We start from the raw sequence: 56,240 nt of genomic DNA on the forward strand, positions 1-56,240 counted from the left end.
AGGACGTCAGCGACAGCCAGTGGTGGGAGGACGACTTCCGGAAGGCGCGCAGCTACGCCCTGAGGAGAGGGGCCCGCGGATGAGGAGCCGCGCGCCACCGCGGCCACAGGACCGCCACGTCCCGCACCCCAGCACCACCCACCCTTCCAGCACCATCTCCAGCACCACCCACCCTTCCAGCACCCCAGCACCACCCACCCTTCCAGCACCACCCCTGTCTCCCACCCCTTCGATCCAGAGGATTCCTGGTGTCTCCGAGAAGTGCCGCCCACCGGCTGGCCGACGACGACGCTGTCCTGGCCGGACTCGGCTACCAGACCGTACTGGCGCGCCGCATGGGCCCGTTCGGCAACTTCGCGATCTCCTTCTCCGTGATCAGCATCCTGTCCGGATGCATGACGCTCTACGGCTTCGGCCTGAACACCGGCGGCCCGGCCGTGATCATGTGGGGCTGGGTCGGTGTCGGCCTGATGGTCCTGCTGCTCGGCATGTCGCTGGCCGAGGTCACCTCCGCCTTCCCCACCTCCGGCGGCCTGTACTACATGGCGCACCGGCTCGGCGGGCCTCGCTGGGCCTGGGTGACCGGCTGGCTCAACCTCCTCGGGCTGCTCGGCGCGATCGCGGGCATCGACTACGGCGCCGCGACGTTCGTGGGCGCGTTCGCCAACCTCCAGTGGGGCTTCTCGCCGACACCGGAGAAGACCATGATGATCTTCGTCGCGATCCTGCTGCTGCACGCCCTGCTGAACGTGGCCGGCGTCCGGTTCGTCAGCGTCCTCAACTCCATCTCGGTGTGGTGGCACCTCATCGGCGTCGCGGTCATCGTCGGCGTCCTGTTCCTCGACCCGTCCGACCACCAGAGCGCCGACTTCGTGTTCACCACGTTCAACAACGACACCGGCCTGACCAACGGCCTGTACGTGACCGCGCTCGGACTGCTGCTCGCGCAGTACACCTTCTGCGGATACGACGCCTCCTCCCACCTCTCCGAGGAGACCACCCAGGCCCAGATATCGGCGCCCCGGGGCATCGTCCGCTCGATCTGGGTCTCCTGGATCGCCGGGTTCGTCCTGCTCGCGGGGCTCACCTTCTCCATCCAGGACTACGCGGGCACCCAGAACAGCGCCACCGGAGTGCCCCCGGCGCAGATCTTCCTCGACGTCGTCGGCCTGTCCGGCGCCAAGGGCCTGCTGCTGATCGTCATCGTGGCCCAGCTGTTCTGCGGCAACGCCGAGACCGCCGCTGCCTCCCGCATGGTGTTCGCGTTCTCCCGCGACGGGGCCGTCCCGTTCGCGCGCACCTGGCGGCGCGTCAGCACGCGCACCAGGACGCCGGTCGCCGCGGTGTGGCTCTCGGTGGGGGTCGCGTGCCTGCTGGCCGCACCGTCGCTGTACTCGCCGACCGCGTACGCGGCGGTGACGGCGATCAACGTCATCGGCATCACCCCCGCCTACGCCATCCCCGTCTACCTGCGGCTGCGCGCCGGGGACTCCTTCCAGCCCGGACCGTGGAACCTCGGCCGGTGGGGCAAGCCCATCGGCTGGACGGCCGTGGTCTGGGTCGCCTTCGTCACGGTCCTGTTCTGCCTGCCGCAGGTCTCCCCGATATCCGTCTCGTCGTTCAACTACGCGGGCGTCGCCCTGGTCGCCGTGCTGTTGCTGGCCTGGATCCTGTGGATCACCCAGGGCCGCCGCAACTACCGCATCCCGGTCCTGGGCAACAGCGCCACGCACGCCTCCCTGACGAAGGACGTGGTCTGATGGGCGGCCGGCACACCGGCCAGGACGACGAGCGGCCCCCGCTCGCCGGACTCCTCTCCGGCGCCGACCTCCGCGCGGCGGTGGCCCGCGGGGACGTCACCACCGTCATGGTGTGCGTCCCGGACATGATGGGCCGGCTCAAGGGCAAGCGGCTCGCCGCCCAGGGCTTCCTCGACCGGATCGCGGACGGGCACAACGTGTCGGAGGTCTGTGCCTACGTCCTGGCCACCAACGTGGGCATGGACCCCCTCGACGGCTTCGACCTCACGGGCTGGGACCGGGGCTTCCAGGACCTCGGCATGGTCGCCGACCTGGACACGCTGCGCGTCCTGCCGCACATGCCCGGCGTCGCGCTCGTGCACTGCGACGCCGTCCAGCCCGACGGGACCGTGCTGGAGGTCGCTCCGCGCCGGATGCTCCGCACGCAGCTCGACCGGCTGGCGGAACTCGGCTTCGAGGTACGCGTGGGTCTGGAGAACGAGTTCGTGCTCTGCGACGGCCAGGAGCCCGTGGCGCGGCACAACCTCGACTACGCCCTCGACCATCCGCCGGCCCTGGAGGACTTCCTGCGGAACCTGGAGGACGCCCTCCCCGAGGCGGGCGTGCCGGTCGAGGCGACGAAGACGGAGGGCGCCGCGGGGCAGGTCGAGATCACGTTCCCCTACGGTCCGGCGCTCCGGGCCTGCGACGACTACACCGTCTACAAGCAGACCGTGCGGCACCAGGCCGGACGCCGGGGCCTGACGGCGACGTTCATGGCCGCGCCGTTCACCGGTGTGGGCAGCGGGCTGCACCTGCACCTGTCCCTCTGGCAGGACGACGCACCCGTCTTCGCCGCGTCCTCGGGCGAGGAACTGCCCGAGACCCTGCGGCACAGCATCGCCGGGCTGCTCTCCGCGCTGCCGCACCTGGCCCCGCTGTACGCGCCCAACCCCAACTCGTACAAGCGGTACGCGACGGCGCACTCGTTCGCGCCCCAGTTCCTGAACTGGGGCTTCGACAACCGCGGCTGCGCCGTACGCGTCACCGGCCACGGCGACGGCACGCATCTGGAGATCCGCCTGCCCGGTGCCGACGCCAACCCCTACCTCGCGGTCGCCGCCTCGCTCGCCGCGATCGTGCACGGCCTGACCGAGAAGCTGACGCCGCCCGACCCCTGCCGGGGCGACGCCTACGCCGACCGGGAGGCGCCCCGCGTCCGGCGCGACCTCGCCGAGGCGCTGGCGTACTTCGACGGCGACGACCTCGCGACGAGCGCGCTCGGAGCCGAGGTGGTGCGCCACTACGCCGTCGCGGCCGAGGCCGAGACCGCCGAACACCGCAGGCAGGTCACGGACGTCGAGCGGGAAAGGGGGTTCGACCGGGCCTGAGTGACCGGCGTCAGCACGCGTCGCCGGGGAGGTACGCGCCCCACACGCCGCGCAGCGTGTCGCAGACCTCCCCGACGGTCGCCCCGGCGGCGAGGGCGTCCTTCATCGGGTACAGGACGTTGTCGTCGCCCTCGGCCGTCTTCCGCAGCTGCCCCAGCGACGCCGCCACCCGGGCGTCGCAGCGCCAGGCGCGCAGCTTCGCCAGCCGTTCGGCCTGCCGGGCCTCGATGACGGGGCCGACGCGGAACGGCTCGTAAGGCACCTCTCCTTCAGCCACGACCCGTACGCCGGAGTCGGTCTGCTGCGTGAAGCGGCGGGCCGAGCGCTCGATCTCGGACTTCTGGAAGCCGCGCTCGATCGCCTTGACCGCGCCGCCCAGCTCCTCGATCCGGTCCATGAGCTCGCGGGCGCCGGCCGCCACGTCGTCGGTCGTCCGCTCGACGGCGAACGGCGCGGGACCCGGCGACGGGGCCGACGGTGGCCGCCGGGTGCGCAGGGCCAGCGACTCCGGGTCCCTGGCGCCGAACTCCTCGCGCATCACCCCGGACCAGATCCGCCGGGCCGCACGGTGCACGGCCTCCTCTTCGAGGACCGTCGTCCGCGCCACGAAGCAGAAGGACAGGCGCGGCGCGAGGTCGTCGACGTCCATGCCGGCCGCCACGGCGGTGCGGACGTACTCGATGCCGTCCGCCAGCGTGAACGCGATCTCCTGCGCGGGGGACGCACCCGCTCCGGTCGTGGGGTGGCCCGAGATCGAGATGGTGTTCCACCTCGGGATCTCGGCCGCGCAGTACGCGAAGACGTCCGCGATCAGGCGCAGGGCGGGCCCGGGCGGGAAGATGCAGGTGCCGCGGGCGAGGTACTCCTTCAGCACGTCGTTCCGGATCGTGCCGGTGAGCCGGTCGGCCGCCACGCCCTGTTCCTCGCCGACCAGTTGGTACATGAGGAGGAGCAGAGCCGCGGGGGCGTCGACCGCCATCGACGTCGAGATCCGGTCCAGCGGGATGCCGCCGAACAGCACCCGCATGTCGTCGAGGGAGTCGACGGCGACGCCCGCCCTGCCGACCTCGCCGCACGCGACCGGCGCGTCGGAGTCGTGACCCAGCCGGGTCGGCAGGTCGAAGGCGACCGAGCGGCCCGTCGTGCCGGCGGCGATGAGCTGCTTGTAGCGGGCGTTGCCCTCCACCGCCGTGCCGAACCCGGTGCACGTGCTGCCGTTGGCCATGCCCCTGCCCCCTCGCTCCGCGCCGCCCGTGACCCGCATGCTGGCCGGACCGCCTAAACCGGCGCTTTGCGCGACCCAAAGGGGTCCGGTCAGGCGGCGAGCGGGATCACCGTCCGGTACTTGCCGCCGGCCGCCTGCACCGGTGGCTCCTCGCCCCGCTCGACGACCACGTCGTCCAGCTTGTTGTCGGCGAGCAGCCGGGTCAGCCCCTCGTGGGCCCGCTGCCACACGCGTTCCGCGTCGGCGCCGCGGCTCCCGACGACGCGCACGCGCAGCGTCGCCGGAGCCGTCTGCTCGATCTGGAAGAGCTCGACGTCGGGCATGCGGTCGAACAGGGTGCTGAAGGCCAGTGGGGCGAGGCTGACGTCGTCACCGCGGCCCGTGGGGAAGGTGAGGACGTCACCGGCCCGGCCCTGCACGCGGACGGCGGGGGAGGGGGTGCCGCAGGGGCAGGGGTCGGGCCTGAGCATGACGCTGTCGCCGAGGTCGTAGCGCAGGAACGGCTGCACGCGGTTGGCCAGGTTGCTGACCAGGACCGTGTGCGAGTACTCCCCCGCAGGGGTGGGCCGATGGTCGGCGTCGACCGGTTCGAGGACGGCCCAGTCGTCGTTGACGTGGTACCAGCCCTGGGCGCAGCTGTGGCTGAGGTAGGTGCACTCGGTCGCGCTGTACATCGTGCGCACCCTGGTGCCGAAGGCGTTCGCGACGCGGCGGATGTCACCGGGGGTCATCGTCTCGCCCGCGGGCTGGATCAACACCGGGTCGATGTGCAGGCGACCGGCCTCCCGCTCCGCCGCGAGCAGCATGATCGTGCTGGCGTAGCCGACGACGAAGGCCGGGCGATAGGCGTCGAGTCCGGCGACCAGCCGGTCCATCGGCTCGTGCACCGAGAACGCCCGCAGCAGCCTGGCGCGACCGCCGCCCCCGTGCATCAGCCGGGAGTAGCCGGCGAAGCCGACGTAGTGTCCCTCGGTGGCGACGAGTTGGGCGAAGCGGCCACCGCGGAGGGCGGCCCGGACGACGCCGAGGGGGCCGAGCCAGGAGGCGAGCGCACGGGAGGAGACGGCGGAACCCACGGTCATGCAGCGGTCGTCGAGGACGAACAGGCCGCGCCGTCCGCTCGTGCCCGAGGTGGTGGCGACCAGGTACCGGCCGAGGAACCGCCGCCCGATGAGGCCGGGGTCCTCGGTGAACGCGCGCACCTTCGCCAGGGTGACGGCACGGTCGGTGGCCCAGTCGTCGAAGCGCTCCATCAGCTTCTGCTTGTCCGTGACCGGCAGCAGCGTCGGATCCGACACCCGGTCGGGCAGCCCGCGGTAGAGCTCCCGGTAGTACGGCGAGGCCGCGCGGGCGTGGGCGACCAGGTCCGCCAGCCGGTCGCCCTGCCGCCGCGCGACGGCGGCCCGGCCCTGTTTGCGGGCCCGGCGGATCTCCCGCCTCAGGCGCACCGCGCTCTCGGTCATCGTCTCGTGCCGCTGGGTCGTGCCCCGCGGGCTCCGCACTTCGGTCATGGCACGACGATCCCCGACACGTCGTGCGGCAGGCTGCCGCGGAGGGACGGAGTCACCCCAACAGGTGATCACCCGTCGCACGACGAGGTCCGCTCAGGCGCCGGTGGCCGCGAACTCCTGGTTGAGGTGCTGGGCGAGCTGCTCGGGGGAGGGGTTCTCGACGATGGCGACCATGGGGATCTCCATGCCGGTCAGCGTCATGAGGGTCTTGGTGAGTTCGAGGGCGGTGAGGGAGTTGAGTCCGTTGTCGAGGAAGTTGGAGTCGTCGGCGAGGGTGGTGTTCAGGAGGGTGCCGGCCTGGGTGCGGATGGTGTCGGTGAGGAGGCGGCCCCGCTCCTCGGGGGTGGCGGCGGCGAGCCGGGCCTCCAGGTCGGTGGCGCTCTGGTCGGGGGTGTCGGGCGTGCCGGTCATGAATGCTCCTGTGTGAGTGCGGTGTTGAACGGGTCAGGCGGTGGCCTGGGAGGTGTGGTCGTGCAGCCAGTAGCGCGTGGACTGGAAGGGGTAGGTCGGGAGGTCGATCGTGCGGGGGCCGGGGCCGTCCGGTCGCAGGAGAGGGACCCAGTCGACGGTCGTGCCCGTGGTGTGCAGCCGGGTGAGCATCCCCAACAGGGCGCGCGCCGAGGGTGTGTCGGTCGGAATGGTCAGCGCTTGGGCGGCGGGGCCGGGGGCCGGTGCGGCGAGGTCGAGGTGGTGGTGCCAGTAGGCGGCGCCCGCGACGGGGGTGTCCGGCGGGGCCGTGGAGACCAGTGTGTGGGCGGGGGGACGGAACGTGATCCGGTCCAGGGCGACTTGGTAGCCCTCCGGCGTACGGGGCCGCGGCGCGTCGGCGTGGGCGGCGGCCAGGAGACAGGCGTCGTCCAGGGTGAGGACACCGGCGGCGTACGCGGCGGCGATGTGGCCCACACCGTCCCCGGTCAGCGTGTGCGGGCGGACCCCGGCGTCGAGCAGGAGGCGGGCGAGCGCGGCCTGCGCGGCGAAGAGCAGCGGCTCCGTGCGGTCGGCGTCGAGGGTGTCGGGCGGCAGGGGCTCGCCGAGGTGCGTGTCGAGGAGGGCGCGGGCCTCGTCGAGGGCGGCGGCGAAGGCCGGGACGTGGGCGTGGAGGGCGGCGCCTGGGGCGCTGCCGGCCGGGTCGTCTCCGGTGGGCGGTGTGGTGCGGTGCCCGGCGGTGAAGTGCCAGGCGAGCCGGCTCGGCGTGGCGTCGGGGATGCTCCGGGTGACGTCCGGGTGGTCCTCTCCGGCGGCGAGGGCGCGGGTGGCGGCGAGGAGTTCGGGCAGCGCGGTACCGGTGAGGACGGCACGGTGGTCGAGGGGCGTGCGGGTGGCGGCCAGCGAGTACGCCACCTCGGACGGGGTGGGTGCGGGGTCCGCGGCGGCCAGCCTGGCGGCGAGGGCGTGCGCCTGCTCCTGGAGGGCTCGGGGGTGGCGGGCGGACAGCACCCAGGCCACGAGGCGGTCCGGCGCGGGCGGCCCGGTGGTGGTCAGGCGCGGTGCGCCGCTGTGCGGTTGCTCGCGGTGCGCCGGTGTGTCGGTGGCCGCACCCTCCGGTGCCGGGGGCTCCTCGAGGATGAGGTGCGCGTTGGTGCCCGAGGTGGCGAAGGCGGAGACGCCGACGCGCCGGGGCTCGTCCCCGCGCGGCCAGTCCACCGCCTCGGTCAGGAGCCGGACCGCTCCGTCCTTCCAGGCGGCGAGGCGGGTGGGCCGGTCGACGTGGAGGGTGGGCGGCAGGGTGTCGTGCCGGAACGCCTGCACCATCTTGATCAGCGCGGCGGTACCGGCGGCGCCCTGCGTGTGGCCGGTGTTGGACTTCACGGAGCCGAGCCACAGGGGCCGGCCCGCGGGACGCTGGGCGCCGTACGTGGCGAGCAGGGCCTGGACCTCGATGGCGTCGCCGATGGGGGTGCCCGTGCCGTGGGCCTCGACCGCGTCGACCTGTTCGGGGGCGAGCCGGGCGTCGGCGAGGGCCGCGCGGATGACGTGCTGCTGCGAGGGGCCGTTGGGCGCGGCCAGGCCGTAGGCGGCACCGTCCTGGTTCACGGCGGAGCCGCGGATCACGGCGAGCACGGGATGGCCGTTCTCCCGGGCGTCGCCGAGGCGCTCCAGCAGGACGAGCCCGGCGCCCTCCGCGAGGCCCATCCCGTCGGCGGCTGCGGCGAAGGGCTTGCAGCGGCCGTCGGCGGCCAGCGACTTCTGGTGGGCGAAGGCGTGGAAGGTGTGCGGGGTCGACATGACGGTGCCGCCGCCCGCGAGCGCGAGACGGCATTCGCGCCGGCGCAGCGCCTGGCAGGCCAGGTGGACGGCGACCAGGGAGGACGAGCAGGCCGTGTCCACGGTGATGGCCGGTCCCTCGAGGCCGAGGGCGTAGGCGATGCGGCCGGAGACGAGGCTGCCCGAGGTGCCGCCGCCCAGGTAGGGAAGCAGCTCGTCCGGCGCGGACTCCAGACGGGTGGCGTAGTCGTGCCCGGTGGCGCCGACGTACACGCCGGTGAGCGTGGAGCGCAGGGTGTGCGGGGCGATGTGGCCGCGCTCGGCGGTCTCCCAGGCCAGCTGCAGCATCAGGCGCTGCAGCGGCTCGGTGGCCACGGCCTCGGTGGGGCTGATGTCGAAGAAGCCGGCGTCGAATCCGGCCGCGTCCCGCAGGAAGCCGCCGAGTGGGGCGTACGGCGCGTCCGCGGGGACGTCCCAGGCGCGGTCGTCGGGGAAGCCGGTGACGGTGTCGCGCCCCGTGGCGACCAGTTCCCACAGGTCTTCCGGGGTGCGCGTGTCCCCGGGCAGGCGGCAGGCCATGGACACGACGGCGATCGGCTCGTGCTGGGCGGCCTCGAGGTCGCGCAGCCGCTGCTGGGTCCGGTGCAGCTCCGCGGTGGTCCACTTGAGGTACTCGACGAGCTTCTCTTCGTTCGCCACAGGAATGGCCAGCCTTCCTTCTCGCGCGTGCGGCCTCAAGCGGGGTGGGCGGGCAGACGTGACCCGTGCGCTGCCGCTGCCAGGGTCTCCGCGGTGCCTTAAGCGGCGCTAACTCGCGCCTTGCGGGCCGGGCGCGGCGACCGTGCGGACCCACCGCAGCATGGCGGCGTGGGTGCCGGGCGCGGTGGTGGAGAGGGACAGGACGTGGCCGGTGTCCGGGACGGTGAGGGCGGTGAGCGGGGTCCCGACGGTGTAGTACTTCGACTCGAAGGCGGCGACGGTGCCGGGCCGCGCGCAGTCGAAGGCGGTGGCCCCCTGGCAGAAGCTGCGGTCTTGGGCGCCGAGCACGACCAGGGTGGGAACGGCGAAGTCGAGGGGCGTGGGCGCGGGCGGGCTCGCGGGCAGCGGGGTGGCGTCCTTCGCGGCCTCGTCGGCGGCGATCACGGCCGGGTCGGCGGTGGCGGGATGGTAGAAGGCGTCGCCGCGGGTGCCGGGCCGGGTGGTGCGATAGCCGGCGTCGAGGCCCGAGCCGGCGAACTTCGGGTCCTGGACCGCCGGGTAAGTGGGGTCGGGCGCGGCCGGGTTGAGGTAGTGCAGGGCGCCGGTGAGGACGGCGGCGTCGATGTCGTGGTAGCGCGGGATCTCGTACCAGGCGTGGATGGAGCCCAGGGAGTGCCCGACCCAGACGACCCGGGAGAAGGCGTGGGCGTCGAGGCCGCCGGTGCGCAGCGCGGTGACGGCGTCGTGCAGGGCGGTCGCGGTGGCGGGCACGGTGGCCCGCGCGCTCGGCGGGTGGGAGCTGGCGCCGGTGCCGATCGGGTCGACGTCGAAGGTGGCGTAGCCGGCGGCGACGGCGGCCCGTACGTAGGAGGACTCCGCGCCCGCGGCGGGGAAGTCCCAGTAGAGGTGGTTGTACGTGGAGCCGGGCACGAGGAGCTGGACGGTGTCCGGGCGGTGGCCCGACGGGTAGCACAGGCGACCCCGCAGGACCTGGTCGGCCGGGCCCGGGTCGGACAGGCGCACCGGAAGGCGGTAGGTGGTGCACGCCGGCGCGTCGGGCCGGTGCGCAGCCGCGTAAGCCGGGTGCGCGTCGGCGTCGGCGGGGACCGTGCCCGCGAACAGGGCGATCAGGGCCAGGGCCAGGGCGGCGGCCCACCGGCCTGAGCGGGCGGTGGCGAGGGGCGGAGCGTCGGAACGGGGCATGCTGCTCCTGCACATGGGGTGTCGGGCAGGCGGACCGGGTGTCCGGCTCAGGGCGTGTCGCGGGCCAGTCGGAGGAGGTCGGCGGCGACCTCGGCGGGGGCGCTGGCGTGCAGGTCGTGGTCGGAGCCGGGATACCAGTGCACGCGGACCCGGGCCAGGGCCGCCTCGGTCGACGCCACCCAGGCGCGTACCTGGTCGGCGAGCTGGGGCATGGCCGGGACGACGGGCAGGAGCACGACCGGCACGTCGATCTTGGGCAGCCAGTCGCCGGGGGACTCGAGCAGCAGGCTGTCGACGATGGACATGACCTGGGTCGCGGTGATGCGGGGCGTGAGGAGCCCCTCGGCGCTGACATGGTAGTCGGCCAGGCGGGCCTCCACGGCGCCGGCCGACCAGTCGGGGTGCGTGGCCTCGAGGTAGGCGCGCATGTCGGCGGCGCTGGTGGTGCCCTCCTGCGCGCGCCGGACCACGTCGGCGGTGCGCTCCCAGAAGGCGCGCATCACCGGCCCGTCGAACTCGTACCAGCCGCCGTCGACCAGGGCGAGGCCGGCCACCAGCGCGGGGTGCTCGGCGGCCAGGCGCAGCGCGAGGTGCGCGCCCCACGAGTGCCCCGCCCACAGGGCGTCCTCCAGCTCCAGGGCGGCGGCCAGGGTCACCAGGTCGCCGACGACGGCCGCGTTCTCGTATCCGTCCGAAGGCGTGTCCGAGTCGCCGTGCCCGCGCTGGTCGACGGCGTACACCGGGTGTCCGGCCGCGGCCAGCCGGTCGGCGGTCTCGTCCCACATCCGGGCGTTGGAGAGCATGCCGTGCAGCAGCACGAACGGGCGGCCGGTGGCCCGCGGTCCTTGCGCGGGCCGGTGGCGGACGTTGAGGGAGACGGTCCCCGACACGGGGATGCGGAGGTTCCTCACAGCGGTCAGGGGCGCTGCGCGGTGGCGAAGATGTAGCCGAGTTCGGGCATCTTGCCGAGGGCCGCCTGATTGTGCAGGAAGAGCTCGTATCCCTCTACGCCGATGATGTCGACGTACTCCTCGCGGTGGGCGCGGATCCACTCGACGTAGCCGTCGTAGGTCTTGGCGGTCTCCGCGGTGATGTCGGTCAGTTCGAGGACCGTCCAGCCGGCCGCACGGAAGATGCCGGGGTAGTCGCCGATGTCGGTCAGCGAGGCGTAGATGGTGGTGTCGCTGACGGTGGCCGTGCGCGGCTTGCCGGGGTCGGGGTTGAGGTAGACCATGTCGGCGATCGGCATCCGCGCGCCGGGCTTCACCACGCGGAGCGCCTGGGAGAGCACCTGCTGCTTGTCGGGCATGTGGAGCATGGACTCCAGCGCCCAGCAGTGGTCGAAGGAGCCGTCCTCGAACGGCAGGTCCATGGCGTCGACCTGCTGGAAGCGGACCCGGTCGGCGAGGCCCGCCTCGCCCGCCCGCCGGTTGCCGCGCTCGACCTGGCGGGCGCTGACGGAGATGCCGACCACCTCGACGTCGCGGGCGCGGGCCAGCTGCAGGGCCGGGGTGCCGTTGCCGCAGCCGATGTCGAGGACGCGGTCGCCGGGGCCCGGGTCGAGGCGGCGGATCATCTCGTCGGTCATCTGGATCATGGCCTGCTCGAAGGTGGCGTCCTGGTCGCCGCCGTCGAACCAGTAGCCGTAGTGCAGGTTTCCGTCCCCGAGCTGGGTCATCAGGTCGAAGACCTTGTGGTCGTAGTAGTCGCCGATCCGGTGGGGTTCCGGAGCGACGGTCTTGTTCACCGTCGGGGGCTTCTTGGCCGTCGTGTGGGCCGCCGCGCTCTTCGTCATGCCGCAAGCGTCACGGCGCGCCGCCGGGCGCCACAACCCTTCCCGACCCCCTCAAGATCCCCTGACGCCGGTGTCCGGCACCCCTAGCCGCACCCCTACTGGTGCCCGAGGGTGTAGTCGACCGAAGAAAAAGAGAGTAGCCTCCGACTTAAAGTGAGACTCCCGTTAGGAGGTGGACTCTCGTGTCAGCAGAATTGGGTGCTCGCAGATGGTGGGCCGTCGGAGCGCTCGTGCTCGCGTCCCTGGTCGTCGGCTTCGACGTGACGATCCTGAGCCTGGCGCTGCCGGCGATGGCCGACGACCTGGACGCGAACAACGTCCAGTTGCAGTGGTTCGTCACCTCGTACACCTTGGTGTTCGCGGCCGGCATGATCCCCGCCGGCATGCTCGGCGACCGGTTCGGGCGCAAGAAGGTGCTCCTGGCCGCGCTGGTGATCTTCGGCATCAGCTCGCTGGCCTGCGCCTACTCCACGTCCTCGGGCGCGTTCATCGGCGCGCGCGCGGTGCTCGGCCTGGGCGCCGCGCTGATCATGCCGACCACGCTGTCGCTGCTGCCGGTGATGTTCTCCGACGAGGAGCGCCCCAAGGCGATCGGCGCGGTGGCGGGCGCGGCGATGCTCGCCTATCCGCTGGGCCCGATCCTGGGCGGCTACCTCCTCAACCACTTCTGGTGGGGGTCGGTGTTCCTGATCAACGTGCCAGTGGTGATCATCGCCTTCCTGGCGGTGTCGGCCTGGCTCCCGGAGTCGAAGGCCAGCGAGGCCAAGCGGTTCGACGTGGGGGGCCTGGTCTTCTCCAGCGTGGGCCTGGCCGCGATGACGTACGGCGTCATCCAGGGCGGCGAGAAGGGCTGGGGCGACATCACCGCGCTGGCACCGCTGCTCGGCGGCCTGCTCGCCGTGGTGGTGTTCGTGCTCTGGGAGAAGCGGGCGGCCGAGCCGCTGGTCGACCTCTCGCTGTTCAGGTCGGCCCGGTTCACCTCCGGCACCATGCTCGGCACGGTCATCAACTTCACCATGTTCGGCGTGCTGTTCACGATGCCGCAGTACTACCAGGCGGTCCTCGGCACCGACGCGATGGGCAGCGGCTTCCGGCTCCTGCCGATGGTCGGCGGTCTGCTCGTGGGCGTGTCGGCCGCGCCCAGGATGGCCAAGGCCGTCGGGCCGAAGACCGCGGTCGGCATCGGCTTCGCGCTGCTCGCCGCCGCCCTGTTCTACGGTGCCACCACGGACACCGGAAGCGGTACCGGTCTCGCCGCGGCCTGGACGGCGGCCTACGGCCTCGGCCTCGGCCTCGCGCTGCCGACCGCCATGGACGCGGCCCTCGGCGCGCTGTCCACGGAGAGCGCCGGCGTGGGCTCCGCCGTCAACCAGTCGATCCGTACGCTGGGCGGCAGCTTCGGCGCCGCCATCCTCGGTGCCATCCTCAACTCGGGATACCGCGGCAGGCTGGAGCTCGAGGGGTTGCCCGACAAGGCGCAGGACGCGGTCAAGGACTCGGTCTTCGGCGGTCTGGGCGTGGCCAGGGCCGTGAAGTCCCCGTCGCTGGCCGAATCGGTGAAGTCCGCGTTCGTCCACGGCCTCGACGTCGTCCTGGTGGTCTCCGGCGCACTGGGACTGGTCGGCGTCCTGCTCGCCGTGGTGTGGCTGCCGCGCCATGTTGGTCAGAGTGCCCCCGAACCCGCAGAATCGCACCATGAAGCCGCAGACGCAGTCTGACCGGGCCGAACCGATGCCTGGCCTGAGAGAACGCAAGAAGGCCAGGACCAAGGCCGCGATCCAGCGGGAGGCGGTGCGGCTGTTCCGGGAGCAGGGCTACTCGGCCACGACCGTCGAACAGGTCGCCGAGGCCGCCGAGGTGGCGCCCAGCACGGTCTTCCGCTACTTCGCGACCAAGCAGGACCTGGTCTTCTCCACCGACTACGACCTGCCCTTCGCCAAGTTGTTCCAGGCCCAGTCGCCCGACCTGACCCCGATCCAGGCCGAGCGCGAGACGATCAGCTCGATGCTCAAGGACATCTCCTCCCAGGAGCTGGCCCTGCAGCGCGAGCGGTGGGTGCTCATACTCTCCGAGCCGGAGCTCTGGGGGGCGAGCCTCGGCAGCATCAGCAGGACCATGCAGGTCATGTCCGAGGAGGTGGCCAAGCGCGCCGGGCGCAGTCCGAGCGACGCGTCGGTACGGGCCTACACCGGGGCCGTGTTCGGCGTGATGCTGCAGGTCTCGCTGGAGTGGGCGAACGATCCGGACATGGACTTCGCCACCGCCCTGGACGAGGCGCTGCGCTGCCTGGAGAACCTGCGGCCCTGACCGGGCGCTCCACCGCGCCCCGAGGGTGCGGTGTGCCCGGTCCCGCCAGAACGTCGTACGCGGCGGTCCACTGTCCGCCACGTGCGTACGGCGCCCCGCGCGCCCTTCACATCCCCCGCAGGGCGCGCGGGGTTCGGCGGGGGAGGCGGCCTCCGTCCGCTCAGCCGGCTGCCGTGGCCGGGCGGCTCGCCCGCAGGGCGGCGGCGACGATGTCCGCCACCTCCTCCTGGCAGTCGTCGAGATAGAAGTGACCGCCGGGCAGCACATGCAGATCGAAGGCGGCGCTGGTGCGCTCCTGCCAGGTGGCCGCCTGCTCGGGGGTGGTCCTGTCGTCCGCGTCCCCGATCAGCGCGCTGACCGGACAGGTGAGGCGCTCGGGACCCGGCGGCTCGTAGGCCGCCACGGCCCGGTAGTCGGCCCGCAGCGCGGGCAGGATGAGTTCCTGCAGCTCAGGGCTGGTGAAGAACCTCTCATCGGTGCCGCCCATCTCCCGCAGGTGCGCCAGGATGTCCGCGTCGCCGAGCACCGCCGTACCGGACGGCCGGTAGGGCCGGGCGAGGCCCCCGGAGGCGAAGAGCCGCTCCGGCAGGCCGGGACCGCCCGCGTCCCGCAGCCGGCGCGCCACCTCGAAGGCCACGATGGCGCCCAGGCTGTGCCCGAACAGGGCGAACGGCTTGCCGTCGGCGGGCAGCCGGGCCGCGACCCCGTCGGCGAGCGCCGCCACCGACTCCAGGCACGGCTCGGTGTGGCGGTCCTGCCGCCCGGGATACTGCACGGCCAGGACCTCGATGTCGGGCGCGAGCAGCCGGGAGAGACCGAAGAAGTAGCTCGCCGAGCCGCCCGCGAACGGGAAGCACACCAGGCGGACCGGTGCCCCCTCCGTGTCGTGGTACCGGCGCAGCCACACCCCGGCTCCGGTCGTCCGCGGCACCTGTGCCGAGCCCTTGTCCATGGCCCTCCCTTGTTCCGCTGTTCCGCTCCACCGTGTCCGGCTCCGCCGTGCTCCGCTCCGTCCCGACGGCCGATGCTGGCCGCGGACCTTAATGCCGGGCTAAAGCGGCAGGCGGCAAGACGTGGTTTGGATTTCCTTTAGAGACCCCGCCCACGATGAGCCCGGTACGCGAAGCGATCTCCGATTTCGGACCGGGAGCGCCGTTGATGTTCTGTGGCAGCCAGGCCGACGTACCCGCCGGCCCCGAGCCGATCGCCGTCGTCGGTATGGCCTGCCGCCTTCCCCAGGCGCCGGATCCGGCCGCCTTCTGGCGGCTGCTGAGCGAGGGACGGGACGCGGTCGGCGACGCTCCGCCCCCGCACCGGCGGGCGGACTCGGGCCTTGCGGGACCGGGCGGCTACCTGGACCGGATCGACGGCTTCGACGCGGCCTTCTTCCACATCAGCCCGCGCGAGGCCGTGACGATGGACCCGCAGCAGCGGCTGCTCCTGGAGCTGAGCTGGGAGGCCCTCGAGGACGCCGGGATCCGGCCGCCCGCGCTGGCCGGCACCCGCACCGGCGTCTTCGTCGGCGCGCTCTGGGACGACTACACGCGGGTGCTGCGCCGCCAGCCGGACCGGGGCGTCACCCGGCACGCCATGACGGGCGTGCACCGCAGCATCCTGGCCAACCGCCTCTCGTACACGTACCACTTGGCGGGGCCGAGCCTGACCGTCGACACCGCGCAGTCCTCCTCGCTGGTGGCCGTGCACCTGGCCTGCGAGAGCATCGGCCGCGGCGAGAGCGAGCTGGCCTTCGCGGGCGGGGTCAACCTCATCTGCTCCGCGGAGACCACGGAGCTGGCCGCCGCCCGCTTCGGCGGCCTCTCGGCAGGCGGGCGCTGCCGCACCTTCGACGCGCGCGCCGACGGCTTCGTCCGCGGCGAGGGCGGCGGCCTGGTGGTGCTCAAACCGCTCGCCGCGGCGCGACGTGACGGCGACACCGTGTACTGCGTGATCCGGGGCAGCGCGGTCAACAGCGACGGCGCGACCGACGGTCTGACCCAGCCGAGCGCGCAGGCACAGCGCGACGTGGTGCGCCTCGCGTGCCGGCGGGCGGAGGTCTCGCCGGACCAGGTCCAGTACGTCGAGCTGCACGGCACCGGCACGCCGGTCGGGGACCCGGTCGAGGCCGCCGCGCTCGGCGCCGCGCTGGGGCAGGACGCGGAGCGCGAGGCGGCCCTGGCGGTCGGCTCCGCCAAGACCAACGTGGGCCACCTCGAGGCCGCCGCCGGGATCGTCGGGCTGCTCAAGACGGCCCTGAGCATCCACTGGCGGCAGCTGCCGCCCAGCCTGCACTTCGCCCGCCCCCATCCCGCCGTCCCCCTGGCCGAGCTGGGGCTCGCCGTCCAGCGGGAGCTGGGCGAGTGGCCGCGCCCCGAGGAGCCGCTGATCGCGGGGGTGTCCTCCTTCGGGATGGGCGGCACGAACAGCCACGTGGTCCTGGCCGCCGCGCCCACGCCCGCCGATGCCGCCCCCGCGTCGGAGGACCGGGCGGTGGGTGCGGTGCCCGTGCCGTGGCTGGTCAGCGCCCACACCGCCGCGGCGCTGCGGGCACAGGCCGGGCGCCTGAAGGACCACCTCGCGCCGACCGCGGACGCGTCCGGCGTGGACGCCGCGGCGGTCGGGCTCGCCCTCGCCACCGCCAGGACACCGCTGGCCCATCGCGCGGTCCTGCTCGGCCGGGACGGCGGCGAGCTGCTCGGCTCCCTCGACACGCTGGCCGCGGGGGCGGACAGCGCCTCCGTGGTGCGCGGTGAGGCGGACCACGGCGGCGGACTGGCCTTCCTCTTCAGCGGGCAGGGGGCGCAACGCCCCGGCATGGGCCGGGAGCTGTACGCCGCGTTCCCCGTCTTCGCCGAGGCGCTCGACGAGGCGTTCGCGGTGCTCGACACCCATCTGGACCGCCCCCTGCGCGAGGTCGTCCTCGGCGACGGCGCCGAGTGCCGGGCGCTCCTCGACCGGACCGCCTACACCCAGCCCGCGCTCTTCGCGATCGAGACGAGCCTGTACCGCCTCGTGTCCTCCTTCGGACTGCGGCCCGCGTACCTGCTCGGCCACTCGGTCGGCGAGATCACCGCCGTGCACGCGGCCGGGGCGCTGTCGCTGGCGGACGCCGGCGCGCTGGTGTGCGCGCGAGGCCGTCTCATGCAGGCGGTGCGGGCGTCCGGCGCGATGGCCGCGTGGCAGGCGAGCGCCGACGAGGCGGCCGAGATGCTCGCCGGGCACGAGGACCGGGTCACCGTCGCGGCCGTCAACGGCCCCTCGTCGGTGGTGGTCTCGGGCGACAGCGACATCGTCGACCGGCTGACGGCCGACTGGCGCGACCGGGGCCGCAAGGCCGGCCGCCTGAAGGTCAGCCACGCCTTCCACTCGCCGCACATGGACCCCGTGCTGGACGAACTGCGCGCCGTCGCCTCGCGGCTGACCTTCCGTACGCCGCTCGTCCCCGTCATCTCCAACGTCACCGGCGGGCCGGTCACCCGGGACGAACTGGCCGACCCGGAGTACTGGGCGCGGCACGCGCGCGAGGCCGTGCGGTTCCTGCCCGGCGTGCGCCACCTGTGCGACCGGGGCGTGTCCACCTTCGTGGAACTCGGCCCGGACGCGCCGCTGTCCGCGATGGCCCGGGAATGCTTCCCCGCTTCCGCTTCCGCTTCCGCTGCCGGTTCCGCTGCCGGTCCCGCTCCGACGGACCGGAGCCGCCCGCGGCCCGCCGCGGTGGCGGTCTGCCGTCGGGGGCGTGACGAGGCGCTCACGCTGATGACGGCGCTCGCCCAGGCGCATGTGCGCGGCGCCGACGTCGACTTCGGCGCCGTGTGCGCCCCGGCCGCGGCCGGCCGGGTGACTCTGCCCACGTACGCCTTTCAACGCGAGCGCCACTGGCCGGACTCGCCGGTCGCGGAACGGGCTGCCGGCGGCGGCGACGAGGCCGCCCGCTCCACGGCGGAGGAGGAGCGGCCGGGGCTCGCCGGACGGATCGCCGGGCTCTCCGCCGCCGAGCGGGAGCGCGCCGTGCTCGGCCTGGTCGCCGAGCAGGTCGCCGTCGTACTCGGTGCCGCGTCCGGTGGCGTCGAGGCGGGCCGGACCTTCAAGCAGCTGGGCTTCGACTCGATGGCAGCCGCGGAGCTGAGCGAGCGGCTCGGCACGGTGACCGGTCTGGCGCTGCCCGCCACGCTCACCTTCGACCACCCGACGCCGCTCGCCGTCGCCGGGCACCTGCTCGCGCAGGTCGACGACGCACCGGGCCCGGCGGCCTCCGCGCCCGCCCACGCCGCCGTCGACGCGGACGACGACCCCGTCGCCATCGTGGCCATGAGCTGCCGCTACCCGGGCGGCTCGCGCTCGCCGGAGGCCCTCTGGCGCCTCGTCGCCGAAGGCGGCGACGCCACCGGGGACTTCCCCACCGACCGGGGCTGGGACCTGGAGCGGCTCTTCCACCCCGACGCCGCCCGGACGGGCACCAGCCACACCCGCCGAGGCGGATTCCTCTACGACGCCGCCGACTTCGACGCCGGCTTCTTCGACATCAGCCCGCGTGAGGCGCTGGCCGTCGATCCCCAGCAGCGGCTGCTCCTCGAGTGCGCCTGGGAGGCGTTCGAGCGGGCCGGCCTGGACCCGCACGCGCTCAAGGGCAGCCCCACCGGCGTCTTCGTCGGCATGACGGGACTGGACTACGGGCCCCGCCTGCACGAGCCCTCCCGGTCCACCGACGGCTATCTGCTCACCGGCAGCACCCCCAGTGTGGCCTCGGGCCGCATCTCGTTCAGCTTCGGCCTGGAGGGCCCCGCCCTGACGGTGGACACCGCCTGCTCCTCGTCGCTGGTCACCCTCCACCTGGCGGCGCAGGCACTGCGGCGCGGCGAGTGCGAGCTGGCCCTGGCCGGAGGCGCCACCGTCCTGGCCACGCCGGGCATGTTCACGGAGTTCTCGCGGCAGCGGGGCCTCGCCCCCGACGGCCGGTGCAAGCCGTTCGCGGACGGCGCCGACGGCACCGGCTGGGGCGAGGGCGTGGGCCTGGTCCTCCTCGAACGGCTGTCGGTGGCGCGGAGCAAGGGGCACACGGTCCTCGCCCTGCTGCGCGGTTCGGCGGTCAACCAGGACGGCGCGAGCAACGGGCTCACCGCGCCCAACGGCCCCTCCCAGCAGCGCGTCATCCGTGCCGCGCTCGCCGACGCCCGGCTGAGCCCCGCCGACGTGGACGCGGTCGAGGCGCACGGCACGGGAACGACACTCGGCGATCCGATCGAGGCGCAGGCCCTGATCGCCACGTACGGCCGGGAGCGAGCCGGGGCCGAGCCCTTGTGGCTGGGCTCGGTGAAGTCGAACATCGGCCACACCCAGGCGGCGGCCGGTGTCGCCGGTGTGATCAAGATGGTGATGGCGCTTCGGCACGAGCGGCTGCCCGCCACCCTGCACGTCGAGCGGCCGAGCGACCACGTCGACTGGTCGGCGGGCACGGTACGGCTGCTCACCGAGCCGGTCGCGTGGGCGCGTGGCCGGCGTCCGCGCCGGGCGGCCGTGTCCTCCTTCGGCATCTCCGGGACCAACGCCCACCTGATCCTGGAGGAGGCCGGTGAGCCGGAGGCGGCGGTGCGCGCACCGGCGGAGCGTTCGGTGCTGCCGTGGGTGGTCTCCGCTCGCACCGGACCGGCACTGCGCGAACAGGCGCGCCACTTGGCCGAGTTCGCGGCCGGCGGTGTGACTGCGGCCCCGGTGAGCGCGGCTGAAGGCGTATCCGTGGCCGAGGTGGCACGGTCGCTGGCCACCACGCGTGCCGTGTTCGAGCACCGGGCCGTGGTCGTGGGCCGGGACCGTGCGGAGTTGCTCGCCGGGCTGGCGGCGCTGGCCTCCGGCGAGGCGTCGCCGGCCGTGGTGTCCGGGGCCGCCGGCGCCATGGGGCCCGGACCGGTCCTCGTCTTTCCCGGACAGGGCTCGCAATGGGCGGGCATGGGAGCCGAACTCCTCGACCAGTACGAGGTGTTCGCGGCGCGCATCGCCGAGTGCGAGGAGGCTCTCTCCCCTTATGTCGACTGGTCGCTGACCGGCGTCCTGCGCGGGGACGGGAGCGAACTGTCCCGGGTCGAGGTCGTCCAGCCCGCGCTGTGGGCGGTCATGGTCTCGCTCGCCGCCGTGTGGGACCACCACGGCGTGCGGCCCGCCGCGGTGGTCGGGCACTCCCAGGGCGAGATCGCCGCGGCCTGCGTGGCCGGTGCGCTCACGCTGGAGGAGGGCGCCAAGATCGTGGCGCTGCGCAGCCAGGCGCTGCGGAAGCTCTCCGGATCAGGCGGCATGGCCTCCCTCGGCGTGGGGCAGGAACAGGCCGCCGAACTCATCGGCGGACTCCCCGGAGTGGGGATCGCGGCCGTCAACGGACCGTCCTCCACGGTGGTCTCCGGCCCACCCGACCAGGTGAGGGCCGCGGTCGCCGCGGCGGAGGCGCGCGGGCTGCGCGGTCGTGTCATCGACGTGGACTACGCCTCGCACAGCCCTCAGGTCGACGCCATCGCGGACGAACTCACCGGCATTCTGGCCGGGATTCGCCCCGTCTCGTCCCCGGTGGCCTTCTACTCTTCGGTGACCGGGAACCGTGTCGACACCGCGGGCCTCGACACCGACTACTGGGTCACCAATCTGCGCCGGCCCGTCCGCTTCGCCGACGCCGTCGCCGCCCTCCTCGCCGACGGCCACCGGGTCCTCGTCGAGTGCAGCAGTCACCCGGTGCTCACCCTGGGCCTGCAGGAGACCTTCGAAGCGGCCGAGGCCGACGCCGTCACCGTCCCCACCCTGCGGCGCGAGGACGGCGGCCTGTCCCGGCTGGCGCTCTCACTGGGGCAGGTCTTCGCCGCCGGGTGCGCGGTCCGCTGGGAGCGCTGGTTCCCCGCCACCGGCGCGTCCGCCGTGGACCTGCCGACGTACGCCTTCCAGCGTCGTCGCTACTGGCTGGACGCCCCCGCCCCCACCCAGGACGCCGCCGGTCTCGGCCTGGCCGGGGCCGGGCACCCGCTGCTCGGCGCGGCAGCCGAACTCGCCGACCGCGACGCACGGTTGCTCACCGGCCGCATCAGCAGGAACGGCCACCCCTGGCTCGCCCAGCACACCCTCTTCGGCACCGCCGTCGTGCCCGCCTCGGTCCTCGCGGAATGGGCGCTGCGCGCCGCCGACGAGGCCGGGTGCCCAGGGGTCGAGGACCTCACCTTCGAGGCCCCGCTGGTGCTGCCGGAGGACGGGGGCGTACAGGTGCAGGTCCTCGTCGGCCCTGCCGAATCCGACGCCGACGAGAGGGGTGGGCAGCGCGAAGTCCGCCTCTACGCCCGCCCCGACGACGACACCGCCCCCGAGGGTGGCGCGCCGTGGACCTGCCACGCGAGCGGCCGGCTCGCCGCAAAGGCGCAGGAGGCCGAGGAGACCCCGGCGGCCCCGGAGGCGGCGTGGCCGCCGTCCGGCGCCGCGCCCGTCGACCTCGGTGACTTCTACGAGCGGGCCGCCGCGACCGGCGTCGGCTACGGGCCGGTCTTCACGGGGCTGCGTGCGCTGTGGCGCCGGGGCGAGGAGCTGTTCGCCGAGGCGGTGCTGCCGCGGGAGGCGCCCGGCGGGGACGGGTTCGGCATCCACCCGGCCCTCCTCGACGCCGCCCTGCAACCCGCGCTCCTCGGCGCACGGCCGCCGGAGGGCGACCAGGTGTGGATGCCGTTCTCGCTGGCCGGAGTGTCCCTGTGGGCCACCGGGGCCGCATCCGTACGCGTCCGGCTCTCTCCCCTGGGCGAGGAGGCCGACGCGGCCGGCCGCACCTGGCGGATCGTCGTCAGCGACCCCACGGGAGCCGAGGTGCTCAGGTGCGAGGAGCTGGTGCTCGTGGCCGCCGGCTCCCGGCAGCTGCGGGCCCTCGCGGCGGACGCCTCGGACCTGTACGCGCTGCGCTGGGTGCCGACGGCGACGCCCGAGGACACGGCTGACCGCGTCGCTTGGGCGACGCTGGGGGAGACGTACCCGGACCTGGACGGTCTGCGGGCCGCGCTCGACGCCGGGACACCGGCGCCGCCCGTGGTCCTCGCCGCCGTGGACGCCGCCGGCGCCGCCGAGGCGGTGGCCGAGCGCACCGCCACCCTGATCAAAGCCTGGCTCGGCGACGCGCGCCTCGCACCCTCCCGCCTGGTGCTGACCACGCACGGTGCGGTCGCCGCCGGCGACGGAGAGCGCCCCGACCCGACGGCCGCCGGAGTCTGGGGCCTGGTCCGCGACGCCCAGGCCCGGCACCCCGGCCGCTTCCTCCTCGTCGACACCGGGACCGACGGCGGCGCGGAGCCCCTGGCGCAGGCCGTCGCCACGGCCCTCGGCGCCGACGAGCCCCAACTCGCCCTGCGCGCGGGCCGCGTCCTCGCACCCCGCCTCGCGCCCGCGCCCACGGCCACCGCGGACCAGCCGACCGCACTCGACCCGGACGGCACCGTGCTGCTCACCGGATCGGAACCCGCCCTGATCACCGCCCTCGCGGAACACCTCGTACGCACCGAACAGTCCAGGCACCTGCTCCTCGTCACCGAGGGCGCCGAACCGGCGGCGTCGGCCGACCGGCTGAGGAACCTGGGCGCCACCGTGCGCCTCGCGGCCCCCGCCGCCCTCGCCGAGGCCGTCGACGCCACCGGCGCGGACCATCCGCTCACCGGCGTCGTCCACGCCACTGGTGCGAGCTGGCCCGACGGCGCGTTCGACCACACCTGGGCGGCGAGGACAGCGACCGCCGTGCACGCCGCGACCGCCGGCCTCCCGCTCGCCCTGTTCGCCGTCCTCATCCCGGCCCGGTCGGCCCTCGGCATCCCCGACTCGCCGGCCGCCGCCGGCGCCGACGCCTTCGCCGAGGCCCTCGCCCACCACACCCACCCCGCCACGACGGCCGTGACCCTCTCCTACGGGCCGCCCACCGCACCGAACCCCGGCATCGGGCAGACGACCCTCGCCCGGATACCCGCCCTCCTCGACGCCGCACGGGCGCACGGCGGCACGCCCCTCCTGGCGGCCCGCCTCAACGCCCGCGCCCTGGCCGCCGAGGCCGCGCTGCCCGCCCCGCTGCGCGCCCTGGCGGCCAGGCAGACCCCCACCCGCCGCGCCGCCGCCGGCCGCAGGCCCCCGACGGACTGGGCGGGGCGGCTGGCCCCCCTGTCCGTCGCGGAGCAGCTCCGCCTGCTCGTCGACGTCGTACGCGGTCACGCCGCCGCCGTCCTGGGCCGCACCGACCCCGACGCGCTGCGCGGAGACGCCACCTTCAAGCAACTGGGCCTGGACTCGCTGACCTCCGTCGAGCTGCGCAACCGGCTGGTGGAGGACACCGGCCTGCGCCTGCCCACCGCCCTCGTCTTCCGCCACCCGACCCCGGCGGCCATCGCCGGTCACCTCCGCGAGCGCCTCACCGGCCAGGACAAGGCATCCGCGGACGAGGTGGCGACGGCCGCCCAGGCACCCGGCGGGCCGCCCACCACCGGAACCTTGCTGAACGACCTGACCCGCATGGAGAGCGCCCTCACCGCGATCGCCGCCCAGCTGCCCCAGGGCGACGCGGGCGAGATCACGACCCGGCTCGAGGCGCTGCTCGCCCGGTGGAAGACCTCGAACGCCGGCGCGGGGGACGAGGACAGCGCCGCCCACCGGCTGGAGGCCGCCTCCGCCGACCAGATCTTCGACTTCATCGACAACGAGCTAGGCGTCACGCACGACACCTCGCGCGCGACCCCCACTCCGAAGGCCGGGTGACCCCACATGGCGACCGAAGAGCAACTGGTCGAGTACCTGCGCAGGGTGACCACCGATCTCCACGACACCCGCCGGCGCCTGGTGCAGGCGGAGGACCGTCAGGTGGAGCCGGTGGCCCTGGTGGGCATGGCCTGCCGCTTCCCCGGCGGCGTGGCGTCGGCGGAGGACCTCTGGGACCTGGTCGCCGCGGGCAAGGACGCCATCGAGGACTTCCCCACGGACCGCGGCTGGGACCTGGAGGCGCTCTACCACCCGGACCCCGCCCACTACGGCACCAGCTACGTGCGCCACGGCGGGTTCGTCGACGACGCCGGCTCCTTCGACGCCGACTTCTTCGGGATCAGCCCGCGCGAGGCCCTCGCGATGGATCCGCAGCAGCGGCTCATGCTGGAGACGTCCTGGGAGCTCTTCGAGCGCTCGGGCATCGACCCCGCCACCCTCAAGGGCAGCCGCACCGGCGTCTACGCCGGGGTGTCCAGCGAGGACTACCTGTCCCAACTGCCCCGCATACCCGACGGATTCGAGGGTCACGCCACCACCGGCAGCCTCACCAGCGTCATCTCCGGCCGGGTGGCGTACACCTACGGCCTGGAGGGCCCGGCGGTCACCGTCGACACGGCCTGCTCCTCCTCACTCGTCGCGATCCACCTGGCGGCCCAGGCGCTGCGCCAGCGCGAGTGCGACCTGGCCCTCGCGGGCGGAGTGCTCGTGCTGTCGAGCCCGCTGATGTTCACCGAGTTCTGCCGCCAGCGGGGCCTGTCCCCGGACGGCCGCTGCAAGCCGTTCGCGGCTGCCGCCGACGGCACCGGCTTCTCCGAGGGCATCGGCCTGATCCTCCTGGAACGCCTCTCCGACGCGCGCCGCAACGGCCGGAACATCCTCGCCGTGATCCGCGGCTCGGCCGTGAACCAGGACGGCGCGAGCAACGGCCTGACCGCTCCGAACGACGCCGCGCAGGAGCAGGTCATCCGCGCCGCCCTGGCCAACGCCCGTCTCACAGCCGCCGACGTGGACGCGGTCGAGGCGCACGGCACCGGCACTCGGCTCGGCGACCCCATCGAGGCCGGCGCCCTGCTCGCCACCTACGGCCGGCACCGGGAGCGGCCCCTGCTGCTCGGCTCCCTCAAGTCCAACATCGGCCACACCCACGCCACCGCCGGGGTCGCGGGCGTCATCAAGACGGTCATGGCGATGCGCAACGGCATGGTGCCCGCCACGCTCCACGTCGAGGAACTGAGCCCGCACGTCGACTGGGATTCGGGAGCCGTCGAAGTCGTCACCACCCCCACCCGGTGGCCGGACACCGGCCGCCCCCGCCGCGCCGGGATCTCCGCGTTCGGGATCTCCGGCACGAACGCGCATCTGATCCTGGAGCAGGCGCCGGAGCCGGAAAAGGCGGCTTCGGAGGCGCCCGACCCCGCGGACGACCCGGTGGTGGTGCCGTGGGTGGTCTCCGGGCGGACCGGGGAAGCGCTGCGGGGGCAGGCTCGGCGGTTGGGTGAGTTCGTCGAGGGTGACCCGGGTGTGTCTGAGGTGGAGGTGGGCTGGTCGTTGGTCGCCACGCGGTCGGTGTTCGAGCACCGGGCTGTGGTGGTGGGGGAGAGTCGCGAGGAGCTTACTGCCGGGCTGGAGGCTGTGGCGTCGGGTGGGGTGTCTCCCGATGTGGTGTCGGGGGTGGCGGGTTCGGTGGGGCCGGGTCCGGTGCTGGTGTTTCCGGGGCAGGGTTCGCAGTGGGTGGGGATGGGTGCGCGGCTGTTGGAGGAGTCGCCGGTGTTCGCCGCCCGGATCGCCGAGTGCGAGCAGGCGCTGTCGGCGTATGTGGACTGGTCGCTGACGGGTGTGCTGCGCGGGGACGGTGGTGAGTTGTCCCGGGTGGAGGTCGTGCAGCCGGTGCTGTGGGCCGTGATGGTCTCGCTGGCTGCCGTCTGGGAGGACTACGGTGTCAAGCCCGCCGCTGTGATCGGTCACTCGCAGGGGGAGATGGCCGCCGCCTGCGTGGCCGGGGCGCTGTCGCTGGAGGACGCGGCGCGGGTGGTCGCCGTGCGCAGTGAGGCTCTGCGCCGGTTGCAGGGGCATGGGGACATGGCTTCCCTCGGTACCGGTGCTGAGCAGGCCGGTGAACTGATCGCCGGGCGGTCGGGTGTGGTGGTGGCGGCGGTGAACGGACCCGCCTCGACGGTGATCTCGGGACCACCGGCAGAAGTCGCCGCGGTGGTGGCCGATGCCGAGTCCCTCGGGCTTCGGGCCCGGGTCATCGACGTCGGCTACGCCTCCCACGGCCCGCAGATCGACGAGATCCACGACCAGTTGACCGAGCGGCTCGCCGGCATTCAGCCCGCCGCTACGGAGGTGGCGTTCTACTCCACCGTCACCGCCGAGCGCATGGCCGACACCACCGGTCTGGATGCCGAGTACTGGGTGACCAACCTGCGCCGGCAGGTCCGCTTCGCCGACACCGTCGAGACCCTTCTCGCCGACGGCTACCGCCTGTTCATCGAGGCCAGCCCCCACCCCGTCCTCACCCTCGGCATCGAGGAGACCATCGAGCAGGCCGACGTCCCGGCCACCGTCGTCCCCACCCTGCGCCGCGACCACGGCGACACCACCCAACTGGCCCGTGCCGCCGCCCACGCCTTCACCGCCGGCGCCGGCATCGACTGGCACCGCTGGTTCCCCACCGAGCCCGCCACCCCCCGCACCGTCGACCTCCCCACCTACGCCTTCCAACGCCGCCGCTACTGGCTCGCCGACGCCGTGGCCCGTGGCATCGACGGCACCCGCTCCGGGGCGGGTCACGGGTCGGGGCACGCACAGCTGCCCACCTCGGTCGCCCTCGCCGACGGAGGACTGGTGCTCAACGGGCACGTCTCGGCCAAGGGCGGCGGCTGGGTCGGCGAGCACGTGGTGGCCGGGACCGTGCTGGTCCCGGGTGCCGCCCTGGTGGAGTGGGTGCTGCGCGCCGCCGACGAGGCGGGCTGCGCCACCCTGGACGAACTCACCCTGCAGGCGCCCCTCGTGCTGCCCGACGCCGGGGGCCTTCAGGTCCAGGTCGCCGTGGGTCCGGCCGACGAACAGGGGCGGTGCGGCGTCAGCGTGTACTCGCGCCCGGAACGCGCGGAACAGGACGGGACCGGGTGGCTGTGCCACGCCGTGGGCGAGCTGGGCCGCGAGCCGGCGGCACGTCCGCGGCAGGAGACCGGGCAGTGGCCGCCGGCGGGGGCCGAGCCGGTCGAGTTGGACGGCTTCTACGGGCGGGTGGCCGCCGACGGATACGCGTACGGCCCGGCCTTCCAGGGGCTGCGGGCGCTGTGGCGGCACGGCCCGGACCTGCTCGCGGAGGTGGAGCTGCCCGAACAGGCCGGTCCTCCGGCCGGTTTCGGAATCCACCCGGCGCTCCTCGACGCCGCGCTGCACCCGCTCCTCGCGCGGCGGGAGCCGGACCCGGCCGACGAAGGGCAGGTGCGGCTGCCGTTCACCTGGAGCGGTGTGTCGCTGTGGGCCACCGAGGCCACCGCCGTGCGGGTCCGGCTCGCCGGGCCGGGCGGAGGCACCGAGGACACGGTCCGCCTGACGGTGACCGACCCGGCCGGCGGGCCCGTGCTCGACGTCGCGGAGCTGCGGCTGCGGCCGACCAGCGCCCAGCAGGTACGCGCCGCCGCGGGATCCGGCACGGACGGGCTGTACGAGACGCGGTGGACGCCCCTTCCCGTACCGGCCTCGGACAGCGACCCCATCGAGGTGACGGCGCTGGACGGTCTCGACCTGGGCGAGCCGGCCGCCGACGTGCCCGCGCCGGCCGTGGTCCTCGCGGCCGTGGACACCTCCGACGGAGACGAACTCGCCGTCACGACCAGGGTGCTGGCGCTCGTCCAGGAGTTCCTTGCCGCGCCGAGCCTGGAGCAGGCGCGGCTCGCCCTGGTCACCCGGGGTGCCATGGACGTGGATGGCTCCGGCGTGCTCCACGGGCCGGACCTCGCGGGTGCGGCCGTCTGGGGCCTCGTACGCAGTGCCCAGTCGGAGAACCCGGGCCGATTCCTGCTGCTCGACTCCGACCGGCCGGTCGACCGGGACGCGGTGGCCGCGATACGGCGTGCCGTGGAGGCGGACGAGCCGCAGGTGGCCCTGCGGGGTGCGCAGGTGCTCGTGCCGAGGTGGGCGCGGACCACCGGGCCCGCCGAGTTCGGCTGCCCGCCGGGCGCCCGGGCATGGCGGCTGACCGCCGGACAGTCCGGGACACTGGACGGCGTCACGGCCGTGGCCTGCGACGAGGCGTCGCGATCACTGGCGCCGGGGCAGGTACGCGTCGCGGTCCACGCGGCGGGCGTCAACTTCCGGGACGTACTCATAGCGCTCGGCATGTACCCGGACGCGGACGCCCTGCCCGGCACCGAGGCCGCCGGAGTCGTGACCGAGGCCGGTCCCGGTGTCACGGACCTGGCCGTGGGCGACCGGGTGATGGGCATGCTGGACGGCGCCTTCGGGCCGTGGGCCGTCGCCGACGCGCGGACGCTGGCTCCCGTCCCGGACGGCTGGAGCACCCGGCAGGCCGCCGCCGCCCCCGCCGCGTTCCTCACGGCGTGGTACGGGTTGGTGGAGTTGGCGGGGGTCGGGGCGGGGGAGCGGGTGCTGATCCATGCCGCGACTGGTGGTGTGGGGATGGCGGCGGTGCAGATCGCCCGGTATCTGGGTGCCGAGGTGTTCGCGACGGCGAGTGCGGCCAAGCACGGGGTTCTGGAGGAGATGGGCATCGACGCCGCGCACCGGGCGTCGTCCCGGGACCTCGGTTTCGAGGACGCCTTCCGCGCGGCGACCGGCGGGCGGGGTGTGGACGTCGTACTCAACAGCCTCACCGGTGAACTCCTCGACGGGTCGCTGCGGTTGCTGTCCGACGGCGGCCGGTTCCTGGAGATGGGCAAGACCGATCCGCGCGATCCGGAGCTGGTCGCCCGCGAACACCGCGGAGTGTCCTACCGGGCGTTCGACCTGGTCGCCGATGCCGGGCCCGAGCGGTTGCGCGGGATGCTCCGGCGCCTCGGCCCGCTGTTCGCCTCCGGCGCTCTGCGGGCGCTGCCCGTCAGTGCCTGGCCGCTGGGCAGGGCGCGGGAGGCGTTCCGGCTCATGAGCCAGGCCAAGCACACCGGCAAGCTCGTGCTCGACGTGCCCGCCCCGCTCGACCCCGAGGGCACCGTCCTCGTCACCGGCGGCACCGGCACCATCGGAGCGGCGGTGGCCGAACACCTCGCCCGCACCGGCCAGTGCCGCCGGCTGCTGCTGGTCAGCCGCGGCGGAGCCGACGACGGCCTCGCCTCCCGCCTCGAAGGTCTCGGCGCCACCGTCGCCTTCGCAGCCGCCGACGTGAGCGAGCCGGCGGCGGTGGCCGCGCTGGTCGCCGGGGTCGATCCGGCGCACCCGCTGACGGGGGTCGTGCACGCCGCCGGTGCGCTCGACAACGCGCTCATCGGCTCCCAGAGCCCCGAGCGGCTCGCCCGGGTATGGGCGACCAAGGCCGCCGCCGCGCGCGCACTGCACGAGGCCACCCGGGAGCTGCGCCTCGGCATGTTCGTGCTCTGCTCCTCCTTCGCCTCCACCCTCGGCACACCGGGCCAGGCCAACTACTCGGCCGCCAACGCCTACTGCGACGCCCTCGCCGCGCACCGCCGGGCCCGGGGCCTCGCGGGCGTGTCCGTGGCGTGGGGACTGTGGGAGGGGGGAGGCGGCCTGACCGGGTCCCTCTCGACGGCCGACCGGGCCCGCATCGACCGGTACGGCATCAAGCCCACCAGCGCGGCCCGCGGCTGCGCCCTGCTGGACGCCGCACGCGCCCACGGCCGCCCCGACCTGCTCGCCATGGATCTGGACCCCCGTGTCCCGGCGGGTTCCGACGCCCCGGTCCCGGCCGTACTGCGCGCCCTGGCGGCAGCCGGGTCACCGGGCGCGGCCAGGCCGACGGCGGCCGCGTCCGGCGCGACGGCGACGGACTGGCCCGGCAGGCTCGCCGCCCTGCGGCCGGAAGAGCGACTGGAGCTGATCACCGACCTGGTCCGCACCCACGCGGCCGGGGTGCTCGGGCACGCCGACCCGGGCGCCGTGCAGGTGGAGACGCCGTTCAAGGAGCTGGGCCTCGACTCGCTGACCGCCGTCGAGCTGCGCAACCGGCTCGCCGCCGCGACCGGACTCAAGCTGCCCGCGGCCCTGGTCTTCGACTACCCGCAGGCCCACGTGCTCGCCGCCCACCTGGTCGAGCGGCTCGCCGCCGACGGCGCGGCGGCCCCGGCCGGAGACGTGACGGCGGACGTCCTGAAGGAGGTGGCCCGAGTCGAGCACACCTTGTCCCTCGCCGTCTCGCAGGGACTCGACCAGGCCGCGGTCGCCGCCCGCCTGGAGGAACTGCTCGCCCGCTTCACGACGGCCGACACCGACGACGGCGCTGCCGCGGACCACCTGGAGGCGGCCACCGCCGAGCAGGTACTCGACTTCATCGACAACGAACTCGGGGTGTGAGGCCCTTGCCGGCCCGGCACCCCGCGATCACCGCCAGGGAGCGATTGCGCACATGGTGAGCGAAGAGAAACTGGTCGACTACCTCAAGCGTGTCTCGGCGGACCTGCACGCCACCCGGCAGCGGCTGCGCGAGGCGGAAGAACGCGGCCAGGAACCCGTGGCCGTGGTCGAGACGGCATGCCGCTACCCCGGCGGCGTCCGCTCCCCCGAGGACCTGTGGAACCTGCTCACCGCGGGCGGCCACGCCCTGGGCGCCTTCCCCGACAACCGCGGCTGGGACCTGGAACGGCTCTTCCACCCCGACCCCGACCACCCGGGCACCACCTACGCCCGCGAGGGCGGCTTCGTCCACGACGCCGACCTGTTCGACCCGGAGTTCTTCGGCATCAGCCCGCGCGAGGCGCAGGTCCTCGACCCGCAGCAGCGGCAGCTCCTCGAGTGCGCCTGGGAGGCGCTGGAGCGCGCCGGCATCGACCCGCACTCCCTGCAGGGCAGCCGCACCGGCGTGTACGCGGGCGCGGCCCTGCCCGGCTTCGGCACCCCGCACATCGACGCGGCGGCCGAGGGCTACCTGGTCACCGGCAGCGCCCCGAGCGTGCTCTCGGGCCGGCTCGCCTACACCTTCGGCCTCGAAGGCCCGGCGGTGACGATCGACACTGCGTGCTCGTCGTCGCTCGTCGCCGTGCACCTGGCGGCCCACGCGCTGCGCCGGCACGAGTGCGATCTCGCCCTCGCGGGCGGGGTCACCGTGATGACCACCCCGTACGTGTTCACGGAGTTCTCCCGCCAGCGCGGCCTCGCCGCCGACGGGCGGTGCAAGCCGTTCGCGTCGGCCGCCGACGGCACCGCGTTCTCCGAGGGCGCCGGCCTCCTCGTCCTCGAGCGGCTCTCCGACGCCCGCAGGGCCGGACACCGCGTGCTCGCCGTCATCCGCGGCTCGGCGGTCAACCAGGACGGCGCGAGCAACGGGCTCACCGCGCCCAACGGCCCCTCCCAGCAGCGCGTCATCCGGGAGGCGCTGGCCGCGGCCCGGCTCTCGCCCGCCGAGGTGGACGCCGTCGAGGCGCACGGCACCGGCACCCGGCTCGGCGACCCCATCGAGGCCGACGCGCTCCTCGCCACCTACGGCCAGGAACGGCACGCCGACCGGCCGCTGTGGCTCGGCTCGGTCAAGTCCAACATCGGCCACACGCAGGGCGCGGCGGGCGCGGCGGGCCTGATCAAGATGATCATGGCGCTGCGGCACGCGACGCTGCCCGCCACCCTGCACGTCGACGAGCCCACCCCGCACGCGGACTGGGAGGCGGGCGCGGTGCGCCTGCTCACCGAGCCGGTGCCCTGGCCGCGCGGCGAACGCCCGCGCCGCGCCGGCGTCTCCTCCTTCGGCATCTCGGGAACGAACGCGCACCTGATCATCGAGGAACCCCCCGCGGAGGCCGCGGGCGCGGAGGAGGGCCCGCGGCCGGCCCGCGACGAGCGGCGGACGGTGCCGTGGGTGCTGTCCGCGCGCAGCGCCCCGGCCCTGAGCGCCCAGGCCGACGCGCTGGCCGCACACGCCGACGCCCCGGCGGCCGACGTCGGCGGCACGCTGCTGCGCCGTTCCCTCTTCGAGTACCGCGCGGTGGTGCTCGGCGCCGACCGCGAGCAGCGGGCGGCGGCGCTGGACGCCCTCGCCGCCGGACGCACCCACCCGGCCCTCACGCGCGGCCCGGGCCCGGCCCGCCCCGGTGGCACCGCCTTCCTCTTCACCGGCCAGGGCAGCCAACGGCCCGGCGCGGGAGCGCGGTTGTACGCCGCCTTCGGCGTCTTCGCCGAGGCCCTGGACGAGGTCTGCGCCCACCTGGACCCACTGCTCGAACAGCCGCTCAAGCAGACCCTGTTCGCCCCGGCCGACTCCGCGCAGGCCGCCGCGCTGCACCAGACCGGTGTGACCCAGGCCGCCCTGTTCGCCCTCGAAGTGGCCCTGTACCGCCTGGTCACCTCCTTCGGCGTCACCCCCAGCCACCTCACCGGCCACTCCGTCGGCGAGATCGCCGCCGCGCACGCGGCCGGGGTCCTCTCGCTGCCGGACGCCTGTGCGCTGGTCGCCGCCCGAGGGCGGCTGATGCAGGCGCTGCCCGCCGGCGGCGCCATGCTCGCCGTGCAGGCGGGCGAGGACGACGTACTGCCGCTGCTCGACGGGCGGGAGGAGCGGCTCGCGCTCGCCGCCGTCAACGGGCCCGCCACCGTCGTCCTGTCCGGCGCGGCCGATGCCGTGGCCGAGGTCCAGGAGCTGCTGCGCGGGCGCGGGACCAAGACCAAGCGCCTCAACGTCAGCCACGCCTTCCACTCGCCGCTGATCGAGCCGATGCTGGACGACTTCCGGCGCGTGGTCCGCACGCTGACCTTCCACGCGCCGACGCTCCCCGTCGTCTCCAACCTCACGGGTGAACTCGCCGACGCGCGCCTGCTCGCCGACCCCGAGTACTGGGTGCGGCACGTCCGCCGGCCCGTGCGGTTCTTCGACGGGGTACGCACGCTCGACGGCCAGAACGTGGTGCGCTACCTGGAGTTGGGGCCGGACCCGGTCCTCGCCACCATGGTCCAGGACTGCCTCTCGGGCCCCGATCCCTACTCCGACCGGGACGCGGACAGGGGCCCGGCATCGACATCGGCCTCGGACGAGGCGGCTCCGCCGGTGATCGCCGCCCTCCTGCGTGCCGGACACGACGAGGAGCACACCTTCCTCACCGCTCTCGCAGCGCTCCACGCCGACGGCCAGCCGGCCGACTTCACCTCGCTCCTCCCGGCCGACACGGAACAACTGCCGCTACCCACCTACCGGTTCCAGCGCCGACGGTACTGGCGCTCGCCCCCGGACACCTCCGCCCCCGCCCGCGCCGCCGACCTCACCGAGACCGGGCACCCGCTGCTGCCCGCCGTCATCCGGCAGGCCGACGGCGGTCTGCTGCTCGCCGGACGGCTCTCCCTGCGTACGCATCCCTGGCTCGCCGACCACTCCATCGCGGGCAGGGTGCCGCTGCCCGGCACCGCCTTCGTGGAACTCGCGCTGCTCGCGGGGCGGCACGCCGACTGCGACACCATCGACGACCTGACCCTCGAAGCACCGCTGCTGCTCGACGACACCGGCACGGTCAGCGTCCAACTCGCCCTCGCCGCACCGGACGCGAACGGCCGCCGAACCCTGACCGTCCACGCCCGCCCCGCCGACGACGCCGATGACGACGAAGCGGCGGGCTGGCGCCGCCACGCCACCGGCGTCCTCGCGGCGGGCGCGCCCACCGGACCACCCGCCTCCGACGGCGCCTGGCCGCCCGCCGGTGCCACCGCCCTGGACGTCGACGCCCTGTACGCCCGCCTCGACGAGCAGGGCTACGGCTACGGGCCCGCCTTCCGCGCCGTCCACGCCGCCTGGCGGCACGGCGACGACCTGTACGCCGATGTCCGCCTCGACGACGAACAGTGCGGCGAGGCCGAGGAGTTCGCCCTCCACCCCGCACTCCTGGACGCCGCCCTGCACGCCGTGGACGAGCTGTACGCCCAGGGAGAGGGCGACGCCCCGGTGCGGCTGCCGTTCTCCTTCAGCAACGTACGCCACTACGCCTCGGGCCCGACCCGGCTCCGGGTCCGGCTCACTCCCCAGGGCGACGACCGGCTACGGCTGACCCTGACCGGCACCGACGGCGCGCCCGTCGCCGCCGTCGAGGCGCTGCGGCTGCGGCTGGTCCCCGCCGACCGCTGGCGCTCTGCCGGCACGACCGGCCTGCCGCTGCACCGCCTGGAGTGGCAGGAACTCCCGCTGCCCGCCGCGCCCGAGGAGGCCGCCGGCTCCTGGGCCGTGCTGGGGGCCGACGACGCGGGGATCGGGCCCGCGGCGTGCCACCGGGACCTGGCCGCGCTGGTGGCCGCGGTGGCGGAGGACGAGGCCGCGCCGGACATCGTCTTCGCGGCCTTCCCTTCCGGCGACCGCAGCACGTCCGGCGACCTCAGCACCTCCGGCGACCTGGCCGACGGGGTCCCGGCGCGGGTGCGGACGCATGCCCACCGCGCCCTGGAGCTGCTGCGGGGCTGGCTCGCCGAGGAAAGCCTCGCCTCCGCGCGACTCGTGGTCCTCACCAGCGGTGCCGTAGCCGTCGACGATGCCGCGGCCGACCTGGCCACCGCCCCGCTGTGGGGCCTGGTCCGCGCCGTGCAGGCCGAGCAGCCCGACAGGATCCTGCTGGTGGACATGGACCAGGACGCCGCGTCGCGCCGCGCCCTGCCGGCCGCGCTCGCCGCGGCGAGGGCCCAGGGCGAGACACAGCTCGCCCTGCGCGCGGGCACCGCCCTCGTGCCGCGCGTCGCCGTCACGAGGCCGAGGCCCGACACCGGCACAGGGTCGCGGTCCGACGCCGGCACAGGCTCGCGGTCCGACACCGTCATGGGACCGAGGCCCGACGCCGTCACGCCGCGTCTGGACCCCGGGGGCACCGTACTGATCACCGGCGGCACCGGTGGCCTCGGCCGAGCCGTCGCCCGCCACCTGGCCACCGCGCACGGCGCCCGCCACCTGCTCCTTGCCAGCCGCCGGGGCGAGGCCGCCGAGGGCCTCGCCGCACTGCGGATGGAACTGGCCGGCGTCGACGTGCGCGTCGCGGCGTGCGACCTCACCGACGCGGACGCTCTCGCCGGGCTCCTCTCCGGCATCCCCGCCGCCCACCCGCTGACCGCCGTCGTGCACACCGCGGGCGTCATCGACGACAGCCTCGTCGCGGGAATGACCCCCGACCGGCTGGACGCCGTCCTGGCGCCGAAGGCCGACGCCGCCTGGCAACTGCACCGGCTCACCCGTGAGTCGGACCTCGCGGCCTTCGTCCTCTTCTCCTCCGGCGCGTCCGTCCTCGGCAACGCCGGCCAGGCCAACTACGCGGCTGCCAACGCCTTCCTCAACGCCCTCGCCGCCCACCGCCGCGCCGAGGGACTCCCGGCCACCTCGCTGGCCTGGGGCCTGTGGGAGTCGGCTTCCGGCGGCATGGCCGCACGGCTCGGCGACACCGACCGCGCCCGCATCCACCGCACCGGCGTGGCGGGCCTGACCGACGACCAGGCCCTCGCCCTCTTCGACGCGGCCCTGACGGCCCCGCACGACACGGTGCTCGCCACCCGCTTCGACCGCGGTGTGCTCCGCGGCCAGGCCGTCGCCGGCACGCTGCCGCCCACCCTGCGGGGCCTGGTACGCGCCCCCCGGCCGCGGGCGGCCACCGACACCGCCCCGGACGGCTCACCCACCTCCTGGAGCGCCCGCACGGCCGCGCTGCCCGCCGCCGACCGGGACCGCGCCCTGACCGAGCTGATCCGCGAGCAGATCGCGACCGTACTGGCGCACCCCTCACCTCACTCCATCGAACTGCACCGCGCCTTCCAGGAGTTGGGCTTCGACTCGCTGACCGCCCTGGAGCTGCGCAACCGCCTCTCGGCGGCCACGGGCATCCGGCTGCCCGCCACGCTCGTCTTCGACCACCCCAGTCCGGGCGCCCTGGTGGACCACCTGCGCTCGCACCTGCCCGACGCCGACCGGGACGCCGCCCCCGTGGCGACGGCGGTGCGCGCCGTGGCCACCGACGACGACCCCATCGCCATCGTCGGCATGGCCTGCCGCTACCCCGGCGGCGTGGCCTCGCCGCAGGAGCTGTGGGCACTCCTCGCCGACGGCACGGACGCGATAGGCCCCTTCCCCGAGGACCGCGGCTGGGACGTGCCGGGCCTCTTCGACCCCGACCCCGACCAGGTCGGCCGCAGCTACACCAGGGAAGGCGGCTTCCTCTACGACGCCGCCCGGTTCGACGCCGGCTTCTTCGGCATCAGCCCCCGCGAGGCCGCCGCCACCGACCCGCAGCAGCGGCTGCTCCTGGAGACCGCCTGGCAGGCCCTCGAGCACGCCGGCATCGACCCGGCGACCCTGCGCGGCACCCCGTGCGGCGTCATCACCGGGATCATGTACGACGACTACGGCTCCCGCTTCCTCGCCCGCAAACCGGACGGCTACGAGGGCCGCATCATGACCGGCAGCACGCCCAGCGTGGCCTCCGGCCGGGTCGCCTACACCTTCGGCCTCGAAGGCCCCGCCATCACCGTGGACACGGCGTGCTCCTCCTCGCTGGTGGCGATGCACCTGGCGGCGCAGGCGCTGCGCCAGGGCGAGTGCGAGCTGGCCCTCGCGGGCGGCGCGACCGTGATGGCCACGCCGAACACCTTCGTGGAGTTCTCGAGGCAGCGCGGCCTGGCCCCCGACGGCCGCTGCAAGTCGTTCGCGGCGAGCGCCGACGGGACGGGCTGGGGCGAGGGCGCCGGGCTTGTCGTCCTGGAGCGGCTCTCCGACGCCCGCCGCAACGGCCACCACGTCCTCGCCGTGATCCGGGGCTCGGCCGTGAACCAGGACGGTGCGAGCAACGGCATGACCGCCCCCAACGGGCCCTCGCAGGAGCGGGTCATCCGCGCGGCCCTGGCCGGTGCCGGACACCACCCCGACGACGTGGACGTGGTGGAGGCGCACGGCACGGGTACGACGCTGGGCGACCCCATCGAGGCGCAGGCACTCCTCGCCACCTACGGCCGAGGGCGCTCCTCGGACCGGCCGCTGTGGCTCGGCTCGGTGAAGTCGAACATCGGTCACACCCAGGCCGCCGCCGGTGTGGCCGGGGTCATCAAGATGGTGCTAGCCCTCCAGCACGAGCTGCTGCCCGCCACCCTGCACGTGGACGAGCCGACCCCGCACGTGGAGTGGGACGCCGGCGGGGTACGGCTGCTGACGGAGCCGGTTCCGTGGGCACGCGGTGAGCGTCCCCGGCGGGCCGGGGTGTCGTCCTTCGGCATCTCGGGGACCAACGCGCACGTGATCCTGGAGGAGGCGCCCGAGGGAGCACGGCCTGCGGTACCGGAGTCCGAGGGGTCGGTGGTGCCGTGGGTGGTTTCCGGGCGGACCGGGGATGCGCTGCGGGGGCAGGCTCGGCGGTTGGGTGACTTCGTGTCCGGAGAGGTCTCTCCGACTGAGGTGGCTTGGTCGCTCGTCAGTACGCGGTCGGCCTTCGAGCACCGGGCGGTGGTGGTGGGGCGGGGGCGTGAGGAGCTGACTGCGGGGCTGGAGGCTTTGGCTTCGGGTGAGGCTTCGGCTGGTGTGGTGTCGGGGGTGGCGGGTTCGGTGGGGCCGGGTCCGGTGCTGGTGTTTCCGGGGCAGGGCTCGCAGTGGGTGGGGATGGGTGCCCGGCTGTTGGAGGAGTCGCCGGTGTTCGCCGCCCGGATCGCCGAGTGCGAGCGGGCGTTGGCGCCGTATGTGGACTGGTCGCTGACCGGGGTGCTGCGCGGGGACGGTGGTGAGCTGTCCCGGGTGGAGGTCGTGCAGCCGGTGCTGTGGGCGGTGATGGTCTCGCTCGCGGCGGTCTGGGAGGACTGCGGTGTCAAGCCCGCTGCTGTGATCGGTCACTCGCAGGGGGAGATGGCCGCCGCCTGCGTCGCCGGAGCCCTGTCCCTGGAGGACGCCGCGCGGATCGTCGCCGTGCGCAGCGAGGCTCTGCGCCGGTTGCAGGGCCATGGGGACATGGCTTCCCTCGGTACCGGCGCCGAACAGGCCACCGAACTGATCGCCGGGCGGTCGGGCGTGGTGGTGGCGGCGGTGAACGGGCCCGCCTCCACCGTGATCTCGGGACCGCCCGCAGAAGTCGCCGCCGTGGTCGCCGAGGCCGAGTCCCTCGGGCTTCGGGCCCGGGTCATCGACGTCGGCTACGCCTCCCACGGCCCGCAGATCGACGACATCCACGACCTGCTGACCGAGCGACTGAAGGGCATCGAGCCTGCCGCCACGGAGGTGGCGTTCTACTCCACGGTCACCGCCGAGCGTCTGACCGACACGACCGGTCTGGACGCCGAGTACTGGGTGACCAACCTGCGCCGGCAGGTCCGCTTCGCCGACACCGTCCAAACTCTCCTCGCCGACGGCTACCGCCTGTTCATCGAGGCCAGCCCCCACCCCGTCCTCACCCTCGGCATCGAGGAGACCATCGAGCAGGCGGACGTCTCCGCCACTGTCGTCCCCACCCTGCGCCGCGACCACGGCGACACCACCCAACTCGCCCGCGCCGCCGCGCACGCCTTCACCGCCGGCGCCGGCGTCGACTGGCACCGCTGGTTCCCCACCGAACCCACCACCCCCCGCACCGTCGACCTCCCCACCTACGCCTTCCAACACCGGCACTACTGGCTGGAGGAACCCACCGGGCTCACCGGCGACCCTGCCGACCTCGGCATGGTCTCCGCCGAGCACCCGCTCCTCGGCGCCTGCGTGGAACTCGCCGATGCCGACGCGTACGTGCTCACTGGACGGTTGTCCCGCAAGGCCCCGTCCTGGCTGGCCGAGCACGCGGTGGCCGGGACGGTCCTGGTCCCGGGTGCCGCGGTGGTCGAGTGGGTGCTGCGGGCCGCCGACGAGGCGGGCTGCGCCACCCTGGACGAACTCACCCTGCAGGCGCCCCTCGTGCTGCCCGACGCCGGGGGCCTGCGGATTCAAGTCGCCGTGGACGCCGCGGACGAGGAGGGCCGACGGGACGTACGCGTGTACTCGCGCACGGACCAGGCGAGCGACGAAACCTGGCTGTGCCACGCCACCGGTGTGCTGAGTCCCGAACCGGCCGACCTCCCGGACCCACTGACCGGCCAGTGGCCTCCGGCCGGTGCCGAACCGGTGGACGTCGCGGGCTTCTACGCCGAGGCCACGGAAGCCGGGTACGACTACGGCTCCGCGTTCCAGGGGCTCCGGGCCCTGTGGCGGCACGGAACAGAGCTCCTCGCCGAGGTGGCGTTGCCCGAACAGGCGGGCGCACCCGACGGCTTCGGGATGCATCCGGCCCTCCTCGACGCCGCCCTGCATCCGCTCATGCTTCTACAGCCGCCCGCGGAGGGCCGGATGTGGCTGCCGTTCGCCTGGAACGGCGTCTCCCTTCACGCCGGGCAGGCCACCCGCATCCGTGTCCGGCTGTCGCCACAGGGCGAGTCGGCCGAGCGGGACCTGCGAGTCGTGATCGCCGACGGCACCGGTGCGCCCGTCCTCGGCGTCCAGGCGCTGACTCTGCGGGCCGTCGACCCAGGACAGCTGGCCGTCGCCGGTCGTGGCGGCGTCGACGGGCTCTACACCGTGGACTGGACGCCGATCTCCGTGCCGGAGCCCGGCGCGTCCGAGGGGCGTGGCTGGGTCGCGCTCGCGGAGGGGTTCGGCCTCGGCGACGTGGCGCGCGGCAGCGCTGCGGCGCCGTGGGCCGTGGTGGCTTCCATCGGGTCCGCCGACAGCGACCGTGACGGCGCGGTCGTCGCCGAACGCGCGCTGGGCCTCGTACAGGAGTTCCTGGCCGCTCCGGAGCTGACCGAGTGCCGCTTGCTGGTGGTCACCCGGGGCGCGGTGGCCACCGGCGCCGAGAGCGACGTGGATGCCGCCGCGGCCTCCGTGTGGGGCCTGGTCCGCAGCGCGCAGTCGGAGAATCCGGGGCGCTTCACGCTCGTGGACACCGACGGATCCGAACTCACCGAACCAGCCCTGCGCCACGCCGTGGAGCAGTTGGACGAACCCGAGCTGGCGCTCCGAGAGGGCGAACTGCTCGCCCCCCGCATGGTTCCCGCAGGTGCCCCCGAAGAGCTCGTCGCGCCGGTCGGCACCTTCCCCTGGCGCCTCGGTTCCGAGGGCACCGCCACCCTGGAGAGCCTGTGCGTCATCGAGGCCCCGGAGGCGCTCGCGCCGCTGGAGTCCGGCCAGGTGCGGATCTCGGTGCGGGCGGCGGGCATGAACTTCCGCGACGCGCTGATCGCGGTGGGCATGTACCCGGACAAGGGCACCTTCGCGGGCAGCGAGGGCGCGGGTCTGGTGACGGAGGTCGGGCCGGGCGTCACGCACCTCGCTGTCGGTGACCGCGTGTTCGGCCTGTTCGAGGGCGCGTTCGCGCCGCTGGCGATCGCCGACGCCCGGATGGTGGTCCCGGTGCCGGAGGGCTGGACCCTGGAAGAGGCCGCGGCCGTGCCGGTGGTGTTCCTGACGGCCTGGTACGGCCTGGTGGACCTGGGCCGGCTCCGGGCGGGCGAGAGGGTGCTCATCCACGCCGGAACCGGTGGCGTCGGCATGGCGGCCACCCAGATCGCGCGCCACCTCGGAGCCGAGGTGTACGCGACCGCCAGTCCCGCCAAGCACGCGGTCCTCGAGGAGATGGGCATCGACGCCGCCCACCGGGCGTCCTCCCGCGACCTCGACTTCGAGGGGGTGCTGCGTGCGGCCACCGGCGGGCGAGGCGTGGACCTCGTACTCAACAGCCTGGCCGACGAGTTCACCGACGCCTCGCTGCGGCTGCTCGCCGCAGGCGGACGCATGGTCGACATGGGCAAGACCGACAAGCGTGATCCCGAGGAGGTCGCGCGCTCCTACGACGGGGCGTGGTACCGGGCCTTCGACCTGGTACCGCACGCGGGCCCCGACCGGATCGGCGAAATGCTGGGGGAGCTGTGCGAGTTGTTCGCGTCGGACTCTCTGACCTCGCTGCCGGTCAGGACGTGGCCCCTGCGCCGGGCGCGGGAGGCGTTCCGTTTCATGAGTCAGGCCAGGCATACGGGCAAGCTGGTGCTGGAGGTTGGGCCTGCGCTGGATCCCGTGGGCACGGTTTTGGTGACGGGTGGTACGGGGGTGCTGGGTGGGCTGGTGGCCGAGCATCTGGTGCGGGAGTGGGGTGTGCGGCATCTGCTGCTGGCCGGGCGGCGTGGCGCCGACGCTCCGGGAGTCGGCGAACTCGTGGGGCGGCTGTCGGCGTTGGGTGCCGATGTCGGCGTGGTCGCGGCTGACGTCAGTGACCCGGGGTCGGTGGCCGAGCTGGTCGCCGGGGTCGACCCGGCCCACCCGCTGACCGGCGTCGTGCACGCTGCGGGCGTGTTGGACGACGCGGTGGTCACCGCGCAGACTCCCGAGACATTGGCCGGGGTCTGGGCCGCGAAGGCCGCCGCGGCGGCGAACCTGCACGAGGCGACGCGTGGTCTGCGGCTCGGTCTGTTCGTGGTGTTCTCTTCGGCGGCGGCGACGTTGGGAAGCCCGGGGCAGGCCAATTACGCGGCTGCCAACGCCTATTGCGACGCCCTCATGCAGCACCGTCGGGCTCAGGGGCTCCCGGGCCTGTCGATCGGCTGGGGCCTGTGGCAGGCGGCCAGCGGCATGACCGGGCACCTCGGCGAGACGGACCTGGCGCGGATGAAACGCACCGGGTTCACCCCGCTGACCACCGAAGACGGCCTGGCCCTCCTCGACGCCGCCCACGCACACGGCCGCCCGCACGTCGTCGCGCTCGACCTCGACGCGAGGGCGGTCGCCGCGCGGCCGGCCGCGTCCCGGCCCGCCCTGCTGCGCGCCCTGGCCACCAGGGCTTCGGGCGGGGCCAAGAGCAGCCGGCCGACCGCCGCCGCGGGTGCCGCGGCGGCGGACGGTCTCGCCGAGCGGCTCGCCGGACTGCCGGCCGCCGAACGGCAGCGGCTGCTGCTGGCCCTCGTGCGCGACCAGGTCGCCGGAGTCCTCGGCCACACCGACCGCGACGCCATCCGCCCGGACACCTCCTTCAAGGAGCTCGGCTTCGACTCCCTGACCGCCGTCGAACTGCGCAACCGGCTGGCGGCGGCCACCGGCCTGAAGCTGCCCGCAGCGCTCGTGTTCGACTACCCGGAGTCCGCCACCCTGGTCGACCACCTCCTGGTGCGCCTCTCACCCGAGGGCGACACGGCGCCGCTCCGGGACGCGGCCGATCCGGTCCTCAACGAACTGGGCCGGATCGAGTCGAGGCTGGACGCCCTCGCGCTCGACGACGAGGCGCGCGGCCGGGTCACCCGCCGCCTCAACGGCCTGCTGACGAAGCTGAACGGCGCCCCGCGGCCCGGGGCGGGTGTGACGGACCTCGACGGGTTCGACGGGCTCGACGGGCTCGACGGCGTCTCGGACGACGAGATGTTCGAGTTCATCGACCGAGAGCTGTAAGCCCTGGCGACCTTCCGTGCCCTTCGCTGATGGAGAAGTGACGTTCGATGTCGAGTACTGAGCTGAGTACGGAAGCAAAGCTTCGTCAGTATCTGCGGCGGGTGACCGTGGACCTCGGGCAGGCGCGCCAGCGTCTGCGCGAGGTGGAGGAGCGCTCCCAGGAGCCGATCGCGATCGTCTCCATGGCCTGCCGCTATCCCGGCGGCGCCGAATCGCCCGAGGCGCTGTGGGAACTGGTCGCGACGGGCGGCGACGCCATCGGGGAGTTCCCCACCAACCGCGGCTGGGACCTGGACGGCATCTTCCACCCCGACCCCGAGCACCCGGGCACCAGCTATGTCCGGCACGGCGGGTTCCTGTACGACGCCCCCGGCTTCGACGCCTCCTTCTTCGGGATCAGCCCGCGCGAGGCCCTGGCGATGGACCCGCAGCAGCGGGTGCTCATGGAGACCGCCTGGCAACTCCTGGAGCGGGCCGGCATCGACCCGGCCGCGCTGAAGCTGACCCCGACCGGCGTCTACGTGGGCGCGGGCGTCCCGGGCTTCGGCGGCGCCCAGCCCGACACGGCCGTGGAGGGCCACCTGCTGACCGGCAACGCGCTCAGCGTCCTGTCCGGCCGCGTCTCCTTCACGCTCGGCCTCGAGGGCCCGGCGGTCAGCGTCGACACGGCGTGCTCCTCCTCACTGGTGGCGATGCACCTCGCGGCGCAGGCGCTGCGCCAGGGCGAGTGCGAGCTGGCCCTGGCGGGCGGCGTGACCGTGATGTCGACCCCCGGCATGTTCACCGAGTTCTCACGCCAGCGCGGCCTGTCCCCGGACGGGTGCTGCAAGCCCTTCGCATCCACCGCCGACGGCACCGGATTCTCCGAGGGGGTCGGCCTGATCCTGCTCGAGCGCCTTTCGGACGCCCGCCGCAACGGCCACCGCGTCCTCGCGGTGATGCGGGGCTCGGCCGTGAACCAGGACGGCGCGAGCAACGGACTCACCGCGCCCAACGGCCCCTCGCAGGAGCGGGTGATCCGCGCCGCCCTGGTCAGCGCGGGCCTGGGCGCCGCCGAGGTCGACGCGGTGGAGGCGCACGGCACGGGCACCACGCTCGGGGACCCCATCGAGGCCGGGGCCGTCCTCGCCACCTACGGCCGCGAGCGGGACGAGGACCGGCCGTTGTGGCTCGGCTCGGTCAAGTCCAACATCGGCCACCCGCAGGGCGCCGCCGGTGTCGCGGGCGTCATCAAGATGGTCATGGCGCTCCAGCGCGAACTCCTGCCCGCCACCCTGCACCTCGACGAACCCACTCCGCACGTCGACTGGTCCGCCGGCTCCGTGCGGCTCCTGACCGAGCCGGTCGCCTGGCCGCGCGGTGAACGCCCGCGCCGGGCCGGGGTGTCCGCGTTCGGGATGTCGGGGACCAACGCCCATGTGATCCTGGAGGAGGCGCCGAAGGAGGAGGCGCCCGAGGAGCCGGCCGCGGCTGAGCCACCGGCCGGGGTCGTGCCCTGGGTGGTCTCGGCCCGTGGGGAGGAGGCGCTGCGGCAGCAGGCTCGGCGGTTGGGTGAGTTCCTGGAGCGTGACGCGGGGGCGTCGGCTGCCGGGGTGGGTTGGTCGCTCGTCGCCACGCGCTCGGTGTTCGAGAACCGGGCGGTGGTCGTGGGCCGGGACCGGGAGGAACTCCTGGCCGGTGTGCGGGCGTTGGCGGTCGGGGAGCCGTCCGCCGGCGTGGTGGAGGGCGTGGTCCAGGGGGCGTCCGGTGCCGGCCCGGTGCTGGTGTTTCCGGGGCAGGGCTCGCAGTGGGTGGGGATGGGGGCCCGGCTGCTGGAGGAGTCGCCGGTGTTCGCCGCCCGCATCGCCGAGTGCGAGCGGGCGTTGGCGCCGTATGTGGACTGGTCGCTGACGGATGTGCTGCGCGGGGACGGTGGCGAGCTGTCCCGCGTGGAGGTCGTGCAGCCGGTGCTGTGGGCCGTGATGGTCTCGCTCGCCGCCGTCTGGGAGCACTACGGCGTCAAGCCCGCCGCCGTCATCGGCCACTCCCAGGGGGAGATGGCCGCTGCCTGCGTCGCCGGGGCGCTGTCGCTGGAGGACGCCGCGCAGGTGGTCGCCGTGCGCAGTGACGCTCTGCGGCAGTTGGCGGGGCGCGGCGCCATGGCCTCGCTGGGCGTCGGCGCCGAGCAGGCGGCCGAACTGATCGAGGGGCACCTCGGTGTCGGGATCGCGGCCGTCAACGGGCCGGCCTCCACAGTGATCTCCGGGCCGCCCGAGGAAGTGGCCGCCCTGGTCGCCGACGCCAAGTCGTGCGAGCTGCGGGCCCACGTCATCGACGTGGACTATGCCTCGCACGGGCCGCAGATCGACGAGATCACCGGCCTGCTCACCGAGCGGCTCGCCGGCATTCAGCCTGCCGCTACGGAGGTGGCGTTCTACTCCACCGTCACGGCCGAGCGCATGGCCGATACGACCGGTCTGGACGCCGAGTACTGGGTGACCAACCTGCGCCGGCAGGTCCGCTTCGCCGACACCGTCGAGACCCTCCTCGCCGACGGCTACCGCCTGTTCATCGAGGCCAGCCCCCACCCCGTCCTCACCCTCGGCATCGAGGAGACCGTCGAGCAGGCGGACGTCTCCGCCACCGTCGTCCCCACCCTGCGCCGCGACCACGGCGATACCGCCCAGCTGGCCCGCGCCGCCGGCCACGCCTTCACCGCCGGCGCCGGCATCGACTGGCACCGCTGGTTCCCCACCGAACCCACCACCCCCCGCACCGTCGACCTCCCCACCTACGCCTTCCAGCACCAGCAGTTCTGGCTCCCCTCCTCCGGTGGGCGGTCGGGCGACCCGGCGGGGCTCGGCCTCGCTGCCTCGGGGCACCCCCTCCTGGGCGCCTCCGTGGGCCTCGCCAGCGGGGACGTGCATCTGCTGAGCGGCCGGGTGTCCCGGCGGTCGGCCGCCTGGCTGGACGACCACACCGTGGCGGGCCAGGCCCTGGTGCCCGGCGCGGCACAGGTGGAGTGGGTGCTGCGGGCCGCCGACGAGGCGAGCTGCCCCAGCCTGGAGGAACTGGCGCTGCAGGCGCCGCTGGTACTGCCGGACTCGGGAAGTCTGCAGATCCAGGTCGTCGTGGAGGCGGCCGACGGCCGGGGGCGCCGCGAGGTCCAGGTGTTCTCGCGGCCCGATGACGACGACGCCGCTGCGGCGGTGCGACCGTGGTCCTGCCACGCGACCGGGGTGCTCGGCCCCGAACCCGCGGACGCCCGGGCCGAATCCCTCGACGGCGCCTGGCCCCCGCCCGGCGCCGAGGCGGTGGACGTCGCGGACCTCTACGCCGTGGCTGAGCAGGCCGGGTACGGCTATGGGCCCGCCTTCCGCGGAGTCCGGGCCCTGTGGCGGCACGGCAACGAGATCTTCGCCGAGGTGACGCTGCCGAAGGAGGCCGGTGACCCGGACGGGTTCGGCATTCACCCGGCGCTCCTCGACGCCGTGCTCCAGCCCGCGGCGACGCTGCTTCCGCCGTCCGACGGCGGTCAGGTCTGGCTGCCGTTCGCCTGGAGCGACGTGGCACTGCACGCGGTACGGGCCGCCGAGGTCAGGGTGCGGCTCTCCCCGCTGGGGGAACGGGTCGACCAGGGGCTGCGGATCACCGTGGCCGACGCGGTCGGCGCTCCGGTGCTCACGGTGGGTGCGTTGCACTCGCGCCCGGCCGACACCGGTCGTCTCGCGGCGGCCGGCGACCGCTCGCGGCAGGGCCTGTTCGACCTGGCGTGGATACCGGCGGAGGGCTTCGACGGGCCCCTTCCCCGGATTCCGGACGACAGCCCGGCGGGCGAGGGGCAGCTTGGAGCGGGCCTGGCCGATGTGCTGGCCGCCGTCGAGGCCGGGGCCGATGTGCCTCCGGTCGTAGCCGTGCGGGTCGAGCCGGAACCGGGTGACGACGGCCTGTCGCTGGCCGTCCGCGTCCTGGGCCTCGCGCAGACGTGGTTGGACGCGCCCCGGCTCGCCGACTCACGGCTGCTGTTGGTGACCCGGGGCGCGGTGGCCACCGACGGTGCCGGTGATGTGGACGCGGCGGTCGCGGCCGTATGGGGTCTCATCCGCAGCGCCCAGTCGGAGCATCCCGGCCGCTTCACGCTGGTCGACCTCGGCCCGGACGACGCGTTCGCCACGGCGGTGGCCGTGGCGACGCACCGGGACGATCCGCAGCTGGCCGTGCACGGCGGGGAGGCAAGGGTGCCGCGGCTCACCCGGGCCGTGACCCCGCTGCACGGGGCCGAGGGGATCGATCAAGACGGCACCGTCCTGATCACCGGCGGCACCGGCGTACTCGGCCGGGCAGTGGCCGAGCACCTGGTGCGGGAGTGGGGTGTGCGGCACCTGCTGCTGGCCGGGCGGCGTGGATCCGAAGCGCCGGGGGCCGACGAACTCGTGCGGAAGCTGGCGGAGCTGGGTGCCGAGGTCGCCGTCGTCGCGGCCGACGTCAGCGATCCGGAGGCGGTCGCCGCGCTGCTCGCGGCGGTCGACCCGGCTCATCCGCTGACCGGTGTGGTTCATGCTGCGGGTGTCCTGGACGACGCGGTGGTCACCGCTCAGACTCCCGAGGCGTTCGGGCGGGTGTGGGCGGCGAAGGCGGGTGCGGCGCGTCTTCTGCACGAGGCGACGCGTGGTCTGCGGCTTGGTCTGTTCGTGGTGTTCTCTTCGGCGGCGGCGGCGCTGGGCAGCCCGGGGCAGGCCAATTACGCGGCTGCCAACGCCTATTGCGACACTCTCATGCAGCATCGCCGGGCCCAGGGGCTCCCGGGCCTGTCGATCGGCTGGGGCCTGTGGCAGGCGGCCGGCGGCATGACCGGGCACCTCGGCGAGACGGACCTGGCGCGGATGAAACGCACCGGGTTCACCCCGCTGACCACCGAAGACGGCCTGGCCCTCCTCGACGCCGCCCACGCACACGACCACCCCTACGTGATCGCGGCCGACCTCGACCCGCGCGCCCCGGCCGACGCCCTCTCCCCACTGCTGCACGGGCTCACCGCCCCCGCCACGCGGCGTCGCGTGGCGGCCTCGAGCCTCGCCGGCGGAGCACTGGCCGCCCGTCTGACGGGCCTCGACGCGGACGGACGCCTCCAGCTCGTCACCGACGTCGTACGCGAGTACGTCGCCGCGGTGCTCGGCCACGGCTCGGCGGCCCAGGTCGACGTGCGGGCGGCCTTCAAGGACCTGGGCCTCGACTCCCTGACGGCGGTGGAGCTGCGCAACCGCCTCTCGGCGGCCTGCGACCTGCGCCTGCCCGCCACCCTCGTCTTCGACCACCCCACCCCCCACGCGCTCGCCGCCCACCTGGCCCACCGCCTCGCGGGCGCCCAGCCCTCGGCGACCGCCACCCCGGCACCGACACCTCCACCGACAGCGGCCGGCCCGGACGAGCCGATCGCCATCGTCTCCATGGCCTGCCGCTTCCCGGGCGGCGTGACCTCCGCCGACGACCTCTGGCGCCTGCTCGACTCCGGCAAGGACGCCATGGGCGCCTTCCCCACCGACCGTGGTTGGGACCTGGAGCGCCTCTTCCACCCCGACCCCGAGAACGCGGGCACCAGCTACGCCGACCAGGGCGGATTCCTGCACGACGCGGGCGACTTCGACGCCGCGTTCTTCGGCGTCAACCCGCGTGAGGCGCTCGCGATGGACCCGCAGCAGCGCCTGCTCCTGGAGACGTCCTGGGAGGTGCTGGAGCGGGCGGGCATCGACCCGACCACGCTCAAGGGCACGCTGACCGGCACGTACGTGGGCGTGATGTACCACGACTACGCCAAGTCGTTCCCGGAGGCCGACGCCCAGTTGGAGGGCTACGCCTACCTGGCGAACTCCGGCAGCGTGGTATCCGGCCGGGTGTCGTACACGCTGGGTCTGGAGGGCCCGGCGGTGACGGTGGACACGGCATGCTCGTCGTCCCTGGTGTCGATCCATCTGGCGGCGCAGGCGTTGCGGCAGGGCGAGTGCGACCTCGCGCTCGCCGGCGGCGTGACCGTGATGGCCGACCCCGCCGTGTTCGCGGGCTTCTCGCGGCAGCGCGGCTTGGCTCCGGACGGCCGCTGCAAGCCGTACGCGGCGGGCGCCGACGGAGTCGGCTTCTCCGAGGGTGTCGGCATGATCCTGCTGGAGCGGCTCTCCGACGCGCGCCGCAACGGGCACCGGGTGCTCGCGGTGGTGCGGGGGTCGGCGGTGAATCAGGACGGTGCGAGCAACGGTCTGACGGCTCCGAACGGTCCGTCGCAGGAGAGGGTGATCCGTCAGGCGCTGACGAGCGGCCGGCTGGGGACCGAGGACGTGGATGTGGTCGAGGGGCATGGCACGGGTACGACGCTCGGGGATCCGATCGAGGCGCAGGCGTTGCTTGCGACTTATGGGCAGGGGCGGCCTGCGGGTCGGCCGTTGTGGTTGGGTTCGGTGAAGTCGAACATCGGGCATACGCAGGCTGCCGCTGGTGTGGCGGGTGTCATCAAGATGGTGATGGCGATGCGGCACGGTGTGGTGCCGGCGAGTCTGCACGTGGATGAGCCGACGCCGCACGTGGACTGGGAGTCGGGCGCGGTGCGGCTGCTTGCCGAGTCCGTGCCGTGGCCGGAGGTGGACCGGCCGCGCCGGGCGGGCATCTCGTCCTTCGGCGCCTCGGGGACCAATGCGCATGTGATCGTCGAGTACGGACCACCCGAGCCCGTGGAGGCTCAGGAGGCCGGCGGTGCGCCGGAAGGCGCCGCTCTGGTGCCGTGGGTGCTGTCGGCCCGCAGCCCGCAGGCGCTCCGGGATCAGGCGCACCGCCTCATCGACGTCGCCGACGACGCGTCACGTGCGTCGCTGACCGATGTGGGCTGGTCGCTGATGACGACACGTGCCTCGCACGAACACCGGGCCGTCGTATCGGGCAAGGATCGACCCGAACTCCGCGCCGCGCTCGCGGCCTTGGCCGAGGGAGAGACGCACCCGGGGCTGATCGGCCCGGCCTCTCCGCAGGTCACTGCGGGTGGTGAGGTGGTGTGGCTGTTCAGTGGTCAGGGCAGTCAGCTGGTGGGGATGGGTGCGGGGTTGTATGAGCGGTTTCCGGTGTTCGCCAAGGCGTTTGACGAGGTGTGTTCCCTGTTGGAGGGGGAGTTGGGCGTCTCCTCTCTGAAGGAGACGGTCTTCCAGGGTCCGAAGGAGCGTCTCGACCATACGACGTGGGCGCAGGCGGGGTTGTTCGCGTTGCAGGTGGCTCTGGCCCGGTTGTGGGAGTCGGTAGGTGTCCGTCCTGATGTGGTGATCGGGCATTCGGTCGGGGAGATCGCTGCGGCCTATGTGGCGGGCGTGTTCGACCTGGCGGATGCGTGCCGGATCGTGGGTGCGCGGGCCCGGTTGATGGGTGCGTTGCCTGCGGGTGGGGCGATGTGTGCGGTGCAGGCGACGGCGGAGGAACTGGCTGCCGGCCTGGAGGGTTCGACGGTGAGTGTCGCGGCGGTCAACACGCCGGATTCGACGGTCGTCTCGGGTCCGGTGGAGGAGGTGGAGCGGGTCGCGGCGGTGTGGCGGGGGCGGGGGCGTAAGACCAAGGCGCTGTCGGTCAGTCATGCCTTTCACTCGGTGTTGATGGCGCCGATGCTGGAGGAGTTCACCGAGGCGATCGGCGGAGTCGACCTGCGAGAGCCATCGATACCGCTCATCAGCAATGTCTCGGGCCTGCCTGCGGGCGAAGAGATCACGGCGCCGGAGTACTGGGCGCGGCACGTGCACCAGACGGTCCTCTTCCAGCCCGCGATCGCCCACGTCGCTGAGCGGACACGGGCGTTCATCGAACTCGGCCCCGCTCCGGTGCTGACCACGGCCGCCCAGCACACCCTCGACGGGGTGGAGGGCCCGGAGCCGGTTGTGGTGTGCTCGCTTGCCGGTGAGCGGCCCGAGGAGCAGGCGTTCACTGAGGCCGTGGCCCGGCTGCACACCGCCGGGGTCGACGTGGACTGGTCGGGATGGTTCCCGGCCGAGCCGGCCCCCGCCGTCGTTGATCTGCCGACCTATCCCTTCCAGCGCAAGCGCTTCTGGCTCTCCGGTGGGGCGGGCAGCGGGAACGCGGCCGGTCTGGGGTTGGTGGCGGCTGGTCATCCGCTGTTGGGTGCGGCGGTGGAGTTCGCCGACCGGGGTGGCTGTCTGCTGACGGGGCGTGTGTCGCGTTCGGGGGTGTCGTGGCTCGCCGATCATGCGGTGGCGGGGACGGTGCTGGTGCCGGGTGCGGTGTTGGTGGAGTGGGCGTTGCGGGCCGGTGACGAGGTCGGTTGCGGCATGGTGGAGGAGTTGATGCTCCAGGCGCCGGTGGTCGTGCCGGAGTCGTCGGGGTTGCGGGTGCAGGTCGTTGTCGACGCGGAAGCGGAGGACGGCCGCCGCGAGGTCAAGATCTACACCCGCTCGGACTCCGGTGACGACGACTCCTGGGTGTGCCACGCCTCTGGCGTCCTGGCCCCCGAGGCACCCGAACCCGCCCCTCTCGTGGACGGCGTGGGCGGAGGAGCCTGGCCCCCGGCCGGCGCCGAGCCGCTGGACGCCGAGGACTTCTACGCGCGGGCGGCACGGGCCGGATACGCCTACGGGCCGTCCTTCCAGGGCCTGCGGGCGGTGTGGCGGCACGGTGAGGACCTGCTCGCCGAGGTGGAGCTGCCCGAGGCCGCCGGTACGCGCGACGGCTACGGCATCCACCCCGCCCTCCTGGACGCCACCCTCCACCCGCTCCTGGCCGCCCGCTTCCAGGAGAGCCCCCGGGACGACCAAGTCCACGTGCCCTTCGCGTGGAACGGCGTATCGCTGCGGGCGGTGGGTGCCGCGGCAGTCCGCGTGCGGCTCCGCCCGGTCGGGGGGAACGCCGAACAGGGGCTGAGTCTGACGGTCACCGACCCGGCCGGCGGCCCCGTCCTGAGCGTCGACGCCGTACAGACGCGCCCCATGCGGCCGGACCAGCTCACCACCGCCCGGCAGCGCGACGTACGGGGGCTGTTCACGGTCGACTGGACACCGCTTGCGGCATCGCGGTCGGCGGCGCCCGAGGGCGGTTGGGTCATGGTGCCGGACGGTGCCGGTCCGGCTGAACTGGCCCTGGAAGTCGGTGAGGCCCCGTGGGCCGTGGTGGCCACCGTCGACCACGGCGAGGGCCTTCCGGTAGCCGAGCGGACACTGTCTCTCGTCCAGGCGTTCCTGGCTCGGCCGGAGCTGGCCGAGTCCCGCCTGCTGCTGGTCACGCGGGGGGCGGTGGCCACCGGCGGAGCCGGCGACGTGGACGCGGCTGCCGCCTCCGTGTGGGGCCTGGTCCGCAGCGCCCAGTCGGAGCACCCGGGCCGCTTCGCGCTGGTCGACACCGACGGCGGCGAACTGCCCGAATCCCAGCTGCGCAATGCCGTCGAGGAGCTGGACGAGCCCCAACTAGCCGTGCGTGACGGACGGATACTCGTCCCGCGCCTGACCCAGGCCCGCAGCTCCGCCGAGCTCGTCGCCCCGCCCGGTGAACCGGCCTGGCGCCTGCAGACGGTGACCGGCGGCTCGCTCGAGGACCTCGCGGCGGTGCCCTGCCCGGAGGTGCTCGAACCCCTGGCAGCGGGAGAGGTCCGTGTGTCGGTGAACGCGTCCGGCATCAACTTCCGGGACGTCCTGGTCGCGCTGGGCATGGTCCCCGCGTACGGAGCCATGGGCGGCGAAGGCGCCGGAACCGTGACCGAGGTGGGCCCCGGTGTCACGCACCTGTCGGTCGGCGACCCGGTCATGGGCGTGTTCGAGGGCGCGTTCGGCCCGATGGTCGTCGCCGACGCGCGCATGGTCGCGCCGCTCCCTCGGGGCTGGGGCATGCGGGAAGGCGCGGGCGTGCCCGTGGCCTTCCTGACGGCGTGGTACGGGTTGGTGGAGTTGGCGGGTGTCGGGGCGGGGGAGCGGGTGCTGATCCATGCCGCGACTGGTGGTGTGGGGATGGCGGCGGTGCAGATCGCCCGGCACTTGGGTGCCGAGGTGTTCGCGACGGCGAGTGCGGCCAAGCACGGGGTTCTGGAGGAGATGGGTATCGACGCCGCTCATCGGGCGTCGTCCCGGGACCTGGAGTTCGAGGACGCCTTCCGTGCGGCGACCGGTGGGCGGGGTGTGGATGTCGTTCTCAACAGTCTGACGGGGGAGTTCATCGATGCTTCGTTGCGGTTGCTGGGGGAGGGCGGCCGGTTCCTGGAGATGGGCAAGACGGATCTGCGTGATGGCGGGGAGGTGGCTGCCGAACATCCAGGGGTGGCATACACCGTCTATGACTTGATCACTGATGCGGGTGCGGACCTGGTGTCTCGGATGCTGGGGCGGTTGGGGGAGTTGTTCGCATCAGAGCGGCTTAAGCCGTTGCCGGTACGTTCCTGGCCCTTGGGTGAGGCGCGGGAGGCGTTCCGTTTCATGAGTCAGGCCAGGCATACGGGCAAGCTGGTGCTGGAGGTTGGGCCTGCGCTGGATCCCGTGGGCACGGTTTTGGTGACGGGTGGTACGGGGGTGCTGGGTGGGCTGGTGGCCGAGCATCTGGTGCGGGAGTGGGGTGTGCGGCATCTGCTGCTGGCCGGGCGGCGTGGCGCCGACGCTCCGGGAGTCAGTGCACTCGTGGGGCGGCTGTCGGCGTTGGGTGCCGATGTCGGCGTGGTCGCGGCTGACGTCAGTGACCCGGGGTCGGTGACCGAGCTGGTCGCCGGGGTCGACCCGGCCCACCCGCTGACCGGCGTCGTGCACGCTGCGGGCGTGTTGGACGACGCGGTGGTCACCGCACAGACTCCCGAGGCCCTGGCCGGGGTCTGGGCCGCGAAGGCCGCCGCGGCGGCGAACCTGCACGAGGCGACGCGTGGTCTGCGGCTCGGTCTGTTCGTGGTGTTCTCTTCGGCGGCGGCGACGCTGGGCAGCCCGGGGCAGGCCAACTATGCCGCTGCGAACGCCTACTGCGATGCCCTCATGCAGCATCGCCGGGCCCAGGGGCTCCCCGGCCTGTCGATCGGCTGGGGTCTGTGGCAGGCGGCCGGCGGCATGACCGGCAAGCTCACCGACACCGACGTCGCCCGTATGGGCCGCACCGGAGTCAACGCCATGCCCACCGAACAGGGCCTGGCCCTCCTCGACGCCGCACACCGCCACGGCCGCCCCCACCTGGTCGGACTCAACCTCGACCTGCGCGCCCTGGCGACGCACCCCGTGGGCACCCGCCCCACTCTGCTGCGCGGCCTCGCGACCCCCGCCCCGAGCAGGCCGGCCGCGACGGCAGTCGCGCCCCCCGCCGACCTGGCGGGACGCCTCGCCGCGCTGCCGCCGTCCGACCGGCACCACACACTGGTCCGGCTCATCCGCGAGCAGGCCGCCACCGTCCTCGGGCTCCCCGCCGACAGTCTGACGACGGGCAGCACCTTCAAGGAACTCGGATTCGACTCCCTCACCGCGGTCGAACTGCGCAACCGGCTGTCCGCCGCCACCGGCTGCCGCCTGCCCGCCGGGCTCGTCTTCGACTACCCGGACGCCGACATCATGGCCGGACACCTCGGCGAACAGCTCGCTCCCGATGCCGGCGCCCCTGCCGGAGAGGAGGCCACCGACCCGGTCCTCCGCGACGTGGCGAAGCTCGAGAACACCCTGTCCTCCGCCCTCGTCGACCGGCTCGACGCCGACGTGGTCACGGCCCGCCTCGAGTCCCTGCTGTCGAAGTGGAAGGCGGCCGGCGCGTCGCCCGGCTCCGGCAGCGCCAAGGAACAGCTCCAGGTCGCCTCGACCGACCAGGTCCTCGACTTCATCGACAAAGAGCTGGGTCTGTGAACCGACCGTGCACCGTGCGGCAACCACGCTGAAGGCTGGGTGAACTCTCATGGCGAGTGAAGAGCAACTGGTCGACTACCTCAAGCGGGTCGCCGCCGAACTGCATGACACCCGGCAGCGCCTGCGCGAGGTCGAGGAGCGCTCCCAGGAGCCCATCGCCATCGTCTCCCTGGGCTGCCGCTTCCCCGGTGGGGTCGAGACCCCGGAGGGGCTGTGGGACCTGGTCGCCGCGAACGGCGACGCCATCGAGGACTTCCCGGCCGACCGGGGCTGGGACCTGGCGGAGATCTACCACCCCGACCCCGACCACCCGGGCACCAGCTATGTGCGCGAGGGCGGCTTCGTCCACGCCGCCGACCGCTTCGACTCCGGGTTCTTCGGCTTCAGCCCGCGCGAGGCGCTGGCCAGCAGTCCCCAGCTGCGGCTGCTCCTGGAGACGTCCTGGGAGACGTTCGAGCGGGCGGGCATCGACCCCACCTCGCTGAAGGGCAGCACCACCGGCGTCTACGTCGGCGCCGCGACCACCGGCAACCAGACCCAGGGCGACCCCGGGGCCACCGAGGGATACGCGGGGACCGCGCCCAGCGTCCTGTCCGGCCGCGTCTCCTTCACACTCGGCCTTGAGGGCCCGGCGGTCACCGTCGAGACCGCGTGCTCCTCCTCCCTGGTCGCGATGCACCTGGCGGCCCAGGCGCTGCGCCAGGGCGAGTGCGACCTCGCCCTGGCGGGCGGTGTGACGGTGATGTCCACGCCCGAGGTGTTCACCGGCTTCTCGCGCCAGCGCGGCCTGGCACCCAACGGCCGCTGCAAGCCGTTCGCGGCGGCTGCCGACGGCACGGGGTGGGGCGAGGGCGTCGGCCTGATCCTCCTCGAACGCCTCTCCGACGCCCGCCGCAACGGCCGCCACGTCCTGGCCCTCCTTAGGGGTTCGGCCGTCAACCAGGACGGTGCGAGCAACGGCTTCACCGCCCCGAACGGGCCCTCGCAGCGCCGCGTCATCCGCCAGGCACTGGCCGGCGCCCACCTCTCCACCTCCGAGATCGACGTGGTCGAGGCACACGGCACCGGCACCAAGCTCGGCGACCCCATAGAGGCCGAGGCGCTCATCGCCACGTACGGCAAGGAGCGCGAGGCCGACCGGCCGCTGTGGCTCGGCTCGGTGAAGTCGAACATCGGGCACACCCAGGCCGCCGCCGGTGTGGCCGGGGTCATCAAGATGGTGCTCGCCCTCCAGCACGAGCTGCTGCCCGCCACCCTGCACGTGTCCGAGCCGACCCCGCACGTCCAGTGGGACGGCGGTGGCGTACGGCTGCTCACCGAGCCGGTGCCCTGGCCGCGCGGCGAACGCCCGCGCCGGGCCGGGGTGTCCTCTTTCGGCATCTCGGGGACGAACGCGCACGTGATCCTGGAGCAGGCCCCCGAGCCCGAACCCCAGGAGGAGGCTCCGGCACAGGCGCCCGAGCCGGCGGACGGCGGGGTGGTGCCGTGGGTGGTCTCCGGGCGGACCGAGGAGGCGTTGCGGCAGCAGGCTCGGCGGTTGGGTGACTTCGTGTCGGGAGACGTCTCTCCGACCGAGGTCGGATGGTCGCTTGCCATGACCCGGTCGGCCTTCGAGCACCGGGCGGTCGTGGTGGGGCGGGGGCGCGAGGAGCTGACTGCGGGGCTGGAGGCGCTGGCTTCGGGTGAGGCTTCGGCTGGTGTGGTGTCGGGGGTGGCGGGTTCGGTGGGGCCGGGTCCGGTGCTGGTGTTTCCGGGGCAGGGCTCGCAGTGGGTGGGGATGGGTGCGCGGCTGCTGGAGGAGTCGCCGGTGTTCGCCGCCCGGATCGCCGAGTGCGAGCGGGCCCTGTCGCCGTATGTGGACTGGTCGCTGACCGGGGTGCTGCGCGGCGACGGTGGCGAGCTGTCCCGCGTGGAGGTCGTCCAGCCGGTGCTGTGGGCCGTGATGGTCTCGCTCGCCGCGGTCTGGGAGCACTACGGTGTCAAGCCCGCCGCTGTGATCGGCCACTCCCAGGGGGAGATGGCCGCCGCCTGCGTGGCCGGAGCGCTGTCGCTGGAGGATGCGGCGCGGGTGGTCGCCGTGCGCAGTGAGGCTCTGCGCCGGTT

General features: G+C 74.0%; 16 protein-coding genes and 2 pseudogenes (1 of these 18 only partly in view). 10 read left to right on the forward strand and 8 right to left on the reverse strand.

Going from position 1 to position 56,240, the window contains the following annotated elements; genetic code table 11:
• The 3 genes from ACGFZL_RS18610 to ACGFZL_RS18620 all read left to right on the forward strand — a co-directional run.
• Positions 1-83: the final stretch of a hypothetical protein gene (locus ACGFZL_RS18610; protein ID WP_393692919.1), read on the forward strand. The gene continues 901 nt to the left of window position 1, outside the view; only the last 83 of its 984 coding nucleotides appear in the window; its start codon lies off the left edge, out of view; it ends in the stop codon at positions 81-83.
• A 165-nt stretch (positions 84-248) separates the two neighbouring features.
• Positions 249-1,760 carry an amino acid permease gene (locus ACGFZL_RS18615; protein WP_393692921.1) on the forward strand — a complete coding sequence of 504 codons (1,512 nt, stop codon included), beginning with the start codon at positions 249-251 and terminating at the stop codon, positions 1,758-1,760.
• The gene (locus tag ACGFZL_RS18620; RefSeq protein ID WP_393692923.1) at positions 1,760-3,130 is read left to right on the forward strand and encodes a glutamine synthetase family protein; all 1,371 of its coding nucleotides are present in this window, start codon (positions 1,760-1,762) and stop codon (positions 3,128-3,130) included. The genes ACGFZL_RS18615 and ACGFZL_RS18620 overlap by 1 nt, the downstream gene beginning before the upstream one ends.
• A gap of 10 nt (positions 3,131-3,140) precedes the next feature.
• Here the strand turns inward: ACGFZL_RS18620 and ACGFZL_RS18625 are convergent, their stop codons facing one another.
• From ACGFZL_RS18625 to ACGFZL_RS18655, 7 genes and pseudogenes are all read right to left on the reverse strand, one after another.
• Complete coding sequence (locus ACGFZL_RS18625) at positions 3,141-4,355, reverse strand: methylmalonyl-CoA mutase family protein (protein ID WP_393692925.1); 1,215 nt, start codon at positions 4,353-4,355, stop codon at positions 3,141-3,143.
• 89 nt (positions 4,356-4,444) lie between these two features.
• On the reverse strand, positions 4,445-5,866 hold the full coding sequence (locus ACGFZL_RS18630) for a phenylacetate--CoA ligase family protein (protein ID WP_393692927.1): 1,422 nt from the start codon (positions 5,864-5,866) through the stop codon (positions 4,445-4,447).
• Between the two features lie 93 nt (positions 5,867-5,959).
• Positions 5,960-6,277, reverse strand: coding sequence for an acyl carrier protein (locus tag ACGFZL_RS18635; RefSeq protein WP_393692929.1), 318 nt, complete (start codon positions 6,275-6,277; stop codon positions 5,960-5,962).
• Positions 6,278-6,310: 33 nt separating this feature from the next.
• A pseudogene (locus ACGFZL_RS18640) lies at positions 6,311-8,770 on the reverse strand (type I polyketide synthase); the annotation flags it as partial.
• A 108-nt stretch (positions 8,771-8,878) separates the two neighbouring features.
• On the reverse strand, positions 8,879-9,973 hold the full coding sequence (locus ACGFZL_RS18645; RefSeq protein WP_393692933.1) for an alpha/beta hydrolase: 1,095 nt from the start codon (positions 9,971-9,973) through the stop codon (positions 8,879-8,881).
• Between the two features lie 47 nt (positions 9,974-10,020).
• On the reverse strand, positions 10,021-10,863 hold the full coding sequence (locus tag ACGFZL_RS18650; protein WP_355176203.1) for an alpha/beta hydrolase: 843 nt from the start codon (positions 10,861-10,863) through the stop codon (positions 10,021-10,023).
• A gap of 26 nt (positions 10,864-10,889) precedes the next feature.
• The gene (locus ACGFZL_RS18655) at positions 10,890-11,768 is read right to left on the reverse strand and encodes a methyltransferase domain-containing protein (RefSeq protein WP_355176204.1); all 879 of its coding nucleotides are present in this window, start codon (positions 11,766-11,768) and stop codon (positions 10,890-10,892) included.
• Between the two features lie 230 nt (positions 11,769-11,998).
• Here ACGFZL_RS18655 and ACGFZL_RS18660 point away from each other — a divergent pair, with 230 nt between their 5' ends.
• Both ACGFZL_RS18660 and ACGFZL_RS18665 read left to right on the forward strand, forming a co-directional pair.
• The gene (locus ACGFZL_RS18660) at positions 11,999-13,486 is read left to right on the forward strand and encodes a DHA2 family efflux MFS transporter permease subunit (protein WP_355176205.1); all 1,488 of its coding nucleotides are present in this window, start codon (positions 11,999-12,001) and stop codon (positions 13,484-13,486) included.
• Positions 13,464-14,075 carry a TetR/AcrR family transcriptional regulator gene (locus ACGFZL_RS18665; protein WP_393692936.1) on the forward strand — a complete coding sequence of 204 codons (612 nt, stop codon included), beginning with the start codon at positions 13,464-13,466 and terminating at the stop codon, positions 14,073-14,075. Before ACGFZL_RS18660 ends, ACGFZL_RS18665 begins: the two co-directional genes overlap by 23 nt.
• Before the next feature lie 160 nt (positions 14,076-14,235).
• Here the strand turns inward: ACGFZL_RS18665 and ACGFZL_RS18670 are convergent, their stop codons facing one another.
• Complete coding sequence (locus ACGFZL_RS18670) at positions 14,236-15,027, reverse strand: thioesterase II family protein (protein WP_393692938.1); 792 nt, start codon at positions 15,025-15,027, stop codon at positions 14,236-14,238.
• Positions 15,028-15,233: 206 nt separating this feature from the next.
• Here ACGFZL_RS18670 and ACGFZL_RS18675 point away from each other — a divergent pair, with 206 nt between their 5' ends.
• The 5 genes and pseudogenes from ACGFZL_RS18675 to ACGFZL_RS18695 all read left to right on the forward strand — a co-directional run.
• Positions 15,234-23,813, forward strand: coding sequence for a beta-ketoacyl synthase N-terminal-like domain-containing protein (locus tag ACGFZL_RS18675; RefSeq protein ID WP_393692940.1), 8,580 nt, complete (start codon positions 15,234-15,236; stop codon positions 23,811-23,813).
• Between the two features lie 45 nt (positions 23,814-23,858).
• A complete protein-coding gene (locus ACGFZL_RS18680) occupies positions 23,859-30,314 on the forward strand; it encodes an SDR family NAD(P)-dependent oxidoreductase (protein WP_393692979.1) in 6,456 nt (2,151 codons plus the stop codon).
• Between the two features lie 43 nt (positions 30,315-30,357).
• Positions 30,358-42,333: an SDR family NAD(P)-dependent oxidoreductase gene (locus ACGFZL_RS18685; protein ID WP_407078456.1), complete on the forward strand. Its 11,976-nt coding sequence runs from the start codon at positions 30,358-30,360 to the stop codon at positions 42,331-42,333.
• A gap of 47 nt (positions 42,334-42,380) precedes the next feature.
• Positions 42,381-54,137, forward strand: a complete 11,757-nt coding sequence (locus tag ACGFZL_RS18690; RefSeq protein WP_393692944.1) for an SDR family NAD(P)-dependent oxidoreductase — start codon at positions 42,381-42,383, stop codon at positions 54,135-54,137.
• A gap of 49 nt (positions 54,138-54,186) precedes the next feature.
• A pseudogene (locus ACGFZL_RS18695) lies at positions 54,187-56,240 on the forward strand (type I polyketide synthase); the annotation flags it as partial.

The sequence above is a fragment of the Streptomyces sp. NPDC048182 genome (assembly GCF_043202555.1).
Taxonomy (GTDB): Bacteria; Actinomycetota; Actinomycetes; order Streptomycetales; family Streptomycetaceae; genus Streptomyces.

What these genes read in the sequence shown, in the direction of transcription:
- ACGFZL_RS18670 (WP_393692938.1), bottom strand. Translation starts at nt 15,027, where the DNA reads ATGGACAAGGGCTCGGCACAGGTGCCGCGGACGACCGGAGCCGGGGTG.
- ACGFZL_RS18635 (WP_393692929.1), bottom strand. Translation starts at nt 6,277, where the DNA reads ATGACCGGCACGCCCGACACCCCCGACCAGAGCGCCACCGACCTGGAG.
- ACGFZL_RS18630 (WP_393692927.1), bottom strand. Translation starts at nt 5,866, where the DNA reads ATGACCGAAGTGCGGAGCCCGCGGGGCACGACCCAGCGGCACGAGACG.
- ACGFZL_RS18655 (WP_355176204.1), bottom strand. Translation starts at nt 11,768, where the DNA reads ATGACGAAGAGCGCGGCGGCCCACACGACGGCCAAGAAGCCCCCGACG.
- ACGFZL_RS18665 (WP_393692936.1), top strand. Translation starts at nt 13,464, where the DNA reads ATGAAGCCGCAGACGCAGTCTGACCGGGCCGAACCGATGCCTGGCCTG.
- ACGFZL_RS18625 (WP_393692925.1), bottom strand. Translation starts at nt 4,355, where the DNA reads ATGGCCAACGGCAGCACGTGCACCGGGTTCGGCACGGCGGTGGAGGGC.
- ACGFZL_RS18620 (WP_393692923.1), top strand. Translation starts at nt 1,760, where the DNA reads ATGGGCGGCCGGCACACCGGCCAGGACGACGAGCGGCCCCCGCTCGCC.
- ACGFZL_RS18690 (WP_393692944.1), top strand. Translation starts at nt 42,381, where the DNA reads ATGTCGAGTACTGAGCTGAGTACGGAAGCAAAGCTTCGTCAGTATCTG.
- ACGFZL_RS18645 (WP_393692933.1), bottom strand. Translation starts at nt 9,973, where the DNA reads ATGCCCCGTTCCGACGCTCCGCCCCTCGCCACCGCCCGCTCAGGCCGG.
- ACGFZL_RS18675 (WP_393692940.1), top strand. Translation starts at nt 15,234, where the DNA reads ATGTTCTGTGGCAGCCAGGCCGACGTACCCGCCGGCCCCGAGCCGATC.